Here is a 55,913-nt window from a genome sequence, read left to right on the forward strand (position 1 = left end):
ACAAACTCAAGCAGCTCTTTGAAGGTATAGACCCGGGGGCCGCCGAATTCGTAGGTCTGGCCGCGGCTGGCGGGGTTCGCCAGAATGGCACCAACGCCCGCCACCACATCCTCGACATAGACGGGCTGAAACCTCGTTCGCCCGCCGCCGATCAGCGGCAGGGCCGGGAGCCGTCGCGCCCGTGCGGCAAAGCCGTTGAAGAAGTGATCGTCTGATCCGAAGATCAGGCTGGGCCGGATGATCGTCACCTCGGGAAAGGCGGCGCGTACCGCCGCTTCGCCGGCCGCCTTGGACCGATCTGCCAGCGCGGGTGCCGTGCGGCTGGCCCCGAGTGCCGACATGTGAACCAGTTGCCGGACCCCCAAGCGCCGGGCGCTGGCCGCCACCCGGTGAGCCCCCTCTTCATGAAGGGCCGTGAAGGTTTGCCGGCGTGCCTGCGAGAGAATGCCGACCAGATTGATGACCGTGTCGGCTCCTTGGATCGCCGCCTGCACCGCCGCATCATCGAGAATGTCGGCCGCGACGTGTTGGATCTGAGCCAGCCTCGGAGGCTCTGCCGTGGTGAGCGGATGTCGCGCCGCGACCCGCACGGACACTCCCGCCCTGGCGAGATGCTCGACCAGGTGCCGACCGATAAAACCCGACCCGCCGAAGACCGTGACGTGCTGCATCGCTGCCGCTGTGCCCTGCCAGGATCAATGCGAACCGATCGCCTCAGTTCTGAGTAAGCTGGTCCTTCGCCCGCAGATGGCAGAGCCTCTCCGCGAGTTTGTTCGCATATTCGATTGATGTGAAGGTCGGAACATGAGCGGAGGCCGGTTGAGGCGCGTCAGGCTTTTTGGATCGGACTGGAGCAGATGCGTCTTGAGCAACCGGATCAACGTCTCCGGATGGACGGGCTTGCCGATGAAGAGAACCCCATCGGGTCGGTGGCCGGCTCCGGGATGGCTCTGGCATCGGCCCAAAACGCCGAGTTCGACGTCGCTGTTCTCGATCTCCGATCTGAATGGAAGGCTCAGCTATCCCGTCGCTGCGGTGATCCGCGGCCGCGGGATCCCCATCATCTTTGCAACCGGAGACGGTGGAGTTGGACTGCCGGGTCTGTCCTTCCTGGTTCGTGCGCCCGGACCTGAAGGACCAGCCTTTGCGTTATCATTTCGATCATGAGTGAATGCCCAGAGGCGATCCATCCCGAGCAAGGGAGGTGCTCATGAGACGAACCTCGTATTACGTGTTCCACTCGACTACGGCTCCTGACCTGCGTGGGATCACCGGCGATCCGGACGGGGCGAGGCTCCCCGTCTCGGACGGGCCCTGGACCCGTGAGCGGCAGATCGATCCGAACGAGCCTTGGCCCCTCGACGTCAACCAAGCCGTCGTGGAGTTCGGGGTTCTGGAGAACGGCTTCTATCTCTGGGGCCCGATCCCGCAGCACGCGTCATCCAAACCTGTCATCGAAAGCGACCGGGTCGAGGGCACCGCGGTGTTCGATCTTCAGGGGCGCCGGATCGGCACCATCAAGCGACTGTTGATCGAGAAGGTGAGCGGGCGAGTGGTCTACGTCGATGTGACCTTCGGCGGCTTCCTGGGCCTTGGGGTCCATCATCATACCATCCCGTGGGAGAAGCTCACCTATGACAGGCAGCTTGAGGGCTATCGCACCGACATCACCGAGGAGCAGGTGCGGGGCGCTCCCGCCTTCAATGGCGAGGACGAGGTCTGGCCCGACAAGAAACGTGAGCAGGAGCTGTGGGACTACTGGCGCGATTGGCCCAGGGGCCTGTCTGAACCGCCATAACCAGGCCTGACAGAGGCACTCAAGAGGAGGAATCGATGAAAGTCAGTGAAGTCATGACACGGGACGTGCGGCTGATCGAGCCGACCCAGACCATCCGCGAGGCGGCGAAGCTGATGGCTGAACTGGATGCCGGCATCATGCCCATCCGTGAGGGTGATCGGCTGGTCGGCATGATCACCGACCGCGACATCGCGGTCCGGGCCGTCGCCGAAGGCAAAGGACCCGACACACCGATCCGCGAGGTGATGACGCAGGACGTGAAGTACTGCTACGAGGACGACGACACCGAGGATGTGGCCCGCAACATGGCCGACATCCAGGTTCGCCGCCTGCCGGTGCTCAGCCGCGAAAAGCGCCTGGTCGGCATCATCTCGCTCGGCGACATGGCGGTGTCGGACGAGGCTCGCAAGGCCGGCGAAGCCGTAGCCGGCATCTCGCAGCCGGGCGGTCAGCACAGCCAAACCGGGGGGGCCCGGCACTGAGTCTTGGTACAGCGAGATCGGCATAGCCCGGACACTTGCCATGACAGGCGGGAACCGCAACGCGCCGTTGGACCAGCGCAACGACCGGCCTGAGGTCGAGGTCTCGATTGCGCCGCTTGGCCTTCCGGGGACGCTGGTCCACCCGGCCGGCGGGCACGGGATTGTCCTGTTCGCCCATGGCAGCGGCAGCAGCCGCCTGAGCCCGCGCAACCGGCTGGTGGCCGAGCGCCTGCAACGGAGCGGACTCGGCACGCTGCTGTTCGATCTGCTCCAGCCGGAGGAGGCGAGCAACCGCACTAACGTGTTCGACATCCGCCTGCTCGCCGAGCGGCTGGCGTTGGCCACGGATTGGGTGTGCTCCCAGGAACTGCCGGATGTGCCCATCGGCTACTTCGGCGCCAGCACGGGCGCGGCCGCGGCTCTGGTGGCCGAGACCCTGACACGACACCGGATTGCCGCCATCGTGTCCCGCGGCGGCCGCCCGGATTTGGCAGGCGCAGCGCTGCCGCGGGTCCGGGCGCCAACGCTCCTGATCGTTGGCGGCGACGATCATGGGGTGATCGAGCTGAACGAGGAGGCGCTGACCCATCTCACCGGCGAGAAGCACCTGGCGATTGTGCCCGGGGCCGGGCATCTGTTCGAGGAGCCCGGCACGCTCGATCAGGTGGTGACCTTAGCGCGTGAATGGTTCGTCCCGCGTCTGGGCCAGGGAGGTTGAACATGCAGGCGGATGATCTGAGCTTTCGGGACCGCGCCGAGGCTGGACGCCAGCTCGTTCCGCGTCTGATGGCCTTTGCGGATCAGAACCCGGTAGTCTTGGCCTTGCCGCGTGGCGGCGTACCAGTGGCATTCGAGGTCGCCCGGGCGTTGCAGGCGCCGCTCGACCTCATCTTCGTGCGCAAGATCGGGGCGCCCGGTCATGCCGAATTTGGCCTCGGCGCGGTGGTCGACGGCGCCCATCCCCAGGTCGTGCTCAATGAAGAGGCCCTTGGCCACGTCAAAGTGCCGCCGGGCTACATCGAAGACGAAACCGAACGGCAGCTGAAGGAGATCGAACGGCGACGCGAGCACTATCTGGCGGGCCGGCGCCCGGTCGACGTGGAGGGGCGTGTCGCTATCGTGGTCGACGATGGGATCGCCACGGGCAGCACCGTGCGGGCGGCGTTGAAGGGCCTGTCCCGTGCCCGGCCGGCCCGCCTTGTCCTGGCCGTTCCGGTCGCGCCACAGGACACCCTCGCGCGCCTCGCGAGCGAAGCCGACGAGGTGATCTGCCTGATGACACCAGAGGAATTTTACGCCGTCGGCGAGTATTACGATGATTTCCGCCAGACCTCGGACCGGGAGGTGACCACGCTTCTGGACGAGGCCCGGCGTTGGAACAGAGAGGATGTGCCGTGAACGTCAACAGTCTTCATGACCTGTACATTGCCGAGCTCCAGGAAATCCGCAGCGTCGAGGAGCAACTCGTCGCGGCTCTGCCGCGGATGGCCGATGTGGCAGATCATGCCGAACTCAAGCAGGGGATCCAAACCCATTTGGAGGAAACCCGCACGCAGCAATCCCGCGTGGAGGAGATCCTGCGCCGGCACAACGCCGAGCCGCGCGAGCATGTCGACCAGGCCATGCAGGCGATGCTGCACGAGGCCGAGAAATGGGCCAGCATGGTCCAGGACCGTGATCTGCGCGATGCCGGCGTCATCGCCTCGGCGCAGCGGGTCGAGCACTACGAGATCGCAGTATACGGCTCGCTGGCAACATGGGCCAGGCAGCTCGGGCTGGACGAGGATGGGCAGGCGCTGCTGGCTATCCTGGAGGAGGAGAAGCGCACCGACGAGCGGCTGAGCCGGCTCGCCAAGCGCATGATCAATCCGGATGCCGCAACCTGACGCGGAAGGAGAGGAGCCATGTCGCTTACCATCACCAGTCCGGCCTTCCGGAACGGCGAGGTCATCCCGACCCGGCACACCCGCGACGGCGAGAACCTGTCGCCGCCGCTGGAGTGGCGGGATGTGCCTCCCGAAACCAAGAGCTTCGTGCTGATCGTCGAGGATCCCGATGCGCCGTCAGGCATGTTCCGGCATTGGGCGATGTACAACATCCCGGCTGGCGAAGTCAGCCTGCCGGAGGGAGCGTCCGCCCAGGGCCTCCGCGGGGCCGGGGAGGGGGTGAACGGGTTCCGGAACGCCCGCTATGACGGTCCCCAGCCGCCGAAGGGGCATGGGCCGCATCATTACCATTTCCGGTTGGCCGCCCTTGATGTGCCGCGGCTCGACGTCCCAGCGTCGGCAAAGGTGGAGGACATCTGGGCGAAGGCGCAGCCCCACATCAGTGCCGAGGCGGAGGTGGTCGGCACCTACGAGCGGTAAGGCTGATGAGGAGCCAAGGTGTTGTAGAGTCCTGCGGGAGACTGCGTGAGCTTGCCACAGCCTGGTAGGTTGATGCCGCAGGGATCCAACAACATCTCTTTCTTATGGCGGGCTCCAAGTTCAGGCCACCCAACCCCATTGTTCTTGGCGACGTGGTCCGGGAGCATCTGGGACAACAGTTGCGTGGCGTCTATTCCGACCTCATCGTCTCCGATCTGCCTTCGGATCTGGTCAGGCTGATCGGACGCCTGGAGAATTCCATCCGGATTCCCCACGATCCGCATGATTCGGGCTTCGTCCAGGATCTCCTGAACTCCATCTGTCACCTGCGTGCCTTTGCTATTTCGCTCACCCATGACGTGAACCGGGCGGAAGACCTGGTGCAGAGCACGCTGCTGAAGGCCTGTGACCGGCGCAACCGGTTCGAGCCGGGCACCTGCCTTCAGGCCTGGCTCTTTACGATCCTGAAGAACGACTTTCACACCGAGCACCGGAAACGGCAGCGGGAGGTCGAAGATGTCGAAGGCGCCTATGCCGCGCGCCTGATCGCGCTGCCGGAGCAGCTGGATGAGCTGGAGCTCCAGGATCTCTTGCAGGCGCTGTCGAAGCTACCAGCGTGGCAGCGCGAGGTCCTCCTGCTGGTTGGTGTGGAGGGCCTGAGCTACGAGGAAATTGCCGCCCGTCAGCACGTCACCGTGGGCACCGTCAAGAGCCGGGTCAACCGCGCGCGTCACCATCTTGCGGACATCCTTGGTCTGGGACCAGACGATGCCATCGGCAGTCGGTTCTCGCACCCCGAGCAGGCGGAACGCCGAGGCGCAGAGAGCTTGCATCACCTCGGTTGATCTGGGAACGGAGGCATCACATGAGCGTGCGTGTAATCCGGTTCTTGGCGGTCCTTCTGACCGCACTCGGCCTGATCCCAGCCGAAGGGTTCACCCAACCGGCTCCGGACCGGCAGACCTGTGCGACGGGCGAGGCCCAGGCTGTCATCGGGCAACCCTACTCGCCTGAGCTGGCCGAGAGAGCCCGCCGGATCGCCGGTGCCCGCGAGCTCCAAAAAATCGAGCCAGGGGGCGCCTACACGACCGACCCCAACGCCGACCGGTTGAACATCGAGGTGGACCGCGCTGGCATCATGACAGGCCTCCGCTGCGGATGACGTTCCATCGGCAACGGGTTTGCCGCGGATCGCCTGATGGCGGACGCACCCCTCCTCAACACCCCTCGGTCGCTCGTCCGTGCCCATCAGCCACGGATGCCTCAGAGGCCGACGCGTCAGGGCGGTGAGACGAGGCTGGGCCTTGAGGATCAGGCCTGGCCACGTCCGATGCCCGAATGCGGGTCTTCCGGCCGCGCCATACCGCGATCATCTCCTGTCGCAATGGTGGCCTCGGCTTAGGCAGGGCCCGCCAGATGAACAGCGTGCAGGCCTTGCGGACCGCAAGGCTGATGGCCATCCCATAAAGAAAGATCACCGGAGAGAAAGAGAGCATGAGGTTTCGTGGGGCAGCGATGGAGCGCTTAAGAGCCGCCCTGATTGACGGGCCTGTAAAGGGGTCGAGAAGGTGGACTCCTCAGACGGTTTCATGACCAGGTGCCCCACAGATCCGTATGCTCCCCAACAGCTACTAGACTTGAACAAGGGCGTAAGGGTGAGGCTCATCCGATCCGGGAATGCCTACGGTTGATCAGCCCAGTCCCCGGCAGAACCTAGCGACTGCCACAGCGTTAGCCAGACATGCTCCTCGGAAGATCGTCCATGAAGGAGATCGTCCATGAACACAAAGTTGCTTGCCATCGGCCTGCTCTCTTCCACTCTGCTGGCTTCCATAGCCATCGCTCAGGGGCAGCCTCCGGCTCCTCCCGCAGGCAATGCGCAGCCCCCTGTCGGTTCAACGGATGCTCGCCCCGTGGACAGTCGGTTCATCACCCAGGAAGGAAGCCAGGGCGTTCTGCGCCTCACTGATGTCATTGGCCAGAATGCCGTTGGAACCGACAACAAGACCATCGGTAAGATCGAGGACGTTGTGCTGGACCGTGACGGCAAAGTTGTCGCCTATATCGTCAAGGTGAGCGGCACTCCAGGCATTGGCAGTCGGGCAGTTGCAGTTCCCGTCCAGGCGGTCGAGATCGATCCTATCGGAATGACGGCAACGACCGGAACAATCCAAAGCGAGGGATTGCCTGCGAGCACGGCCGAAGGACAGAAGGCGAGAAGCGAGATGCAGGTCAGCCGGGTTCTCACGCCCGGCAAGATCATTGTGACGATCCCCACAGATCAGCTCAAGTCAGCTCCGGCCTTCGACAGGAATAGACCCTGACAGGGTGATCAAGTCTGCTGGCTTTTGCTCCCGAATGCCGCTCCGGTTCGCCGTCAGAAATGCGGCACAGCAAAGACAAAAGCTGATTCCATGCCAGTGGAATCAGCTCTGGGCATGAGGACGACAGCAAATGTGCGTGGCGTCCCTGGACGGCACACATCCGGTGGCAGAACGGCCAAGCGCGGTTGTGTTGGAACAGGCTCCGAAGGCAGCCTGCCTGGTCACCACCCCTGCCTAGAGAACCCCGGAGGGGTCAGGCCATGGCCGCTCCCTGCGGAGCGAAGCTTTGCGCGGCCATCACGTCGAGAAATCTGGCCGTTGGCGTACCTTGGAGCATGGGCGCCATCTGCTCCCAGAGCGCCCAAACCTGGGGCATGGCGTCATGCGCTGCCTGCTCATCATCGAAAAGGGCAACAACGAAGACTTCGCCCTCCTCACCCATGAGCCCAATCCACTCCCGGAGGCCGGGTTGAGCATAGATCGCGGCCTCGTTCTCCTGCCGCCAGCGGAGCATGTCTCCTATCTTGTCGGGCTTGACGCGAAACGTCGTCAGTCGTGCGTACATGGAGACCTCCTCAGGGAGGTTGATGTGACTGGCATCAGGCCAGCGCTGCACTGAACGCGACGCGACGAGTCTAAGCCCTTCTGGCCAGCGTGGACAATGGAGAGCGTCCCATGCCAAGCGCTGGCAATGGCCTTGTGACCACAGACTAGGGCACTTTCTCGGTGAAGTTGATCGGGACAGCCACAAACCAGCCCAAAAGCTCACAAGTCCGATTTCCAGTCCATCGCTCTAGCGGGTCGGGATTCCGTATTGCAGGTCACCCTTCGTCCATTGAGCGTTCTGACCGCGCTTGATCTTGAGCGGGGAGCCTTCGCCGACATTGCGCTCGAAGCTCTCGCCGGAGTTGTCCACATGCTTGATGATGCGCACGGCCCAGTCATTGGTCACGCCGAGCTCCTCGGCATCGAGCATGGCGTTGAAAGTCCAGCGAACGATGTCGGCCCACTGGTTGTCGCCGTGGCGCACGGCCGGGCCCAGCGGCTCCTTCGAGAGAACCTCCGGCAGGATCACGTGATCGTCCGGGTTCGAGAGGCTCAGCCGCGCGGCATAGAGGCCGGAGACGTCGGTCGTCGTCGCATCGCAGCGGCCGGCCTCATAGGCCTTCTCCGTCGCGTTCGCGAAGCTCACCGGCTGATACGTCAGGCCATTGGCGCGGAAGTAGCTGGCGAGGTTCAGCTCGGTCGTGGTGCCCTGGTCGGTGCAGACCGACTTGCCGATCAGCTCCTTGGCCGAGGTGAGACCAAGGGATTCGCGGACCATGAAGAGTTGTCGATCTGGCCCTAATGGTGGACGCCGGAGCGGCCGTGAATGTCTTAGATGGGGGCGAGTGAGATTGGGGTTGGGGGTCAGGTCTGCGGGCGTTTCCAGCCACCCGGTCTCCTAAGAAGCCTCTCCGAGGGCGTCGTCAGGCGGGTGGATGGGAACGCCCCCGAACGGCGCTTGTTTGTGCTCTGTCAGTCTCTTTCGTATCGAGGCCGACCGTAGAACTCACGCCGCTCCCAGTACGGGCGCTCATCATGGCGCCGCCATCAGGGCCGAGCCCAAGGCGGCGAACCGCCGTGACGCCAATATAGGCGTTCATAGTAGCGCTGAGGTAGCCCCCATAACGCCGCTCATATCGCGGCGGGTCGTAGTACTGAATGGTCTGCATCGAAACGCCCACAGCGTCAGCGATACTTGCAGGACTTGTTAGGGACTTGCGGATGCCGATTGAGATGCAAGATCTGCGGCAGCAAGCGCAAATGCTAAGACCACTTTCTTCAACATGTTCCCTTCCGGGGCGATAGACTGGGAATGTGCCTTAGGGAGTGAACTCCGTCTGAATGTCAGGCTGATCCAGCGTCCATCTGCCCTCATGCGCTCGCGCCAGACTTACATGCGCTCCGGTGATAATCGAGAGTTGCCCTGATGTGTTGGTTGAGGAGAATACCGCCGATCGATTGGGATTGGCGAGGTAGTCGAAGACTACGTGTTGCGCCGCCCAAGTGATTATGATGATGCAGAGGGCCACTGCTAAGCCATCGAGCATGTCCCGTATCAGATTTGGATGTGGGCCATTAGGGCTTCTACGGCCGTTCTTCCTGTCAGGCAGGTTGATGGGCATAATAACACTCCAAACTCAGTGGAGTGCTGTAGATTAGCATATGGTGGGTTGTTTCGCACATCTCCGCTTGGAGTAAGCGTCAGTCTCCCATCTGAACAGTCGCGGAGATGACGTGTTTCTTTATCTCTTCAGCGATGGCCTGAGCCTCTGCGAAGGTCGTGCCTTCAAGGAGCTTCAAAGCGATAAAACCACCTTTCAAAATATCACTTGAGTGTCCAGTCGGCTCAAGAGCCAAGATTGGCTTACCCTGAAGGTCTTCTCTGACCGTAAGATAGAAGTTGCCTTGTCCTGTCAGGCCCATTCTTCACCCTCCCTGTTACGCATTGTATTGTAGCATAGGAGGGAGTATGCGGCACGAAACGCAGCTCTCCGAGCGTACGTTCTCAAGCGCTATGGCGGAGCCTTTGCTTGGCGGCTGGGGTCTGGGCATGTCGAGCGAGTACTCGAGGAGAGATCCGCCGAAAGCTGGAGTTCATGCACTGTGTAAATCAGCATCGAATGCTGACCCTTGATCTGAGTGCCATCAGGTGCATGACTTCGCTGGCGAATTCATAGCGTCGGCGGGGTTACCATCGGCGCCGATCCTGACCCCACCAAATTTCCATTTTGTGTCACTCAGCCAAGGCATTGCGCTTACCTCACGACGGGCCGACCGTCGATGCCGGTTCACAGGCGCTTACGCGAAATCGCCGCCCCTCGTTCAGATCGGCACCGATTTCGCTCAGAGCAAGCGCGAGCCTCTCAGGGCGATCAGAGCCTGGCTCTCTTGGGCTGCCGCTTAGGGCCTCCGACTTGGAGCGACGAACGGATTAGTCTCCGGCCCTTCCCGCGAATTTTTGTCGAAGCACATCTCAAGTCGCTCAAGCGCTAGCGCGCTCTTGTCCAACGGCACGCGAAGTGTCGCGCCCTCTTCCTGCACCTCCAGGGCATTCGCTGTTCGGAGCTTGGCATTAAACGAACTCTCCGCGAGGGCGATTGTGACGCCCTTCGTTTCCGCCAGCGCTTTGGCTTCCACGGATTGACTGGCCGCCGCCAAGCGAACCGGATAGGCACTGTCACGCTCAAGCTTCCACTTGGACGAGTCGAGCAGCAGCAGCAAGCCGCTTTCGGCACGCACAAAGCTTACCGCGAGATCGCCCGCCGTTCTCGACATTGAGCAGCTATCGAACTTTCCAGCCTTGTAGGTTGTCGCGATTTCCCAAGGACCAATCGCAACGGTCTGCTCCATCGGCTGAGCGAATGCTGATGAAGTCACAAGAATAGAGCAATCAAAGGCTACATTCGTATTCACCACCCTGCTCCGCCGCTGCGCGCCCTGCCGACCGGTTGAAACCCGAACGTATCCTATCGCCTGCCGTATCCCTGCCCCTGGGGGTAACACCTATCCAGCATTAGTCGGGTTACACAAGTCCATGGCAGACCACCCGATCTCGGTCGCGCTCGATCATGATGTCAGTCGAGACAACAGCTTGACCGGAGCCACAGATAGGCCCCGATGCTTGGCTGTGCTATCATTGAATGCGAGCTGGTGCCACCCGGAGTGCCATCCCGCACCTTGCTGAGAGGAGGCGGACATGCCCCTCAAAGATCTGCTGCTCGTGATTGGCAAAGACACTGAAGCCGGCGAGCGCTATACCCTCGAGCTTGCTCGGACCAGTGGGGCGACCGTGACGGTCACCTCGTCCGGAACTGCTCCCAGCCTGCCCGCATTCATCCGCTCGGAAATGCCGAGTGATCTCCTGGAGCACATGCGGGAGGATGTGGAGACCACGGCACGAACCGCTCTGGAGGCGTTCTCGGAGAGAGCCAAGCAGATGGACATGGCGGTCGAGACGGTGATGCTTGACCTCTCCACAGGCGATGTGGGCACCGAGGTCAGCCGTCTGGCCCGGTATTTCGACGCCACCGTGCTCCAGCAGCCTGATCCTGCGGGTACAGAGACCACCGACCTCATCGAAGCGGTTCTGTTCGGATCAGGGCGTCCGGTGTTGATCGTTCCCTCCCCCCAACGACCCGCACAGTTCAAAAGAATCCTCATCGCATGGGACGAGGGATGCCCCGCTGCCCGCGCTGTTGCCGATGCCCTGCCTCTGCTCGCTACGGCCGAGCGGATCGAAGTTGTGACGGTCGGCGACCACGGCCGCGACCGAACCCGGCACAGCAGTCACCTGGTGCGTCATCTGGCTCGGCACGACATTGAGGCTCAGATGACAAGCCTGGTAGCTGACCGGGGGAGTGTTGCCAGCACGCTCTTGGCCCATGCCGTCGATGTGGAGGCTGATCTGATCGTGATGGGCGGCTATGGTCATTCGCGGCTGCGGGAGATCGTGCTGGGCGGCACGACCCGCAGGATCCTTCAAACCATGACGGTGCCCGTGCTGATGGCCCATTGAGCTTACTTTTCGGAACCGCCCCTGCCCGGTTCCAGACTTGTTTGGCCGGGACGGCACGCCCGTCATCCTTTGGATTGAGGATGCGGAGGGATCATCCTCGGCGATATCGAGATTTGTGATGGCAACAACCGAGAGGAAACCGATGGCTGAGACACTTGTGACCTTCATCGATGTTTACCGCTCGTGGCCGCACTCGTGCCAGGGCTCGGCCGCCACCCGCTCAAGACGATCAATCCTGACATGATTGCTGAAAGGCGGACGCCGCGTATCGAGCAGAAACTGCAAAGGCTTCAGTTCGAGTTCGACACTCCGCGCGATAGTGATCATGCGATGGCAACGCGCTGCACCTTGAGGGGCAGAGGGCGCTGGCTGCATCAGGGCTAAGGAGAAACATCCCCGCCGCTGGCCCCGATGTGTTGAGCGAGGGTCGGTGGGCCCTAATCTCGGCGCGGTGGACGAGCCGCGCACCGCTACGCCGGGTGTCCCGGTCTCTACATAGCGGCTTTGATGGTGCCGATCCGCGGCTTCGGCTCCCGGCACCCGTCACTGATTGCCACAAAGATTAGGCGTTGGACGGCTCAAGCGACTTTCGCCAGAATTGCCTGACATCGTCGACGCCAATGAGATTGGTCCGAGACCGCCAGCCGACGGGCGCGGCGGCGGCGGCGAAGGCCAGCAACGCTTCGCTCCCCTGAACAGCTGGCCCGACAACGCCAATCTCGACAAGGCGCGCCGGCTGCTCTGGCCGCTCAAGAAGAAGTACGGCCAGAAGATTTCCTGGGCCGACCTGCTGGTCCTGGCCGGCAACGTGGCCATGGAGTCGATGGGGTTCAAGACGTTCGGCTTCGGCTTCGGCCGGCCCGACGTCTGGGAGCCCGAGGACATCTTCTGGGGCCCTGAAGACACCTGGCTCGGCGACGAGCGCTACAGCGGCGACCGCGAGCTCCACGGCCATCTCGGTGCCGTGCAGATGGGCCTCATCTACGTGAATCCCGAGGGGCCCGGCGGCAATCCCGATCCGAAGGCCGCCGCCCGGGACATCCGCGAGACGTTCGCTCGCATGGCGATGAACGACGAGGAGACGGTTGCGCTCATCATCGGCGGCCACACGTTCGGCAAGACGCATGGCGCCGGTTCCGCCGTCGGGAACATCGGTCCGGAGCCGGAGGGCGCCGGCCTCGAGGACCAGGGCCTCGGCTGGAAGAACACGTACGGATCCGGCAAGGGCCCTCACACCATCACCAGCGGCCTCGAGGGCGCCTGGACCGACACCCCGACGAAGTGGGACAACGGCTTCCTCGAGAACCTCTTCAAGTACGAGTGGGAGCTGACTGAGAGCCCCGCTGGCGCGAAGCAGTGGAAGCCGAAGAACCCTGAGGCCGAGGGCACCGTGCCGGATGCGCACGACCCGAGCAAGCGCCACGCACCGATGATGTTGACGACGGACCTCTCGTTGAAGGTGGATCCGATCTACGCACCGATCGCGAGACGCTTCCACGAGAATCCGGACCAGCTCGCCGATGCGTTCGCCCGAGCGTGGTTCAAGCTGCTCCACCGCGACATGGGTCCCCGCGCGCGCTACCTCGGGCCATGGGTGCCGGAGCCGCAGCTGTGGCAGGACCCGGTCCCGGCGGCCGATCACGAGCTGGTGAGGGAGCAGGATGTCGCCGCCCTCAAGCGCCAGATCCTCGACTCGGGCCTGTCCATCCCAGACCTCGTTTCGACCGCCTGGAACGCGGCGGCCAGCTTCCGCGGCACCGACAAGCGCGGCGGCGCCAATGGAGCCCGAATCCGCCTCGCGCCGCAGAAGGACTGGGAGGCCAACGAGCCGGCCCGGCTGTCCGCCGTGCTGAAGGCCCTTGAGAGGATCCAGCAGGACTTTAACAAGTCGCAGGTGGGCGGCAAGAAGGTCTCCCTGGCCGATCTGATCGTTCTGGGCGGATGCGTCGCCGTCGAGGAGGCGGCCCGGACGGCAGGGCACAACGTGACCGTCCCGTTCGCGCCCGGTCGCACGGACGCCTCGCAGGAGCAGACCGACGTGCACACCTTCGAGATGCTCGAGCCGATCGGCGATGGGTTCCGCAACTACCTGCGGGCGCAGGACCTGCTGTCGCTGGAGACCCGGCTGCTCGATCGCGCCAACCTGTTGAAGCTGACCGCGCCGCAGATGACGGTCCTCGTCGGCGGCCTGCGGGCCTTGGGCGCGAACCACGGGTCGTCGAAGCACGGCGTCTTCACCGGCCGGCCCGGAACGCTGACCAACGACTTCTTCGTCAACCTGCTCGACACCGGCACCGCGTGGAGGCCGGCGGCATCGGCCGAGCACGTCTACGAAGGGACCGATCGTGCAACGGGCAAGATCAAGTGGACCGCAACGGCGGCCGACCTCGTCTTCGGCGCCCACTCCCAGCTCCGCGCGCTGGCCGAGGTCTACGCCAGCGACGACGCGAGGGAGAAGTTCGTGCGCGATTTCGTGGCGGCCTGGAACAAGGTCATGAACCTTGATCGGTACGACCTGCTCGCGCAGGCCCGGGCAACCTCGATCTCCTGAGGGCTCTCAGCCTGCCGCCGTCAACTGAACTGAGTAAAGGTTGCTTTCTGCTGTTTTTAGCTAGCCCCGGGCAAGGCCAAGCTACTGGAAATGCGTGGCATGCTCCGGACTTAAGCACCGACAGATATCGTCACGCTGCAGGAGCTGGCCGCCGAGGGTGCGATCATTGCCCTGCCTCTATCGGGCGGCACCGCCTATCCGGCGTGCCAGCTTGAAATCGGCGGCATGGTGGCAGGCCTGTCGGAGGCGCTCTGCTCGATGCCGACCCGCTCGCCCTGGATGCGTCTTGAATGGCTGCTCACCGGGGATCCCGCTCGCGGTGGCGCGTCGCCAATCGCGGCCTTGCGGCGGGGTAACGTCACCGAAGTGATGCAACTCGCCCGCTTGCATGGAGCCGAATGAGCGGCCTCCCCAGCAGCACCAGCCACCGCGGCACGGCACAGGAGGATGGCAATACAGATCGTGTGTCAGACGCTCCTTCGTCGGCCTCAGGAACGATATCACCTTGGACGAAACAGCGGTCTCGCAAGAACCTACTGACTGGCCCGTTCGTCTGAAACATACCAGTACCAGGCTGCGGAACGGGATTAGCTCCTGCTTCCAATCAGCGTAAGATCGTAGTCCTCGTTCGGGACAGCTCACTTGAGGATCTGCCGACATGAAGCCGATGACAGAAGTGCATCTCGCCATCCTGCGCCGGCACATGGTGGAAGTGATCGCTCTTCGGGCTGACCTCATGAGCGAGGAGATCGGCAAGGCTGCCCTTGGTGAGCGGGTTCTTGACGCCATGCGGCGGGTGCGGCGCCACCTCTTTGTGCCGCCCGAGCTGGCGGCGGTTGCCTACCACGACACCCCTCTGCCGATCGGCTTCGACAAGACTGTGTCCCAGCCCTTCATCTGCGCTCTCATGACAGACCTGCTCGATCCACAGCCTCACGAGGCCGTGCTCGAGATCGGCACCGGCTTGGGCTATCAGGCTGCCGTTCTCGCCGAACTCGCCCGCCAGGTCTGGAGCGTCGAGATGGTTGAGGAGTTCGCCAGCCATGCCGAGGCACACCTGTCGCAACTGGGCTACGGGAATGTTGCCGTTCGGGTTGGCGACGGCACCCGTGGCTGGCTTGAGCATGCCCCCTTTGACAAGATCCTGGTCACAGCCGCGGCCGAAGTGCCTCCGCCGGCCTTGCTGGATCAACTCGCCCCAGGAGGGCGTATGGTCCTGCCCCTCGGGCCTGAGGAAATTCAACAACTCACCGTCATTGACAAGGCAGACGACGGACGGATCAGGACACGAAGCGTGATCCCGGTGCGGTTCGGCACCCTGGAAACAGTGGTCTGAGGAGGCATCATCGGCGGGTCGGGCCTCTGATCCGTTCTCGTGCGGCAACGGCAGGTCGGTCCCGCCGAACTCGTGGAAGCCGCTATCGCGAGGCTGGAGCAGGTAGAACCGAAGCTGGCGGGCATGGCGGAATGGGTACTGGACCAGGCGCGTCGGGCGGCCTGTGAGCCCGGGCATTCCTGCGGAACGGCTCCTTGAGCAGCTCAAGCTCCCGCTGCCAGCCTCGCGCGTTTTTCTGAGCGTCGTGGAAGGCGTGCGCGACGGCCTCGATTTCATCCTCGTCCATGAACTCCCTCGAAGCGAGTGCAGAGCATTCAATCGACCACCGATTCGGAGGTAACCCGTCTGTCGGGAAGCCAATCTTGACTTACGTTGACTCTGTTACAGTGCATCGCCCGGGTGAGAAGGCTCTCTTCCGTCGGGGCAAATACCGGCCAAGGTCGCGCACATAGGCATAAGACCGGGCGCGGCCCTTTTTTCATCGATGGCTTTGGCTCTTCCGCGCCACGTGAACCCGCCTTGGCGTCGTGGCGCTAATGCTCAGGCATGGCGCTGATCCGCTCCTCAGGGTAGAACCGCTTGATGTCCAGCGTGTAGCGCTCGCCGACGTGCAGATCGACCTCCTGGGCATCGATGTTGTTCAGGATCAGAGTGATCTCCTGTCCGCCTTCGGCTCCGGTTCCCTCGAACTCGGCCTCGGTGCGGTGCTCGTCCTGAACCATGCGAACGAGCTTGAAAGCCATCAGGGTTTTCATGGGCGGATCTCCTCTCAGAGGATGGCCAGCCCAAGCATCGGCCAAGATCCAGGCCCTGTCATCCTCGCTGGCCCCCAGCTTCAAAATCTTCCGGAAGTTTCGCGGAAAGCCCGTTATGGAAGCTGACTCGTGAACCCAAGGGTGGCATTGCGGACAGGCGGGTCATCGAACACGCGCTGAAAGCGAATTCAGAAGCGTGAGAAGATCGGCGACATCAGTGAGCTGATCGTGGGCAGCCGCGGCAAGATCCAGGTTGTGGTGGGAGTGGGCGGCTTCCTGGGCATCGGCGAGCGCGACGTGGCGTTCCCTCCAGACAAGCTCAGGTTCGTGAATGAGCCCCACGCAGTGGCGACCGCGACCAGCCCCTAAAAAATACCCGCGAACCACCCCTGGAATTGGGAGCACAGAGGATACTCCTCCACGGAGGTGGCTGTTGCCGCATTCTGCTGGACGGTCGCCATCCGGGTGCTGATCACCTCCGGCCCCGGCATGTCCGCCTGTCGGCCAATTGCAAGGGCGCCTTCGAGGATGGCCAGACGGTCCCGGAAGGAGAGACGCCAGCTCAGGCGCGCGGCGATGTAGGCCTCCCGCTCCTGCTCTACCGTTGGCGTATCAGCACAGGCCAGGCGGGTGACAAACGGCAGCAGGAGTTGCCGCTCCTCATCGTCGGCCTCATCATTCAGGTGCATCGCGAACCGACAGATCGGGCGCGAGAAGCAGTCCGGCATGGTCTCGACCGACCCGACCGGTTGGTACGGGAAGCCGGCCGCTACTATGGCCGCCTCGTTGATGCAGGTGCCACCGTCTTGTCCAGGAAAGGTGTGCGAGCCCTGTTGCAGTCTCCAGTGCAGGATGTGGCTCCAGTGCAGGATGTGGTCGAAGCGGTCCATCGCGGCCACCCTTATGGCGCACCCCCACGTGGAAAGGGTGCCCCTTAGGCGTTAGTCCTGTGAATCGATCGGGCGCACGTTCTCCGGCCCCTCGTCGCGTCCCGGAATGATCCTGGGCGCTATGGACCGAGCTGGAATGTGTCGAGCTCTGGCGGATTGCCGTCGGTCACGAACGCTCCCTCATACAGACCCGCTCGGGTATGAGCCACGCACTCGATCGTCGAACCTCCCTTGGTCACGTCGCCAAAGCGGCAGAAGCCGATCGCGGTCTCCTCCGCGGCATCCTTTTCCGGGGCAGTATTCGCTGTGTCGGTCAGGAACACCCGCTCGATGGACTGGATCACATGGCCGGAGGCTTGTTCAAGCCGGCGGGCGCCGTCGCCGGCAAAGGACACAATGCTGTTGCCGGTCATGAACCAATACCCGCTCACGCCTGTGCTGTAGTTCGTATTCACTAGGATGTTTTTGCATCCCTCGACGGGTCGCCCGGCCTGAACCAGCTTCGTGCATTCCCCGGAGACGGTGACTGTCTGGGCGAGCTGACCTACTCTGGGTTTCGTCTTCGACCTTACCGGGGCGTCATCTGCACCGAGCGTGGCTGCCAAGAAGAACGCAAGCGCAAGAGACAGCATCATCACCTGCCTCCATCACAACCCCTCCCTAGATACTATAGATGCCTCTGACCTCTGCTGTCGATCTGACGGAACGAGCGAGCATCTTGGCTCGCGATCCAAGAGGAGGGGGACGATTGAACGAGAGTTTCTCTCCGAGAGCATGAGGAAGTGTGGGGCAGATTGGTAACGGGTTGGCTGCACAAGGTCTCGAGCCCAACGAAACAAGGCTGCGAGACACCCTCATTTGCCGAAGCGCACCCCATCCGAACCCAAGGCTCCTGATCCTTCTCCAACTCCGAAGATCCTGCAGTTCAAGGTCTGGCTGATCGGGCTCAGCCCCATGATCTGGCGGCGGGTTCAGGTCCCGGCCAGCATGACGCTGCGGGAGCTGCATGGTGTCCTTCAGGTGGCGATGGGCTGGGAGAGCATACACCTGTTCCAGTTCACGCTCCGGGCCCAGCGGTTCGGCTCCCTGGAAGTGGCAGCTCGATCCCCGGATGTCCCGCTTTCAGAGCTTCGCCTGCGCGTGGGCACTCGCTTCCGCTATGAGTACGACCTCAATGGTCCATGGGAGCACGAGCTGCGCCTCGAGAGCCAGCATGAGGCTGCCCGAGGGAGAAGCTATCCCATTTGTCTGGACGGGGATGGATCCTGCCCGCCGGAGGATTGCGGCGGGGTACCGGGCTTTCTGGCTCGGCGTGAGGCTTGGACCACTCCGGAGACCCGCCAAGACTTTGCAGTCTTGGCCGATTTCGTGGATCAGCTCGCTCTAAAGCGAAGCACGGGCGCCTTGATCGACGCCGAGGAGGTCGAACAGGTCCGGGAGGCTTTGGAGCGCTTTGAGGTGCGCCAAGGGTGGCAGGGCAAGCCGTTCTCCCGCGAGGACGTCAACGAGCGGCTAAGCAAGACCAAGTATCTCGACCTCATGCATCAGCAGTGGTGATGCTGCGAGAGCCGTTGGTCGGCAACGGGTCCCGGCTTCCCGAGAGTGCACGGAAGGTCCCATGCAGATCAGGATTATGCTTCAGATTGTCGGAAACGACGGTACCGTTGGCGACGCGGAGGAGATCGCATCCCTGACCAAGATCACCGAGCGGGCCGAAGATCTGGGCCTGTCCCTGACCGAGAGCAAGACCCTGCTGGCAGCCGCTCAGCAGCGGATCGTCCTGGCTCAGGTGGACTGTTGGCTTGAGAACCACCGCCACTGCAAGGTCAGCTACCCGGTCACCTTTCGGACCTTGTTCGGCGATGTCCAGCTCAAGAGCCCACGCTACTACCTTCCCAAAGAGCGCCAGACCAAGGGTCCGGCGACGATCTCGCCGCTGACGCAGTTGCTCCCCGACCACATTGCGCCGGAGCGCCGGTACCTCGAGACCCGCTGGGCCTCGCTTGTGCCCTATGCGGCAGCCGCCGACCTCCTGGCTGACGTGCTTCCTGTCGGGAGTGGCGTCAACGCAACGACCGTACGTCAGCATGTGCTCCGCGCCGCAGAGCGGATAGAGGCCGATCTCGCTGAGCAGCGGACCTCGTTTTCGGAGGGCGCAGACCCTCGCGATTGGGAGGATCTGCCGATCCCTGAGGGCCGTATGGTTATCGGCCTGGACGGCGGCTACATCCGGGACTGGCGCGACAGAAAGAAGAACTTTGAGCTGATCGTCGGCCGGTCCATGCCCGAGGATGGGGAGGCGCGGTATATCGGCTTCGTCCATGGCTATGATCGCAAGCCGCAGCGCCGCATCATCGATCACCTGCGCCGACAGGGCTTCCAGGCCAATCAGGATCTGACCTTCATCACAGATGGCGGGGAGGAGGTCCGCGCCCTTGCCGAGCGGGTCAGCCCGTGCAGCGAGCACGTCCTCGACTGGTTCCACATCACCATGCGGATCACGGTCCTGCGCCAGTTTGCCCAGGGACTGGTGCACCATGACAAGGACGCCGGGATGGCGGCTCTGGATGAACTTCGCCGGATCGAGTGGTTCCTGTGGCACGGCAACACCTATCGGGCTCGCGAGACCATCGATGATTTGCTGCTCGATCTCGAAGCTCTCGATAGTCGCTACCCCAACCGGCGCAAGTTCAGGACGGCCATGCGCGAGTTCCAGGTTTATATCACCAGCAATGAGGCCAGCCTGATCAACTACGGAGAACGCTACCGCTCCGGCGAGCGGATCTCCTCAGCTTTTGTCGAGGCGACGGTGAATGCGGTGATCAGCAAGCGCTTTGCCAAGAAGCAGCAGATGCAGTGGAGCCGGCGCGGAGCTCATCTGCTCCTGCAGACGCGATCCAAGACCCTGGATGGCTCGCTGCGTGCCACATTCGAGCATTGGTACCCCGGTATGATGAACGACAATAACAGGGATCAGAGTCGAGCAGCCGCGTAACTGCCCCACAACTCGTCATGCTCTCCAGGCTCCCCGTGATCAGATGGGGTGCCATCTTCTGGAACAGGATCAAGCTCTGGGAGCTCAGGCAAGGGAGCCGGCTCCGGCAATATAGGATCGTCTGGTTTCGGATCCCGCGGATCTGGACTGCCAACCATTTCAAGCTCCATGCACGGCATCCTTAAGGGAAACGCTCACACGGGTACTGGTTCCCCGGCACCAGGAAGAACATTGCGGACTTCGGCAAAGACGCAGGCGCGCCCTATAATCTAGCTATCGACCGATAGGAGGCTCTTCATGCACATCATCGGCGCCTTTGAGCTGGACATCAGTACCAGCACATCAGACGACCCGGCATGTGCCAGGATTGCTCTACAGAAGGCAACATTCGACCCAAGTGGGCGGGTGTTCGTCACTGCTAAATGCTTGTCCCTCGAGGAACTGGAAGGGCAGATAAACGTCCTCCAAAACGAGTTAAACGAGATCCGCAAAAGAGCCCGCCGAGAGTTCCAAGTCCCCTAAAGCCGTGGCTCTCTTCTATCCCTCGGCTATTCATTGTCCACTACTTCCATGGACAAGAAGGAACTGAGAATGAGAAGGGCAATCCCGATCCATGTCAGAAACGGCCTATAAGGCTAGGGAGCCCGCCAGCTCTGCAACGCTGTAGGCAACCTGACAGTGTTGGGTCGTGTAAATCAGGCAGAGCCATTCCTCTCGGGATCAGAACAAGAGCTGTTCCTTTTGACACCCGGCATTATAAACCAAAGACAGCTTTTCCTTGGAAGCCATGGCTTTACGCGAGGTCCTGTCCTCGTGGTCGGTGGTAGCGAGCATCACTACCATGTCGGACATGGTTAGGGCGTTCCAAGATAAGATCATTGCTGACATCTGCTTGCGGCGATGGTCTGACGTAAGGCGGATTTGCCTGACTTTTAGCTATTGCCGCTCCATCGCACCGCCGGTGCGTCTCTTCAGGCGGTTGGGCAGGAAATGCGCCGAACTAACGTCCGAAAAATCAATCCTGTCTCCAGGATTGCTGTGTTTGGTTTATAATGCCGGTGCGGTTTATTGCACAAACCTCGCGCGCTCTCCTAGATGTCCCTGAGGGTATGGAGGAAGAGATCATCCAGGGTCTTCTCTTTGGCGGCCATAACCAGTCCTTTTCATCGTTAGTTGGAAGAAGGGCGAGCTTTGCCCTTCTTCGTTCGTCGTTATCGCGACGCCTTGTAGAGCTTGGTGGCGATCTCGAACATCTCCTCGGGCGCATAATCCGGGGTGAAGGCCGACGGGACACCCGTGAGCTGATGGATCTTGCCACCGTCTGGCATGCCATCCACCACGGTCAACTCGCCCGGAGGATCGTCGGGCAGGGCAACCTCGCCGTTGCCCCAGATGCCCGCCATCTCCTTGTAGTCGTCCGGGCTGAAGGTGTAGAGCCGTCGGTGCGAGCCTTCGTCGAGATACTTCTGACATTCCGGGATGTTGCCGAGCGGGATGTTCGGCGTCGGCAGCATCTTCTCAATCTCGACGCCCGTGATCTTCTTCAGTGCCAAGGCATAGGCATGGGCGTGGACGGAGCCGCGGACGAGGAGATATCCGCAGACTTCGCGGCCTGTGGGGTCTGTCAGAGTTTCATAGACGCGCAGCTTGTGCAGCCTTGCGCCACACTCGAGGTGAAAGTTGTGCAGGAGATCCAGCACCACGTTTCCCGTCGTGGTGATGAAGTCGTTGTTCCAAGACTGGCCGTTGCTGTTCACGGGCATGGCGCCACCGCCGCCTGAGAGAAAGGCTGCGGCCAGGCGGATGTCCTTCATGTCCTCGAAGGGAGCGCCCGAGATGTCGGCGCCGCCGGCTTCATCGTCGTTGGCGTCATCCGGCCCGTTGTTGAGCATCGCGACACCGTTGCTGACCAGCTCCACATGGCCAAGCTCTTCCGCCGTGATGGCGGCGACCAGGCTGTAGAAGGGCCGCAGCTTACTCTTGCTGCGGAAGTTGAAGCTCTGGAACATGTAGTTCCCCAGCGTGGACATCTCGCCGTACTTGCCGCCCAGGAGTTCCTGGAGGGCTGCGGCGGCGTTCGGGTCCTGCCGCTTGGGCGCAGGCAGATCGACTTGCAGCTTATCGACGCGCAAGAACATTCGGGCTCTCCAGTATGACGGGGTACCGGGGCCAACGGGGGAGCGGTGCGTAGGTTCCAGGATTAGGCCGCCAAGCGAGGACGGCTGAGGCTTGGGAATGCTGTCGCCCCTCCTGTTAATCATGCGCTCACCATGTTTTGCGGAAGAGGCTCGACGGAGGCGCAAACCGTTGCGGAGCCAGGAACTGCCCGGCTCACCCCGGACTTTTCAACACATGCCGGCCTGGATAGTGGCCAGCGTCTTTCCCAACCGAGGTTGTCACATGCGGCTTGCTTTCGCAGTTCTTGCGACGTCTCTCGTCGCGTCTTCATCCGCCTTCGCTCAGGTTCCAGCCGAGGTCGAGGCGTGTCGGTTGTCAGGCTTGGCCGCGATCAAAGAGCGCTCACCGTCGCTCGACCAGATCACGCTCGACATGGAATCGCTGGCCGTCTCCAAGGCCAACACCAAGGTCGGCGATACACCAATCAAGATGGTGGTCCTGGGCGACGCGTATCTCCAGCGTGACAAGACCGACAAGCCCAACCGCTTTGTCTGTCTCCTCAGCGACAAGGGCAAGGTTGTGCTGACCTTCTTCACCGAGCAGTAGCCCATCCGTTCTTGTATCGTCTGGAGTGAGCCCATGTCCACGATCTCGCGCCGCTCGTTGCTTTCGCTCGGCCGCTCGGCCTTGCGGCCGGCTCCGTTTCCCTTGCCGGGTGCTCGGGATTCTCCACGGGTGGTCAGCTCTTCGGCGGATTGCTCGATGCTTCCGGCTCACGCCGAAGCCTCAGCGGCCTTACCATCAGCAAGCCCAACTATTCGGTCGTCTACGCAAGCTATCCCGGCGAGCCTGCTCCAGTGAACGAGTTCAACTATGCCCAGGTAAACCCGACTTACTTGAGACAGCAGGTGGAATACCTCGGGACGGAGGAGCCCGGCACCGTGGTCGTCGATCCGGCCTCGCGTCACCTCTATTTTGTCGAAGCCCCAGGACAAGCGACCCGTTACGGCGTTGGCGTCGGTCGTGAGGGCTTCGGCTGGTCGGGGTCCGCAAAAATCAACATGCGGCGCAGCTGGCCGGATTGGGTGCCGCCGAAGGAAATGGTCGCCCGTGATCCGGAGATCCGCTCGCAACTTGTGGCAACGTCACGCGGGCGGGGTGTTCCAGGAGGCCCGACAAGCCCGCTTGGGGCGAGGGCGATGTATCTCTTTGCAGACGGCGGGGACACCAGCTATCGCATCCACGGTACGACTGAGCCTGAGACGATCGGCACCAACGTGTCGTCCGGCTGCATCCGCATGGTCAACCAGGATGTAATCCACCTCTATCAGCGCGCGTCTGAGGGAACCCAGGTCATCGTCTTGTCGTGACGGTGCCGATCGCTGTGACGCATGGCAGAGGAGTGAAAGCCGTTGAGCGAAAAGACAGAACATTGGCGATACCCTCGTCTCTCAGACCGCGATCTCCTGCTCTGCATAGGTCGGGACCTAAAGCAAATCTATGAGGATACCTTGCGACAGTCCCTGCCAGGCGACATCGAGGCCCTGCTGCAGAAGATTGAGAAGGCGGAACTTGAGCGAACAGTGCGGGAGCAGTGAACTGCTTGGCCCGCAGTAGAGAGAGCCTGCCCGTCACACCTGCTTCATCATTGGGCGAGGGCTGCGGCGGCGAGGACGTTTGCCGTCGCGGCAAATTCCGCCGTGTTATCGAAGATGCACCAAGTCCGCGTACCCTCCGTCTCACGCCTTCTGAGTTCCCGAGCGATCCGGGTGATGTCCTCGTCGCAGTGGGATGAATAGTACATCTGCGGCGAGCCATACAGGCGATAGTACGCAAGTCCGTGCCATCCGCCCGGCTGCTTCGCATCCGGGTGCGGCTGAGGGTCGGCTGCGACCCGCGCGACCTGACGCTCTATGAAGAATTCGTCGACGTCAGCCATAAACCACGTTGCGTGCCGGAGCTCGCAGACGAAATCGCCGCCAAAGGAATCGTGGAGAGTCCGGAAGAACGCTTCGGCTGCATCAGGGTCGAATTTAGACTTGGGGGAAGCTGGATGAGGACTGGTCCGAGCTTGTCACCCAATTCGGTGATTTCGCCCAGGAACCGCTGCAAGGGTTCCGGGACATCGCCCGCCCAGCGCTGGTAGGTCGATGAGCGATGAGGCCGATAGAAGGACGAGTTGATTTCGACACCGTCATCGAGGAGTATGCCGTTTGACCACTCTCAAGGAGTTCGAGACCGCATTGCGGGAGCAGGGCATGAACATGGCCCTCGCCATCCTGGAGAAGCTCAAGGAGCGTGATCGGGCCAATCGGACGGTCAGGGTCGGGCGGCGGATTGCCGGCAAGAAGATGACGCCTGAGTTGGCGAGGCGGATCATCGAGCTCAACCAGACCACTGAGATGACCCAGCAGGAAATTGCGTTTCAGCTGGGCGTCAACCAGGGCCGCGTGAACGAAGTTCTCAAGCACGGAAAATGGCTGCAGGACGATCCGAAGTCCGAGGAAGCGGTGTCGCGCGACCGGGCCAAGGCCCGCATGGAAAAGGCACGGGCCGAGAGCGTTCCTGTGAACATGCATAAGAGTGTGGCTCCACCAGAGGAGGCCGCACGTCGCCCAAAGCCAAGACCACGAAATGCGGCGCAGCTCTCCATTGAGGACTTCCTGAGTTCGCCGCCCAGGTCCGAACAGAGATAGGCACAGCGGCGCCGGGATCGCCGGTGGCGTGATTTCAAAGGGGCAGGATCTTTGGGTCCTGCTCTTGTTGTTTCTGTGGGGCCCAGAAACGCAGAAGCCCGCCGGAGGGCGGGCTCGACATCTCTGACGAAGCTGAAGCGGGTTAGGCAGCAGCGGCAGAATTGCGCGCGATGGAGTCAATGTCGTACCGCACGATGCCAAGGTCGTTGAGCTCACGATCGCTGAGATGCGACAGCTCACGAACCGTCTTGCGGTAACGCAGATACGCGCGGATTTGGGAGAGAATGTAGGTTACGAACATGCTATGCCTTCAGGTACTAACTGCCTCGACCATCGAGGTTTTTTCCATTGTCTGTGATGAGAATGATATGGGGTTGAGACGCCCAAATTAGCAGTCGACGCTATGTAGGGAAGTTATGCTCTAAGTGCATATCGAGCCTAGCCGTATTAGGACGTGAGGGGATCCTAAGCTGCCGAATTCGTCTGGCCCGGATCCTTGTTGGGCCTGGAACAAGAGCTGCAGATCTTGCGGTGAGCCGATCCACGCGGATCGCCGTCTCCAAGAGGTCTGACGGTCGTAGTAGGGTCCGAGATGATGAAGAAAGGGCCTCCCCACCCGCCATTGCCAAGTAGGTGAGGAGGCCTCCTAGTCCTGAAGGCCGAAGATGTGAACGGCCCTCATCGGGCTAATGATCTGCCTCGCGCAGGGTTTCAGCTTAACCCTATGAAGCGGTGCCTCGATGAAGTGACCCGGCGGAGGCAGCATCTCCGGGCACCCGGAGACGCTTCTGAGCGACCGCAGCGGAGCGCTTTCTCCTTTCGCGAATTATCTTCAACGCGGAGTTTGTGCGCACGGGGTAGGTGACCGCCATGGAGACAGACGCCGACAGGCGTGAGGCAGCGCGAAAGGCAGGTGAGACGTACGGCACGATGGCCGCGGACCTGAGCCTGATGCACGTCGGCTCGGCCTCCGGTGAGGAGGCCATGGAGCAGCACATCCTCGACCTGGCCCGCAACATCCGAGAGCAGGCGCTACAGCGGGCCAACGATGATCTTGGCGAGGCTCTTGCGCTCGTCTGGAAGGAGGCCGCACTCAAAGCCGCTCAGGAACGGCTTGAGGCGTTCGGTGCACCTGGAGAGACCACGCAGCCGGAGGGCTGACGGACGCGGCCATTGCGTTTTCCGGGCTGCCCAGCTCCTGCAGGCAGGGGTGGTTAACCTCTAGTTAACCCTGTTGGCCGGCCATGATCCCAGCAGGCCGATCACAGCACATTCGCGGGTCTGATTTCCGAACAACCTTTCCGTTTCCAATGGCGTCTTCGCGCGCTCCGTCCAGGGTATTTCCTCATGAGCCGACAGACTCTCGTTCTGCTTGTATCCGGTGATCGGTTGGCCGGAATGACAATCGCCAGCAGCCTGGTCGGCTACGGCTATGAAGTGCTCCTAAGTGGCTCATTAAGCGATGCACGAACCGGCTCTTGGAAGGGCGTGCCCTTCTGGCAATCAGCGTTGATAAGTCTTCATGAATTCTGCCGTGAGCGTTCGCTCCAGCTCCCATGTCAGAGGTGTCGGGTTGGCTCTGTTCCAGGCCCGCTGACCCTGCTGGACGAAGCGTTTCCGTTTGCGCTTGATCTCTGTTGGAAGGTGAGAGGCCAAAGGAGCAAAGCTTCTGCGCAATTGAACCTCTGTCCTCTTTCTGGACGGGAGGGCCGCCTCCGCCGCTTCAGCCGCGGCGATATCATCTGGCGTGGGATCGGGATGGCGTGCGTACGCATCCTCTTCTAACTGGCTGAAAGTTCTATGCTGGGCCGCATCGTACTCCCGTAAGCCGGGAGTGTGCTCGAGGAGGTAGGCCTCAAGAGCTTCATCCCGATCCACCTGCTTATCTCGAACCAAATGGGTCTGTTTTGGCATTGCCGAGGCTCCCTGGTCCTAACCGTGAATCTTCGTGTCCTGGAGTTCCGCTCCTCCAAGCCACTGCCGGGCCTCTTCCAGGCTGCCGAACGTGTGTTCTGCCTTTGTGAAGGGAGCCGGCATTTCCTCTGGGGGTAGATCCACCAGAAGCTCCGCTGTCCATGTGGCATCATTGGTTGGGCCACTTTGGACCAAGCTGGCGATGATCACCCCATTGAGCAGCACGTCATAGCTGCCGGGAGCGAGCCGGAAGAGCCTGTAGGTCATCTCGATATCTGCCTTTCCGTCGCATCGGGAGGAACACCAGGCCTTCCACCATTCAGGAACCGGATCCCGGCCTGTTCAAGAACTGACCTGAGAGACGCGATGGATGGACTATGGGCAGAGAGCACTCGAGGCTTGGCTTCGAGCTGGGCCCTGATCAGGAGCCGGCATGGCGTCCGGCGGCAATGCCGTCGGCTCCCAAGAGCCCCATGAGTCCGGCCAGCCGGTTCCGGGCCCGGTTCACCCGGCTCTTGAGTGTCCCAACCTTCACGCCGAGCGCCTCGGCCGCCTCCTCGTAGGCCATGTCCTCGGCGGTGACGAGCAGGATGGCCTCGCGCTGCTCCCGCGGCAACTTGGCGAGAGCAGCTTCAAGATCCTGGACGGCAATACGGTCCTCCTGGTCCGGGATCGTGACGAGTGTCGCCGCGTGGGCACCGTCCGCATCCTCTACCTCGCGCTGGGTCTTGCGGTGGCCGGAGAAGAACAGGTTGCGCAGGATGGTGAAGAGCCAGGCCTGCAGGTTCGTGCCGGCTTCGAACTTCTCCTGCTTGCTGATGGCCTTCAAAACCGTCTCCTGCACGAGGTCCTCGGCCTGGTGGACGTCGTGGGTGAGGGAGATCGCGAAGGCCTGCAGCGACTTCAGGCTGGCCATGATGCCGTCGACGAATGCCTGATCCACCGGCTCTGTATGGGCACGGATGACCTGGGCGACGCGGTCGGCGAGCTGGGCGAGGCGCCGCGGCATTTTGATCTCCACGGGATCGCCGTAGAGGACCCGCAGCTGGGTGCCGAGATGGGCTTGGACGGCTGCATCGAGCATGGGATTGGTGGGTGGGGACGAGGTAGCGGAAACGGTGCTTGTCATGCCCCGACACATGTCGCGGGCGGGATCGTTTTCAACCGCCGAACCACACGCTGCGGGAGTGCATCCGCCGTGGCGCAGGAGCCCCGCGCTGCCAGGGCTGGAGCCAGTCAGGGTGGAACATACCTCCCGAGGTTGCGATTACCCTAACGGCCAAGCCTGGTCCGTCAGTACGCCTCAGAGTTCGACATCCATCATGCCCGCCGCACTCCCTCCGTCCCAGGATCCCCAGAAGCATACCGCTCCGTCCATGACATCAACCCTGCTGGCCACCGCAGCCGGCATGGTCCTGGTCCGGCTCGTGGCTGGGGGCAGCAGGGCGGCCACGAGGATCCCCGCCCACAATCCCGGTCGTCCCGAGCAGACTGGGCGGGAGGCTGGAGCGAGGGACCCCAGCCAACATGCACCGGCAGCCGCAGCCTCGGAGCCGGGCAGGGGACGAGAGGCCGCCACCCCTACCCAGATCCCAGTCAAGGGGTGGAAGGATATCCTATGGCGCACCTACGAGGAGTTCGGCCAGGACCGTCTCATGTCGGTGGCCGCGGGCGTGACCTACTACGCCCTGCTGGCCTTGTTCCCGGCCTTGGCGGCCCTGGTTTCCGTCTACGGCCTGTTTGCCGATCCGGCCACGATCCAGGATCACCTGACGGCGCTCTCCGGTGTGCTCCCGGGCGGTGCGCTCGACATCATCCGAGAGCAGGTGGTTCGCATCGCTTCGGCAGGCGAGGGGACCCTCGGCCTCAGCTTCATCATCGGCCTTGGGGTGTCGCTGTGGAGTGCCAACGCGGGCATGAAGGCGATCTTCGACGCGCTCAACATCGTCTACGACGAGGAGGAGAAGCGAAGCTTCGTCAAGCTGAACCTCGAGTCGCTCACCTTCACGCTGGCGGCCGTCGGGTTCATTCTCCTCGCCCTGGCCGGGATCGTGATCCTGCCGATTGTCCTCGACTTCGTCGGTCTGGGCAGCGGACTCGAATGGCTGCTATCGCTGGCCCGCTGGCCGGTCCTTCTGGCCGTGGTGATCGGCGGGCTGGCCGTGCTGTACCGCTACGGACCAAGCCGCGACAAGGCCGAGTGGAAGTGGGTCACGCCGGGCGGCATCGTCGCAGCGCTGCTCTGGCTCGTCGTGTCGATGCTGTTCTCCTGGTACGTGGCGAACTTCGGCAGCTACAACGAGACCTACGGCTCGCTCGGCGCCGTCATTGGTTTCATGACATGGATCTGGATCTCGAGCATCGTCGTCCTGCTCGGGGCCGAGATCAATGCCGAGATGGAGCACCAGACGGCAAAGGACACCACCGAGGGTCCAGAGAAGCCGATGGGCGCCCGCGGCGCCACCATGGCCGATACATTGGGTCCTGCGAAGGCCTAGAACCTGGGCCAGTTCCTCAACCGCATTCCAGACCGCGAGTGCAGGACGCTGTGGTTCGCGCACCTTTCCTTGCGGAGGATTCCGGCTGCAGTACCATCACACGATCAGCCGGAGATGCTCATGCCTGGGCCGCTGTTTGATCTCTCCAATCCAGAGTCCTGGCGCCTGCTGAAGCAGGCGAGAAAACGCGGCTATCTCACCAGGGACGAGTTTGACCAGATGTTTGGGTCAGAGCTGCCGCCTGATCGCCTAGCGGCGCTCAAGCGCGAGCTCTGGAAGCTGCACATCAGCATCCTCGTGGTGGGAGATAAGCGCTGAAATCAAATGCGAGGAGGTGAGGGGAGGGGCTCCGTGCCCCCCAACCAGGCAAGGGTTGCGGCCTCGTGGGCGGTCTGCTCGTCCTCGAAATCACGATCAGTGGGCTTTTCGAAGCCGCAGACGTGACACTGAACAGTGGCGGCGAAGCCACCATCATTCGTGGCAAAGCTCAGGATGTGAATCGGCACCGAAGAACTGACCCCTCTCAAAGGAGCGCAACGCCTGGGTTCAGCGACGCAAAATGGAAACTTGGTGGGGTCACGATCGGCGCCGATGATGACCCCGCTGACGCGACGAATTCTCCATCAATGTCATGTGCGTAACGGCAGTCGGCTCAAGGGTACATATTCGATGCTGAATCATAGGCTATCTCCCGGATCTCGTCTTGGCTGCCTCCGCGCTGGCGCCGTGGCCGCGGGCTCGTGATCAGAGGCCCGAGATGTCAGCCCTGCCAACGGTGAGGCGCGAGCGATGACGTCGCAACCCGATCTGGCGTCTCCAGCCCTGTCCGATCCTGACCTGATCGAGGAGATGCAGTTCCTGGAGCATCGGATCCGGTTCGGTCCGACGCAGACCGGCTGGGTCCCCTTCATCGCACGGCAGGGCCAACGCCCGACGATCCTGCTGGCGAGCGATCGCGAAACCCTGATCGCGGAGGCGCACACGCTGATCAGGCGCCGGATCGCCGGGAAGAGGTGAGGGGATGCCGTTAGTTGCCAGAAGTTAGGAGACCGTCGTGGACCCATGGACTGTCTCGGCGTGATGCGTGGGTTGCCTTTTCAGTCTTGTGCCCAAAAACCCACCCTGGCGCTACCGCCCGATGATGAGAGGCCACTCCGATGAGTTCCACCCGTGTCTTTCTGCTGGCCTCTGGTCTGGCCCGGCTGATCGAGCGGGAGAGGGCAGGCGAACTTATCCGGCACGGCTATTTTCCCGAACATCCCGCCCGCAGCATGCATGTGCAGGTGACGGGCGATACTGGCCACCTGGTCCTTGCCTCCCATTCCGTGAAGGATCCGAGCGAGGACGCGACTGAGATTTCCCCGGCGCAGGCCGAGGCCCTGCTCGGCTTGACCGCAGGACAGATCGAGTACCTGAGCATCGCCGTCGATCTCGGCGATCATGGTGCCAGCCTCCAGCGTTTCGTCACCCCGGGACCGCTCGATCTGATCAGCGTAGCGTTCAAGCACGACGAGGCGGCGCGAGAATTCCAGCGGCCAGCCTGGTTCGGTCAAGAGGTCTCGGCTGATCCTAGCTACCGGCTGCGCACCATCGCCCTCGCCGGGCTGCCCTCCGTGCCCGAAGGGGAGGTGTCGAATGCGGCCCTCCATGGCCTGCTCGATGCCCTGGATCACCGCGATCAGGAAACCGAACCGCACCCGACACGGCAGTCTCGGGCGCCAACATCATCCGGGTTCGCCTTCGATGCCGAGGACGAAGACGAACTCGATGGGCTCACCATTGAGGACAGCGTGATCCGAGACCTCGCCCGCTCGCTGCAGCCGCCAAGGCGCTGACGCTTCCCAGGAGACCTTGGACCCCATATGAGAGAGATCGCATCCACGGGGGTGGCGGTGGGGCCTGTAGCTCAATGGTTAGAGCCGGCCGCTCATAACGGTCTGGTTGGGGGTTCAAGTCCCTCCAGGCCCACCACATATCAACGCAGCACCCCAAAGGTCTGCTGCCCATCTCAGATATCGCTCCCGCACAACCAAACCCACCCGTCCCATGATGACCGATCCCTCGCCCTCTCAAGACGCCACTCTCATCGACCATCACGGCTATCGCATCCGCCTCAGCCCGAGCGGCCTGGACTGGATGATCCTTGTGGAATGGCCCGACCGGTAGCCGACCCTGATCATGGCCCCGGAGCGCGAGACGGCCTTGGCCAAGGCCCGCGAGTGGATCGATCGCCAGCTTGCCACGGACGAGAGCCCGCAATGACCTACAGCCTGATCCAGTTGGCGCCCGGCGCCTATGACCTGCTCCTCGGCGACACCATCGTGGCCAGCGTGGTGAGAAGCGGCTTGCGCCAGCCGTACATCTGGACGGCCGAGCTACTTGAGGACCTGCCGCGGAGCAGGCGGCCTGCGCCATTCCGAGAGGTTGAGCATAGCTTTCCGTCACTGGAAGAGCTGTGCGCCTGGCTCGGCCAACCAGCCGTGAGGACGAACAACCGAGGCACCACGTCTCAGGGTGCATGAGAGAGAAGCGCCCCAACCGGGGCGCTGACTGAAACCTCGACCAGGGCGCTGGTGTGCCAAGGGAATGACGCACATCTTGGATGTAGGCGGTTCTGACTGATCGGCAATGCTGCTTTCGAAGGTCTTCGGATCAGGTGCATCGCGTCTAGCCGTGTGACCTGCCGGCTACAGACATTCGCGCCGAAATCGGACACATAGCGTGGCCGAGCGACACGATTTGATCGCCTTCTCCACCATTTCTTCATAACGCGCCGAATTCATTGAGGTCTTCATCATGCCGCCGATCGAGGCCGCAACGCCTGTCTTTGCTCCGATGCACGTCCCGACCTTCACGCAAGCTGCTGTGCGGTTTGTCGTCTCCTTTACCGCCTTGATCGGCCTGAGCCTGCTGTTGGCCGCGCTCTAAGGCCATATTGTTCGGCACCTGTGCTCGTTGCGATACAGCCAAAGCGCCGGTCATCAGGCATTCTGGTTCTGTCCTTGAAGGAACGGCTGGGGGCCGGATCTCCCGGGAAGGGAAGCGCCTCTGCAACGCACGAGGTGCTTCTCTTTGCCCGGTTCGTTGATCTCGACCACTAACCTTCCCGCCAGGGCAATCTCCGGCTTCGTCTCTCACCTCCATCATAGAAGCAAAGCCCTTCCAAACCCTCTGCAATTGCATCGCGGATCTGGGGTGCGAAAACGGCACCATCCACGGCTCGGATCGGCGCATCAGCGACAATTGGGCACCAGCCGCAGGTTAGGGTTGACGGAGGCGCAGCGTGCCCCAATTAGCGGCGCATTGCCTTGAAAGCCGTCCTTGCGCCCTGTCTTGATGAAGCAACTTGTCGATCAACGGCTGCTGAGTATCGATCTCTGGCTGATGGCCGCTGCCGCATCGGCGGCACTTGCCGCTGTTGTTCTCTGTGCTCAGCTGCCTTAGAAGCATGCATCAGTGGTTGAGCCAAGTCTCTGAAGGTGACACAGCTTTCTGCCTGGACGCCGGATAACCACTCCTCCAGCACTTGGCACTTGAAAGGTAACCAGAGCCTCTCCAATGGTCGATGTTGTCACCCCATCTCGGCGAACCAAGAGCGATACCAGGCTGCGCACCCTCGCGCTGATCTCGGCGGCCCATTGGGTCAGTCACTTTCACATGCTTGTGCTGCCGATGCTGTTTCCGTTTCTTAAGACGGCTCTCAACATCGACTATATTGATCTTGGCTTTGCGCTGACAGTGTTCGCAGTCGTCTCGGCGCTCACTCAGGCGCCAGTGGGCTATCTCGTCGATCACTTTGGCGCGCGTAAGATTCTCCTGATCGGGCTTTGCCTTGGCGGGGCTTCGCTGGTCCTCATCGGATTGCATCTGAGCTACCCCATCTTGGTCGCAAGTGCGGTTCTGCTCGGGCTTGCAAACAGCGTCTATCACCCCGCGGACTACGCAATTCTCGACGCCCATATGGATGAGGCACGGATGGGCCGTGCCTTTTCGATCCACACCTTTGCTGGCTATCTCGGCGGTGCGATGGCACCTATGATCGTTGCGGCGCTGATGACATCGCTCGGCGGCATCACCGCACTGGTAGCGTGCGGTGCGGCTGGGCCGCTCGTGGCGGTCTTGCTGCTGGTCTTCGATGTTCCGGAGGCGGGGGCAAATCGCCGGAAGGCTGGAATGGGCCACGCATCACAGCAGTCCATCATCACGCCAATGCTCATCGTCCTGACCATCTTCTTCATGCTGCTCGGCCTCTCCACCTCTGGCATCAGCAGTTTCGGCGTTGTGGCGCTGATGAATGGCTTTAGCGCCTCATTCGCCACGGCGAATGTCGCGCTGACTGCTTATCTTGCGGCAAGCGCAATAGGCGTGCTCGCCGGCGGGTTCTTGGCCGATCGCACGGATCGACACTCCCAAGTCGCTGTATTTTGCTTCGGCGTCAATGCTGCCGTTTTACTGTTGATCGCATTGGTTGCGCTGCCGCCTGCGCTGCTCACGATGACCATGGCTGCCGCGGGCTTTCTTGGCGGGATGATCGCGCCATCGCGCGACATGCTTGTCCGTAAGGCCGCGCCAGAGGGCGGGGCAGGGCGCGCCTTTGGCATCGTCTCGACTGGATTCAATTTCAGCGGCATCTTGAGCCCTCTTCTGTTCGGCTGGATTATGGACCAGGGCCTCCCGCACTGGGTGTTCATCATCTCCGCAATTTTCATGGCTCTCACGGTTGTTCTCGCGCTCTTCACCGAGCGCAAGAGAGAGCCGGATAACGCACGCGTTGGGACCGTGTGATCGATTACTGAACCCTGCTCACTTCAGTTGAGACTGGGAAAATGCCAGTGCCGCCCTTTGACCCCTGCTCATCCCCCGGATGGACGTGGGTCATTGGGCGCCGGCGGCGGCACCGTTGCAGTAACTTGAAAACGGCATAACGGACCCAGTTTAACGCGTCGCTCAGGCAGCAAAACCGAAGAGTTGACTGACGAGGTGAGTTTCGCTTGTCGCTCGACATCCCCGCTTGTTGTAATGACCGCGGCGGATCATGCGCATGACTTCGAAACCCGTCAGGGTGGCCGCGGCAGTTTTCATCGTCTGGAAGCCGCGCGTCGGCCGGATCACGCGCTTGAGCGCACCGTGATCCGCTTCGATGATGTTGTTGAGATATTTCGAGGTGCGATGTTCGACATCCTGCGGCAGCAGCCCTTCGTTCTGCAGGCGCAGGATGGCCTTCGGATAGGACGCCAGTTTGTCGGTCGTGATCGAGGACGGCGGATAGTCGCTCACCACTCTCAGAGCTTTGCGTAAGAAGCGATAAGCGGCACCAGTATCACGCCGGCCGGACAACATGGAGGCAATCAGCCGACCATGTTTATCGACCGCTCGAAACAAGTATCGCCAGCGCCCACCCACTCGCACATAGGTCTCGTCCACTCGCCACGAACGTGAGCGAGGTCCCTGGTTTGGTCGCACCCGCTTCTCGATCTCCGGCGCGTAGCGCTGAACCCAGCGGAAGATCGTGGTTGGACTGACGCTGACACCGCGATCGGACATCATTTCAGCCAGATCGCGATAGCTGATCCCATACTTGCAGTACCAGCGCACGCACAGCAAGATGATCTCAACCGGGAAGCGGCGGCGCTTGGACAGAGGCACGGGAGCGGATCCTTGATGAACCGCTCCTCGCTATACCGCCAAGGTTAACGCAACGGTGCCCAATGATACGGTAACGAAGTACGTAGCAAGAACATAGATGCCTGGGTCGATCGAGAGATCTCCGCAAGGGCTGCATATGCTCTGAATCCAGGTGTTTGAGCCAACATTCCAGGGCAGAACAACGGGAAGAGGAGGGTAGTGCTCTCCAAAGTGATATCTGCAAGCGGGCGGCGCTGCCCGGATAGCTTTGACAATGCAGTTAAGGAAACAGTTTCAAATCGGTACCAGATCGATGCGAGTATCATCTGGCTTCACACTCGGGGTCATTCCACAAGACCCCATCAACCAAGTTTCTGATCCGTTCTAACTAAGAACGTATAATCCGGAACAGATCTTGCGCTGGCCCCTTCTTGTGTAGGGTTTCGGATGCCAGCCATCACAGACGCAGCCAGATGCACCGGGGACGGCGTCCGAAAGCCTCCAGGGAACGAACCCGCGGGATGAAGATTGCAGGTTCCGGGATTTGGCGGTTCCGCCTGGTCCGCTAGGCCGGATGTGAATCAGCGTCGAATGCTGCCACCGAGCCAACTGCCATCAAGTGCATGACGTTGCTGCAAATTCATGGCGTCGGCGGGGTCATCATCAACGCCGATAGTGACCCCGCCCAATTTCCATTTGATTTCGCTAAGCCAAGGCTTTGCGCTTCTCTCGCGAGGGGCAACCATTAGTGCCGCTTCACAGATTATCTAGCTTGCAGTCTCAACCTCCGGAACTTGGCGGACATGCACTGGCCCTTCGTCGTCCTAATTCCATGCCTGCCGACGCCATTAGACATCACGGCCGCGGTCTCTGCCACGAATTCTGGCGGGCGCCGGGACAATCTACGTGATGACTCAAAGAACGGTGTCTGCGCTCGGCTCTGGACATACTCGACCCCGATGTCCTGCTAACGCCCGGCAACCCGTAGTGGTCAGCCCAGCGCCCCTTGACAGGCTCATTTCTATGATAATTATTCGTATAAATAGAACAAATAACCAGCCCAGAGGTAGCTATGCTCAACCGCCGTGATCTGCTGAAACTCTCATCCGTTGCCGCAAGCTCGCTGCTCCTCCCTGCGGGGCTCCGGCCAGCCTTCGCTGCCAGCGAGGACATCACCATAGGCGCGCCGCTTCCAATGTCGGGGCCCTTCGCTGCCAATGGTAAGTTTGGCTCCATGGGTACCGCAATGATTGTTGAGGAGGTCGGCAAGGTCCTAGACCGTAAGCTGAGCTATCTCGAGATCGACACGGAAGGAAAGCCGGCTACAGCCGTCCGCAAGGTTCAGGAGGCGATGGAGCGCGGAGTGACGCTGTTCTCCGGCGGTATCCTGTCGTCCGAGGCCCTCGCCATGGGCAAGGAAGTCGCGAAAGGGAAGGGGGTCTTCATCACCACAGCAGGCGCCGATGAGATCACCGGCTCGGAGTGCAACAAGAGCACGTTTCGGTGGAGCGTGCCGACATTCGGCGCAATCGAGCAGACCGTGCGTCCGCTCATCGAGCAGCTTCCCAACGCGAAGCGCTGGTACACGATCACGCCGCAATACGTCTTCGGCGATGGTCTGCTCAACGCCGCGAAAGCGATCTTCAAGGAGAAGGGGATCGAGCATGTCGGCAACAGCTATCACTCGCTCACCGAGAAGGAGTTCAGCGGCTATCTGACCAACGCCATGGCGGCCAAGCCCGATGCTCTCCTCATCCTTAATTTTGGCTCCCAGTCTTCTGATACTCTTCGTCAGGCCGTCAGTTTCGGCATGAAGAAGCGCATGACTATCCTGCTGGCCTGGGCGTCGGGGCTCGAGCAGTTCGAGGCCCTCGGCCCCGATCTGATGGAGGGCGTTTACTTTGGGGCTCAGTACTGGCACGGCATCGACTCGCCGTTCAACCGCGAGTTGGTCGCCAAGGTGCAGGCCAAGCACAAGATGAATCCGAACTACGCCTTCGCCAGTGCCTATCTGACCACGAAGATCCTGATCGACGCGGCCGCGAAAGCGGGAAGCGCGGACGGCCCGGCGGTCACCCAGGCCATGGAGGGCATGAAGTACGCCGGCCTTACGGGCGACGAGGAGATCCGCGCGGCCGACCACCAGGTGATCAAGAACTATTATCTGCTCAAGGGAAAGGCCAAGAGCGCCATGAAGGACAAGGACGACTACGCCGACATCATCAGCTTCGGCAAGTCGTTCCAGTCTCCGGAACAGGCGCAGTGCAAGATGGCCTGATCATCGGCGGGGACGGCACGCGGCCGTCCCCTTTCTTTTGCGACCATTGATTGGCTCCAACATCGGGTGCCCGCGTGATTTATCTGTTTCAGGTGGTGAACGGCATCGGCCTGGGAATGCTCTACTTCCTGCTCGCGGTGGGGTTGAGCATCATCTTCGGGCTGCTTCATTTCGTGAATTTCGCCCACGGCGCATTTTATCTTCTGGGCGCCTATCTCGTGTACGACATGACCGAGCGCGGCCTGAATTTCTGGGCGGCGCTCCTTGTGGCGCCGATCATCGTCGGGGGGCTCGCGGCTCTGACGGAATCTGTCCTGCTGCGACGCATCTATCACCTGCCGCACACGTTCCACATCCTCGTGACGGTCGGGCTCGCCCTGATGGTGCAGGAACTCGTCATCATCCTGTGGGGGCCGGTGGGCGGCAACGTCTCGACCCCGGACGCGCTCAGCGGCGTCGTCATTCTAGGCGATTTTATCTATCCGCAATATCGCCTTTTCGTCATCGGTCTGACCCTCGTGCTTGCCATCGGCCTCTGGTGGCTCCTGGAGGGCACGCGGCTCGGCGCCGTGGTGCGCGCGGGCTCGGAATCGACCGACATGGTCTCGCTGCTCGGCATCGACATCCTGCGGGTGAACACGGCCGTCTTCGCGCTGGGCGCGGGCCTCGCGGGCCTCGCCGGAGCGCTCGCGGCGCCGATCCGCGGCGTCGAGCCCTTCATGGGCGTCGAGGCGCTGGGCATTGCCTTCGTGGTCGTCGTCATCGGCGGCATGGGCAGCTACACCGGCGCGCTCATCGCGGGTCTCCTGGTGGGAATCGTGCAGAGCGTCATGACGACGCTCTGGCCCGAGGGCGCCCGCCTGATGATCTATCTCGGCATGGGTCTCGTCATCCTGACGATGCCGCGCGGCCTGCTCGGCCGGGCATGAGAGGCGTCATCATGAACCGCGCTTCTCTGCATTTTATTCTCGCCGCCCTCGTCGCCGTCGCGCTCCCGCTCTTCATGCGGTCCGGCACGCTCGCGTCCGAGGTGCTGATCTTCGCCATGGCGGCGGCCGCCTGCAATCTCCTCCTCGGCTATACGGGCCTTCTGTCCTTCGGCCAGGGAATCTTCTTCGGGCTCGGAAGCTACGCGACCGGCCTGACCCTGCTGCACACCTCGCTCCCGCTCGGTGTGGCGCTCGTTCTCGCGGCGATTGCAGGAGCCGTCATCGCCACGGGTGTCGGCTGGCTCTCGATCCGCCGGCAGGGCGTCTACTTCGTCATGCTGACGCTCACCTTCTCCCAGTTCTTCTACTTCCTCGCCTACACGTTCAAGGACGTCACGGGCGGCGACAACGGCCTGCTCAACATTCCCCGGCCCGCCGTCGGACCCTTCTCTTTAGGGGATTCGTGGTCCTACTACGCCTTCGTGGCGGTGCTCTTCCTCGTCGTCTTCGCGGCCCTGCAGCGGGTCGCGAGCTCCACCTTCGGGCGCACCCTACTGGCGGTTCGCGACAACGAGGAACGCGCGCGCGCCATCGGTTTCCCGGTCCGCGACTTCAAGATCGCGGCCTTTGCCATTTCCGGCGCGGTGACGGGGCTTGCTGGCGCGCTTCATGCCCTCCTTATCGGCGTCGCGCCCCTGTCGAACATCGAATACCACATGAGTGAGAGCATCCTAATCATGACGATCATCGGCGGCAGCGGAAACCTGTTCGCCTCCGTGCTCGGAGCCGGGTTATACGTGATCGTGTCGGATCTGCTCTCGTCGATCTGGCCGCGCTGGCTTCTCCTTCTCGGCGGACTTCTCATCGTGGTGGCGCTCTTCATGCAGAAGGGACTATGGGGTCTCCTCGAACGCCTAGTGGAGGCTCTGGCCATGGGCCGCAAGTCTTCCACCAAGTCTTCCATCGAACCTCCCATCCAGCCGGAATCCGAGGGGAGGGGCATATGAGCACCCAGACGCCGATTCTTGCGGCCGAAAAACTCGGCGTCCGCTACGGCAGCTTCCTCGCCCTCTCGGACGTCACCCTGTCGATTAAGTCCAACACAGTTCATTCCGTGATCGGCCCGAACGGCGCGGGAAAGACCACCCTGTTCCATGCCCTCACTGGCCGGGTGCGAGCATCAAGCGGGCGGATCGCTCTCGACGGGCGGGACATCACCCATGTATCCGACGACAAGAGGGTGCCTCTGGGCATCGCGCGCTCCTTCCAGGTGACGAGCCTATTCCAGAACCTGAGCGTTCGCGAGAACCTGCGCCTGGCGGCTCAGGGGCGCACGCCTCTGCAGGCGCTCGCACCCTGGCGCGGAGTCGATCCGCGTGACCAAGCGCTCGCCGTCGCGGACGAAGTCATGGCGCGCCTGGAGCTGACCCATGTGTCAGACAGAGCGGCGGGCGAACTCTCACATGGGCAGCAGCGGCGGCTCGAAGTCGGCATGGCGGTCGCCGCGAAGCCGCGGCTGATCCTGCTCGACGAACCGACATCCGGAATGGGCATCGACGACGTCGAGGCGATGAAGGCCCTGATCCGCGATCTGGGCCGTGACCACACGGTGCTCTTCATCGAGCACAACATGGGCATCGTCATGAACATCAGCGACACCGTAACGGTCATGCGTGCGGGGCGCGTGCTGGTAGAGGGGCCGCCCGCCGTGGTGCGAGACGATCCGGAAGTGCGGCGCGCCTATCTCGGCAATATGATCACGGGTGATCTCGCATGACCACGGCATTGCTCGAAATCGAAAACGTGCATGGCTATTACGGCAAGAGCCATATCCTTCAGGGCGTGACCCTCGAGGTGCGGGCCGGCGAGGTCGTGACGCTGCTCGGCCGGAACGGGGCCGGGAAGACCTCGACCCTGAAGAGCATCAGCGGCCTGCTCGCGCCGAGCGCCGGGCGCGTGCGCTTCGCCGGATCGGATGTCACAGGATGGCGTCCTCACAAAATCGCTCAGCGTGGCCTCGCCCTCGTGCCCGAAAACCGCGGCATCTTCGGACTGCTCAGCGTCGAGGAGAACCTGCGCATCGCGGAGCGCAAGGGCTCGCCCTGGTCGCTGAAGGACGTGTACAGGATCTTCCCGCGCCTCGAAGAGCGCCGCCGCAACGGCGGCGGCCAGCTCTCCGGCGGCGAGCAGCAGATGCTGTCGATTGCCCGCGCCCTTCTCAACGCGCCGAAGCTCCTGATGCTGGACGAGCCCGTCGAAGGACTGGCTCCCGTGATCGTTGACGAGATCGTCGACCAGATCAAGAAGATCCGCGCGACCGGTGTCCCGATCCTGCTCGTCGAGCAGAACCTCGCCGTCTGCACTGAGCTCGCCGATCGCCATTACATCCTGGAACTCGGCCGGGTCGTCTATCAGGGCACGCATGACGAGTTCGCGGCCGATGAGGCCACGAAGGACCGCTATCTGGGCGTGAAGGCCCACTGACCCCGCGTTTTGGTAAAGCAAATGATTCCCAATCTGCAAATCAATCCCCAGCGTCTCTGGGACAGCTTGATGGACACCGCCAAGATCGGCGGAACGGCAAAGGGAGGCGTGTCGCGCCTGACCCTGACCGACGCCGACAGGCGGGTGCGCGACTGGCTGAAAAGTGAATGCGAGAGGCTCGGATGCACCGTGACGGTCGACGAGGTCGGCAACATGTTCGCCGTTCGCCCCGGCCGGCGCTCCGATCTTCCGCCCATCGCGATCGGCAGTCATCTCGACACGCAGCCCACGGGCGGAAAGTTCGACGGGATCCTCGGCGTGCTCGGCGGCCTGGAGGTCCTCAAGACCTTGCAGGATTCCGGCTATGAGACGAACGCGCCTCTCATGCTGGTGAACTGGACCAACGAGGAGGGATCGCGCTTCGCGCCCGCGATGCTCGGATCCGGTGTCTATGCGGGCGTCTTCGATCGGGCCTATGCGGACAGCCGGGAAGATCGTCAGGGCGTCACCTTCGGCGAGGCCATTGAGGCGATCGGCTATCGGGGAGAAGCCAAGGCCGGATCGATCACGTTCGGAGCGATGTTCGAGCTGCATATCGAGCAGGGACCCATCCTCGAACAGGAGGAGAAGGTCATCGGAATCGTCCAAGGCGTCCAGGGCATGCGCTGGTACGAGGTCTCCGTCACCGGGCGAGAGGCGCATACAGGCTCGACCCCGATGCCCATGCGGCGCGACGCCCTCGTGGGCGCGGCGCGGCTCATCGACCGGATCGAGGCCATCGCGCTGGAGCACGCGCCTTCCGCCGTGGGCTCCGTCGGGCTGATCGAGGTGCAGCCCAATTCGCGAAACGTCGTGCCGGGACATGTGTTCTTCACGGTGGATTTCCGTCATCCCGACGACGCCGTCCTCGACGTGATGGAGCAGAAGCTCCTCGCCGCGATCGACGAGATGGCCGGCAAGGGAAACCTCGGCGTGGAATCCAAGAAGGTCTGGGAATCGCCGGCCGTCAGGTTCGATGCCGATTGCCTTGCATCCGTGAAGAAGAGCGCGCAGGCGGCCCGATATCCGGTGCGCGACATGATCTCGGGCGCGGGTCACGATGCCGCCTACGTCGCCCGCGTCGCACCGACCGCCATGATCTTCGTGCCCTGTGCGGGCGGGCTGAGCCACAACGAGGAAGAAAGTACGTCCTTCGAGGAATGCGCGGCGGGAGCGCAGGTGCTCCTCGGCTCCGTTCTCGACTACGACGGGCGCGGGATGGAACGCCTGAACTGACACGCGTCCTTCAAGAATCCCGATACAAAAAACGTACCGGCGCTGGGCAGCGCCTTCACAAGGATAGACCGGCATGCGCTTCGTCGTCGCCCGCATGAATCACGAAACCAATACGTTCTCGCCGGTGCCGACGCCGCTCGCATCGTTCAATCCCCGCTGGGACGAGGATGCCCTGCAGGCCGGCGCAGGCTCCCGCACGGCCATGGGAGCTTTCCTGGCTTTTGCGGAAGCGCGCGGCGCGGAGGTGGTGACGCCGGTCTTCGCTACCGCCAATCCGAGCGGCCCCGTGGCGGACGAGGCTTTCGAGGCCATGGCGGCGGCCATCGTCGCGGCTGTCCGGAACGGATGTGACGCCATTCTTCTCGATCTTCACGGTGCGATGGTGACGGAGAGTTTTGACGACGGGGAGGGCGAACTTCTCGCGCGCGTTCGCGCCGTCGCGCTGGATGTGCCGCTTGGCGTCGCCCTCGATCTTCATGGCAACATCACCGAACGCATGGTCGCCAATGCCGACGTGCTGGTCGGCTTCAAGACCTATCCCCATGTGGACATGCATGAGACCGGCGCCCATGTAGCTCGGCTCGTGGGGCGCATGCTCGACGAGCGGCTCGCGCCGAAGCGCGCGTGGTGCCATCCGCCGCAACTGGCCCATACGTTGAAGATGAATACCGGCGTCCCCAGCGCCATGCAGGATGTGATCGCGGCGGCACGAAAGGCGGAGGAGCGGCCCGGCGTGCTCGCGGCCAGTGTCTTCGGCGGCTTTCCCATCGCCGACATTCCAGAGGCCGGCGTGTCGGTGATCACGGTCGCGGAATCCGCGGATCTCGCGGCGGAGGTCGCCCGCGACATTGGCGGGCTTCTGTGGGAGCGTCGCGCCGAGTTCGTGTATCGTGAGGAGCCGCTTCAGCAATCGATCGCGGAGGGGCGCGCCGCCGGCGAGGGAGCCGGGCAGGGCCCCGTGCTCCTGCTCGACCATGGCGACAACTGCATGTCGGGCGGCACCTGCGACACCATGGACGTGCTCAGCGAGGCGCTGACGCAAGGGCTCGACGGTATTATCGTGGGTCCGATCTGCGATCCGGAAGCCGTGGCGGCCATGATGGCGGCGGGCGTCGGCGCGCGGATCGAGATCGGAATCGGCAACCGCGTGGCCATGCCCCGCATCGGCATCTCCAAAGATCCGCTGCGGCTTGAAGGCGTGGTGCGCGTCCTGGGCGACGGGGAATACACGATCAGTGGGCCGACCTATACGGGCATGCGCTGCTTCATGGGGCGGGCCGCCGTGCTGGATACCGGCCGGGCACAGGTGCTCGTCACCGAGCTGCCTCACGAGCCGTGGGACCTTGCGGTGTTCACGAGCGTCGGTCTCGATCCCTGTGCGTGCCGGTACCTGATCCTGAAATCGCGCATGTATTGCCGCCCCGTTTTCGAGCCCATCGCGAGGGCGGTCGTCGAATGTGCGAGCCGTGGGGTGACCAGCTCGGACTATGAGTTATTCCGTTTCGAAAAGCTTGCCCGTCCGATATATCCTCTCCAGGACGATATCCCGTGGAGACCTGAGGCGGTTCGGCTATGACCAACGACAAGGAAGGTGGTCCGGCCCCCGGGCGCGGACGGATGCAGCGCACGAAGCTCTCTGACCAGATCGCCGAGGACCTGAGGCGCTGGATCGCGCGGGAGGGCCTGAAGCCGGGCGACCGGCTGCCTAACGAGAAGACGCTGATGCAGCATTACGGCTGCGCGAAGGGTACTCTTCGCGAGGCCCTGAAGGCCCTTGAGGTGCAGGGACTCGTGAAGATGCAGACCGGCCCGAACGGCGGCGCCGAGATCCAGCCCGTGTCCATCGACGCGGCGATGCAGCAGCTGCGCAGCTACCTTCATTTTCAGGTACTGGATTTCGAGCAGATCTACGTGCTCCGGCGCAGCCTCGAAGTGTCTCTGGCGGAGAGCGTCGTCGGCCGCCTGACGGAGGATCAGCTTCAGCGGCTGGAGACAAATATCGAGCAATGCGTCGAAGCCCGCGACAGCGGCGACCGGGTCGCGGGCCGTCGGCTCGAGATCGAATTCCACGATATTCTCTGCGAGAGCTGCGATAATCCTCTGCTCGCCTTCATCTGTCGCTTCCTCAACGGGCTCCTGCGCGATCTCGTCGAATTCCGCAGCGACCGTTACGACGAGCACGAGGCTTTCGGCCAGCACAACGTGACAAGCCACCGCGATCTCGTGGCGGCCTTCCGCGCCAAGAATCGCCGCGCCGTCAGCCGGATCATGCGCGAGCACATGTGCTGCGCGGAAACCTTCATGCAGCGCCTCGATGCATCCTTCCGCTCCGATCGTTTAAGTACAGCTTAAGAGCAAGCGCTTTGCACAGGCATTTGAGCTGTGCGATGCCGCCACTGCATTGCAGTCGTTCAACGCTACCGACTTTTGAGCCGCCATGGACGGGATAGACCAGCACATCATCAACATCCTCCGGGCCGACGGGCGCACCACGAACGCCGATCTGGCCGAGAAGGTCGGGCTGTCTCCCTCTGCGTGCCTGCGTCGAGTGCGGCTTCTCGAGGAGAGCGGGACGATCCGCGGATATTCGGCCCTCATCAACGACCGGGCTGCAGCACCCGAGACGGTCGTGATCGTCCAGATCACCTTGGAGCGGCAGACGGACGAGTATCTCAGGCGGTTCGAGAAGGCTGCCTGCCAATGTCCCGACATCCGGGAGTGCTATCTGATGACCGGAACGTCGGACGGCATCGTCAACTTAACCGAAGAGTGACCTGGATCGGGCTATTTGTGCGGCATGGAATCGACCCGTGCCCCTCGTTACGCCCGCCACCGCTTTCCGGCCGAAGTGATCAGCTAAGCCGTCTGGCTGTACTTCCGGTTTCCGCTCAGCCTGCGCATGGTCGAGGAGATGCTCGCCGCCCGAGGTATCGGGGTGAGCTATGAGACGGTGCGGCAGTGGGCGCTCAAGTTCGGCCAAGGCTTTGCCAACCAGATCCGCCGCCGTCTTCCGGCAGCTGGGGATAAATGGCACCTTGATGAGGTGGTGATCACCATCGCGGGCCGGAAGCACTGGCTCTGGCGAGCCGTCGACCAGCATGGGGTCGTGCTCGACATCCTGGTCCAGAGCCGGCGCAACGCCAAGGCAGCCAAGCGATTGCTGCGCAAGCTGCTCAAGAAGCACGGCATCGCACCGCGCGTGGTGATCACGGACAAGCTGGCCAGCTATGCCGCCGCGAAGAGGGTGGTCATGCCAGGAGTGGAGCATCGGCAGCATAAAGGCTTGAACAATCGAGCGGAGAACTCTCATCAGCCGACCCGACGACGCGAGCGCATCATGAAGCGCTTCAAATCAGCCAGGCAGGCGCAGCGCTTCCTCTCAGTCCACGATCAGGTCGCGAACCTCTTCCGCCGTCCTGCCAACACCAACGCTGCCGCTCATCGCACGTCCCGAGCTCAGGCCTTCCGGGTCTGGGCCGAGGTAACCGGCATCGCGAGCACCTGATCTGACGCTCCTGAGGGGGTAGACCCGTCTCATGTCGTTAAGTTGACGATGCCCTCTGGCGTATTCGCCGAGCCGATTGGCCTGGAGGCAGAGCATCCTATGCAGTATTGCTTGCTCGCTCGCCAGCCGCCACATCACCGACGCAGCGAACCCTGACTCGGCGGGCATTACCCGGAAGATAAGCGATCGGGATGTCTTCAGTGTCGATCACGGCAAGAGTCGAGCGGTCGGCGCCCGCAGCCTCGGCGCGATTGGCGGCCAAGCGCTCGGCAGCCGCGATCGCCTCCTCCCGCGTCATGTCCCGGAAGACCTGATCGACCTCACCGGAAACCTGCGCGATGGCCGCGCCGACGGCGTTGGCGCAGTCACCATGAGGCACACGCACAACCTGGGACACGCCCTCGAGCCCGTTGGGGATGAGGAAAGCTCCGCCTCCGACAGCCAGGAGGACGATGTCGCCAGCCTCCGTCTTCATGCGATCGACGCTCTCCTCGACCATGGTGCGGATGTGGTCGAGAATGCGCAGGCAGGTCGGCTGGTCGATGTGGGTTACCTTGTCGCGATCGCCGATCCCGAGAATGCCGGCCGCAATGCCGATATCGCTGGTGGTGAGTTGGTTGCCCCCGAAGGCGAGCGCATCGCTGGTAAGGCGATAGCCGACGGAAAGCGGCCCTACTGAAAGGGGATCGAGTGAAACATGGCTGCCGCCGCCGAGGCCGATCGAAAGAAGGTCCGGCATGCGGAAGAGGGTCCGAACCCCTCCCACCTTCACGACCGCATTGGCCTCCCGGGGAAATCCGTGCTTGATCTGGCCCACGTCCGTCGTGGTCCCGCCAACGTCGGCCACAATCGCGTCCTGGATTCCGGACAGGTAGGCCGCGCCTCTCATCGAGTTCGTAGCGCCAGAAGCGAAGGAATAGACCGGAAGGCGCATGGCCTGTGCGGCCTCGACCACCGTTCCGTCGTTCTGAGTGATGTAGAGCGGTGCCGAGATGCCCGAACTCGCGATGGCCTTTTCAAACGCCGTGATGGTCTCCCGCGCCAGGTCGGCAAGGGCGGCGTTCAGCAGAGCCGCATTCTCCCGCTCAAGGAGGCCAATGCGGCCGAGATCGGACGAGCAGGTGATCGCCACATCTGGAATCTCTTCGGCCATGATGGCGGCGGCTTCACGCTCGTGGCTGGGATCCAGCGGCGAGAAGGTCGACGATATCGCGACCGAGCGGATACCCTGGGCCCGCATCTCGCGGGCTGCACTCCGAACGGCTGCGGTGTCGAGCAGCATGAAGGGACGTCCGTCGTATTCATGGCCGCCTTCCACCATTGTGACGGTTCCCCTGACGACTTCGGCGAGATCCTCCGGCCAATCGCAGAAAGGAGGCAGGGTCGCCGAGGCGGGAAGTCCGATCCTCAGCGCGCCGATCTTCGTGAGCCAGCGCCGCTGCACGACCGCGTTGATGAAGTGCGTCGTGCCGATCATCACGGCATCGAGCATCTTCCCCTCGAGGACGCCCGTCGCTGTCAGGCGGCCCAATGCATCGAGAATGCCACTCGTCACATCCGGGGTGGTGGGAGCCTTCACGGCGCCGCGCACCTGTCCGTCCTCGATCAGAACGGCATCCGTGTTGGTGCCGCCAACGTCAATTCCAATGCGTCTCATCAGGCGAATACCGATTTGTAGGGGAGGTCATAACCAAAGGCGCGCGGCCCCACGTGCTCGAGCCCCTTCGGCGTGGTGAAGACGGCGGGCGGAGGCAGGGCCAGGATGGTGACGCGCTGTCCGTAACGGATCGTCTCGGTGCCGATCGCCTCGCCGGCGACGCTGTCGAGCACGCAGATGAGATCGGGCGACGTGGCCATCGCCTCCCCATCCTGCCAGGCGACGATCCATTCGTTCTGAAAGTCGAGCACGACCTCTGCGCCGCGATCTTCGTCCAAGCCGGAGATCGTCGCGCGTCCGCGGAGGAAGCCCTCCGTCGTGCGGCGCTCGACATCCGTGACTTTGCCGCGGAAAAGGACCTTGCCGGGTTCGACCGACAGAATGGCCTCGATCGGGTCGTGGTGGCGGGCCTGAGCTGCGCGAACTGCATGGCCGATCGCAATGGCCTTGGAGGTCGTAAGCGGAATCCCCCAGTCCTTGACCTCGCGGCCTGTTCGCGGGGCCTTGCAGGTCGCCGCGATGGAACCGTATTCGACGCAGATCTTGCGGCTGACCCGCTCCATCCACTTCCAAGTCGGCACCTTTTCGACGATCGCCTCGACGCCGCGGCAATCGACGATGGTAAGCGGATAGGGCCGTAGATCCCCCACCGCGGCGGATGTCATTTGTGCCTCCGGGTACGCGCGGCCCATCAGGTCGGCGTCCACGACCGGAATGTTGAGGTGCGCCGCCGCCATGAGAGGCTGGACGCCATTGCCGCCGCCGATCTCCAGGGCCATCACGGCCCTGAACGCGACGCCCCGGTGCTCCTCCATGAGAGTCACGGCGCGCGGGATCATGCGGCTGTCGGTCAGTCGCTCCTGTCCGACAAGGGGAGCCCCCATGTTCGAGACGACGGCTACCCAGTCGTCGTCGCCCAAGGCCTCGGGAGGCATGAGCTGGACGCGATGCCCCTCGGCGTAGAGGCGGCGCATGTTCAGTAGCCCTAGGTAGGGACTGCCGCCGCCGCCGGTGCCTAGGATCCACGCGCCGACGGCAAGGGCCTCGATGTCGTCGAGGGACAGAACGGGAAAATCTTTCATGCAGGAGATCCACTGAGGTCCGGCAAAGCGCCGGAAAGGGAGAACACCGATAGGTCAGAACGGAGCTGCACCATCAGAGTGATGCGGTCATGGCCGCAGGCTTCCTGAAAGGGGACAAATCCGGATCGGGCTCGGGCATGGCGGAAAGGAGCAAGCGGGCATAGTCGCTCTCCGGAGCCTCGAAGATGCGCTCCGTCTCGCCCTGCTCGACGATTTCCCCACGGTAGATCAGGGCGACGCGGTCGCAGACGTACCGGATCACCCCGAGATCGTGGCTGATGAAGAAATAGGTCAGTCCCAGCTTGGACTGTAGCTCGTGCAGGAGATTAAGAACCTGCGCCTGGACAGAGACATCGAGGGCAGACGTCGGCTCGTCGAGGATCAGGAATTCAGGACCCACGGCCAGGGCGCGGGCGATGCCGATGCGCTGGCGCTGGCCACCCGAGAATTCGTGCGGAAAGCGGAAGAGATGCTGCCCGCCGAGACCGACGAGTTCGAGCAACTCCACGACACGCTCTGTCCGCAGGCGCGCATTGAGCCTTAGGGTGTCTTGATGGATTTCCATCGGCTCGCCGATGATATCATGTACCGTCATCCTCGGGTTGAGGGACGCATAGGGATCCTGAAAGACGATCTGGATGCGCGACCTCAGACGGCGAAGATCGCGCGCCGACAGGCTAGCGAGGTCGACCCCGTCGAATAGAATGCGGCCGGAGGTCATCTGGTCGAGCTGCAGAATCAGGCGGGTGAGGGTGGTCTTGCCCGACCCTGACTCGCCAACAAGCCCGAAGCTCTCGCCCTTAGCAACCGATAGGCTGACATCCTTGAGGGCTGTAAAGTGATCGACGCGCGCAAGGAGGCCATGCGAGATCTTGAATTTCTTCGTCACGTTTTCGATGCGCAGGATCATGCGGCGGCGCTCGCGTGTGTTTCGGCCAGAACACAGGCCACTTCGTGGTGCTCCGCGACGGCGATCGAGGGAGGGAAGGCTACCGTGCAGCGCTGCTGCGCGAACTGGCAGCGCGGTGCAAACCTGCATCCCGGCGGCGGCGAAAGAAGGTTCGGCACCGAGCCCGGCAGTCCCTGCAATTCGCCGCGTTTCATCTTCGCGGTCGGGACAGAGGCGAGGAGACCGGCCGTATAGGGGTGGGTAGGCTTCTTGAAGACCTCTTCAACCGAGCCGGATTCGATGATGTTGCCGGCATACATCACGGCGACGTGGCTGCAGATCTGCGCCACCACGCCAAGGTTGTGCGTAATGAGCAGGACCCCGAGCCGATGCTCCTGCACGAGATCGTAGAGAAGGCGGAGGATCTGCGCCTGGACCGAGACATCCAGGGCCGTTGTGGGCTCGTCCGCAATCAGGAGATCGGGGCGGCCGATCAGGGCCATGGCGATCAGCACGCGCTGGCGCATGCCGCCGGAGAACTGATGCGGATAATCATCGATTCGCTCGCGCGCCTTCGGTATGCCCACCTTGTCGAGCATTTCGATGGCAAGCCTCCGGGCTGCCTTCTTGCGCTCGCTGCGTGATGCCTTGGCGTCGACGCCAAGGATCGACGGCTCGAGCGCCCCGGCGTGCAGGGCGACGTCAACGATCTGGTCGCCGATGCGAAAGGCCGGATTGAGGTTCGTCGTCGGGTCCTGGAAGATCATCCCGATCCGCCGGCCCCGAAGCGACTGCATCTCGGCTTCGGATGCCGTGAGAAGCTCATGCCCCTCGAAGCGGATGGAGCCTGCCATGTAGCGGGCGGGCGGGGTCGCGACGAGGCGGGAAATCGACAGGCCCGTCAGCGACTTGCCGCAGCCCGTCTCGCCCACGACGCCCCAGATCTCGCCACGCTCGACCGTGAGATTAATGCCGTTCAGGACATGCGCCTCGCCTTCGAAGCTGCGCATCCCGAGATGAAGATTGCGAATTTCCAGAAGTGACATGGGATCCCTCAGCGACGTGCCTTCGGATCGAACACGTCCCGCAGGCCGTCTCCGAGAAGATTGAAGCCGAATACGGCCAGGAAGATTGCCAGCCCCGGGAAGATCGCCGTCCACCAGTAATCCGGCATGTAGGTTCTCGCGATCGAAAGGAGCGAACCCCATTCCGGAGTCGGCGGCTTCACGCCAATCCCGATGAAGCCGAGGGAAGCGACCGTCAGGATGGCAAAGCCCATGTCGAGCGACATCTTGATGATGACCGGGGTCATGATGTTGGGCAGGATATGCCGGCGCAGAATCCGGCCCGTTCCGGCGCCGAGCGCCCGCGCCGCTTGGACGAACATCTCCTCCTTCTTGGCTATGACCTCGCCGCGCACGAGACGCGCATAGCCCGGCCACCAGGAGATGGAGATCGCGATGATCATGTTGACTAAGCCAGGCCCCAGCGCAGCGGCGACCGCCATTGCGAGGATCAGGGACGGGACCGTCAGCTTGAGGTCCGCGAGGCGCATCAGAACCTCGTCCGTCCAGCCGCCGAAGTAGCCCGCGATGGCGCCTACGATCGTTCCCACGAGGGCTCCCACAATCACAACGGCAAGACCCGCCAGCAGAGAGATCTGCGAACCAGCAATGACGAGCGAGAATACGTCCTGGCCAAGTTCGTTCGTGCCGAACCAATGCGTGGAGGACGGCGGCTCGAACCGGGCGGAGGTCGCGACGCCTCCGGCTACGTGCTCGGGATAGGGCACGATGGAAGGACCGATCACCGCGATGACGAACAGCGTCAGCACGATCAGGAGGCCGGTGATGGACAGCCAGCTGTTGCGGAACCGGTAGAAACCCCGCCTGGCGTTTTCCCACCGTGACCAGGTGGCGCTTGCCGGTGCTTTTTCGACTAACGTCGTCATTCGTAGCGGACCTTCGGGTTGAGGACGCCATAGAGGAGGTCGACGATCAGGTTCGACACGATGAAGATCACGCCGATCACCATCGTGACTCCGATCACCGGCATGAAGTCCTGCGTTACGATCGCCTTCGTGGCGTAGAGGCCAAGGCCAGGCCAATCGAAGACCGTCTCGACCAGAACGGTGCCCCCGAGCAGCCAGCCCACATAGAGCCCGATCACGGTTAGCGTCGCCGACATGGCGTTTCGTAGGACGTACTTGAACAGGATGAGGCGGCTTGAGAGCCCCAGGGCGCGCTCGGTCATGACGTAATCCTGCTGCAGGACCTCGATGGTCGAGGCGCGCATCATGCGCGTGATGGTCGCGAGCGGCGACAGGCACATGGCGAAGGCGGGCAGGGCGAGGTATTGGAGCGCGATGCCGAAGGCTCTCAGGTCGCCCGCAATGAGTGAATCAATGGTCAGGAAGCCGGTGACGAGGGCAGGAGGGTCCTCGGTCAGGGGGAAGCGGCCTCCGAGCGGCAGCCAGCCAAGCCACATTGCAAAACCGATCTGCAGCAGCAATCCCAGGAAGAAGCGCGGCATGGAAATCGCGCCGAGAGATACGACGCGGGATAGGTAGTCGGGCCAGCGGTTGCGGTAGACCGCCGCCACGAGTCCCGCCGGGATGCCAATTGCCACCGCAAGGAGCATGGCGGCGAAAACAAGTTCCAGCGTCGCGGGCAGGTAGGCCTTCAGGTCCTCCAGGACGGGACGGCGCGTGAAGATCGACTCACCCCAGTCACCGGTCAGAAGGCCGGTGGCATAGTTCCAGTACTGGACCGGAAGCGGCTTATCGAGGCCGAATTCCCGGGCTAGGTCCGCGATCTCGGCGGCCGAGGCGTTCGGCCCGGCGGCGAGTTGGATCGGATCGCCCGGCAGGAGGCGCGCGATGGCGAAGACGAGCAGGGACAGGCCGACGAGGACCGGGATGATCAGGACGATGCGCCTCAGGATGTAAGTCAGCATTCCCGCCGTATCTTTCTTCAAGAGGAACGTGCGGCGCCGTCCGACGCCGCACGCATGTCATCAGCGAAGCGAGAGAGGGAACAGTTCGATCGCGTTCGACGCCACCGGCGTGAAGCGGAAGTTCTGCACCTCCGAGCGAAGCGCGAGCTTGCGGTTCTCCAGAACGCCGAAGATGTCCGGCGCATCGTCGATAACCACCTGTTGGAACTCTTTATAGAGAGCCTTGCGCTTCTCCTCGTCGGTCTCGGCGCGGGCGCGCATGATCAGGTCGTCCACCTTCGGGTTGGAGTATACCGGGTTCTGCCAGTTTCCATTCCGGGACGAGTGGTAGGCCGCGAAGGCGATGTTATCCGGATCGCCGTAATTCGCCGTCTGATAGACGCAGAAGAAGTCCGGCGTTGTCTCGGGCGAGCGGGTGAGGCCGACCATGTCGGGCCAGATCATCGGCTTGACGTCGAGCTCAATATTCAGCTGCTTCAGGTTGTCGAGCAGGACCAGCGACCAGCGGCGCTGCTGCTCCAGACCCGACACATGGGCGATGGTGAGCTTGATGCCGCCGTTCGGGTACTTGGATTTGGACAGGTACTCCTTGGCCTTCTCCATGTTCGTGCGATAGACCTCCAGCGAAGGATCATGGCCGAAGATCCCATCCGGCAGGGGGCCCGTCATGAGCTTGGCATAGCCACCCGAGTCCAGCATGGCCTGGTAGTTGAAGGCGTACGAGATCGCCTTGCGCAGGTTCACGTCCGCCAAGGGGCCGTGCTCGGTGTTCATCTTGATGCTGAAGGTCCGGTATTCCGGCTCGATCACGGACACCACGTTCGGCCGGCCCTTGATCGCGTCCATGTCCTCGCTCGTGAGGTCGACGGCGATATGGGCCTCGCCACGCTGCAGCATGAGGCGCTGCGAGGAGGTCTCGCGGGTGATCTTCCAGATCGCGCCGGTGAGATTTCCGCCACCCTGCTTCCAGCCGTTGGCGACACGCTCGAGTTCGTAGAGGTTGCCGGGCTCGGCGCGGCGGACGCGGAACGCACCTGAGCCAGCGATGTTGGAGCGCAGGTACGTCTGGCCGTCGTCGGAGCCCTTGTTGGCCTCCACTTCCTTCGGGTTGACGACCCACACCCAGGGGAGAACCTGCAGGAAGGCCACGAACGGCTTGACGAGCTTGACCCGGACGGTCTGCGCATCGACCGGCTGTACGCTTTTCTCGTCGACGATGCCGGCGATCATCCAGGCATTGCCCTTGTTGAGGCGAAGGAGGCGATTGAACGAGTATTGCACTGCCTCCGCCGTGACGGGCGAGCCGTCGCTGAATTTCGCGGCTGGGTCCAGCTTGAACACGTATTCCGTGCCGTCAGGCGACACGGTCCAGGACGCCGCAAGGTGGGGAACCGGCTTCGGTGGGTTGCCCTCGACCCGCACGAGCGAGTCGTAGGTGTTGCGCAGGAGCATGCTGGCCGAATAGCCGGTCGCGATGTGCGGATCGAAGTTTGGAATGTCCTGGTTGCTCGCGATGATGAGGATCTTGCGCGATTGCGCGTCGGCCGGTCCGCCCAGCGCCATGGATGCGAACGACGCGGCTCCCACGGCGATGACATTTCGTCTCGTAAGATTGATCATAGGGTGTCCTCTGGTTTGTCTGTCTTCCCCTGCCTTGATGCAAGCCTGATCCTAGACGGTCAGGCCCGCCTCTTCCGGCGTTTCCTGCGCGACCGATGGCCGCGAAGCCTCACTCTCGAACCCATAGTCCCGTGCCGCTCCCTCGGGCGTCACCAGGCCAAGTCGCAAGTCCTGTTCGATGGCTGCCCGGGAGCGCTTGCGCGGGTCGCCGTATCCTGCACCGCCGGCGAGGGTGATTTCCACGATTTCGTCGGTGCGGGTTACCTGCACGAGGTCGCCGGTCCCGCAATCGTGAAGGACACGGCCCGACGGATCGACGATGCGGCCCCGCGCCTCGCCGCCGGCTTGGCCGCCGAAGAGGCCCAGGGCGGGGTTCTCGACCCCTTCAGGATAGATCGAGAAGAGCGTCGGAAGTCCATCGTCCTCGAGCTTGCGCACGCGCACGCGCTGGCCGAGACCGCCGCGATGACGTCCCGGACCGCCTGAATCGGGCAGGTAGGCTTTCTCGGTCACCAGAACCGGCACACGCGCCTCGAACAATTCGATCGAGGTATTCGCCGCCGAGGTCGGCCACAGCAGACCGGACTTGCCATCGCCGTGCGCTGAAGCGCCTTGTCCGCCGCCCGTGAACAGAAGATCTGAATAAGTTTTGCCGTTCCGGTCCTGCCCGTAAACGTTCGCGGCGATCGGCAGGCCGGTGAAGGACTGGACCTTATCCGGGGCCGCTTGGGCAAGGGCGCGGAAGATGTTCGGTGCGAGATACCAGCCGGTGCGCGTCCGCAGGTTCACGGCTGCGGGGCGGCGGCAGTTCAGGATCGATCCTTCCGGAGCCTTGACCGTGAATGCGCGGTAGCATCCCGCATTGCCGCGGACGTTGGGCGTCAGCATGCATTTCAGCGGATAGGTCGCGTGAGCGGCCGTGTAGTTCAGGGTCGAGTTCAGTCCGCCCTGCGCCAGTTGTGGAGGAGCGCCCTCGAAGTCGAGCTCGATCTCGCTGCCCGAAACCGTCAGCTTAAGCGGATAGCGCATCGGCTCACCGAGCGGATTGTTCCACACTTCGGCTGAGTAGATGCCGTCCGGGATAGCCGCGATCGCATCGCGCATGGCCTTCTCCGAGCGGCTCTGCACGACCGTGGCAAGCGCCCGCACGTCGTTCATGCCGTAATCCGCCATGAAGGCCACAAGCCGCTCCGCCCCGATGGCGTTCGCCGCGACGAAGGAATGCAGGTCGCCCAGCACCTGCTCGGGGTTGCGCACGTTCTCGGCGAAGAGCCGGAACAGCGTTTCGTTCGGCCGCCCCTCCTCGAACAGCTTCATCGGCGGGATCTGGAACCCTTCCTCATAGATCTCGCGGGCGCGCAACGAGTCGCGAGTGCCGCCGATATCGGACACGTGGCCGACGGTCCCCATAAGCCCGACGACTTGGCCCTCCCGGAAGACCGGCGTGACCACCGCGATGTCGAAGAGGTGTCCGGCGCAGAGCCATGGGTCGTTCGTGATCAGCACGTCGCCGGGCTTGAGCGTCTCGGCCGGGTAGCGGGCGAGCAGCGCCTTGACCGCACGGGGCAGGGTGAGGTTGAAGACCGGCATCGCGCGCGGCGAGTGCGCGAGGGTCTCGCCATTGGGATCGAGAAGCTCGCAGGCGAAGTCCTGCGATTCCGAGATCACGAGCGAGAAGGCAGTCCGGCAGACCGTCAGCCACATCTCCTCGACGACGTTGACGAGCCGGCTCCACATGATCTCCAGCGCGATGGGATCCGCCTCGATCCGGGCGACCGCCTCCCGGAGCGGCAGGTCGGCCGGGATCATGGCCATGCCGGCGCTGACCTGACCGACCGTGATACGCAGGTTCAGGCTGCCGTCCACGGTCAGGCTGTCGGGGGGTGCGATCACCGTGGTCGCCTCTCGCTCCTCGATGATGGCCGGACCCTGGATCGAGTCGCCGGGGGACAGGGCGTAGCGGTCATAGACGGGGGTCTCGACATAGCCGCCTTCGAACCAGGCGCGACGATATCCCTTGATCGGCCTCTCGCGGTCGCCACCGCCGGTGGCGCCCTTCAGGGAGAGTTTCGGCGCGGGAGCGACGCAGCGGACCCGGAAGTTGATGGCCTCTGTGCGGGCCCCCTCATAGACCGAGGTGTAGCGGGCCTCATAGGCCTTGGAAAAGGCACTCTGGATGATATCGAGGCGGCTGCCGTCGATCCGTCCTGCCGGCAACTCGACCGCAATGTCGTGCATCTGCCCCACAAGCCGCATATCGGCGAAGCGCTCAACCGTGATGGAGGCCGGCGCCACGCCGGCTTCGATCAGGCGTTTGCGGCCCTCGGCCT

The 55,913-nt window shown here is 62.7% G+C and carries 57 protein-coding genes, 1 tRNA gene and 3 pseudogenes (1 of these 61 running past the window's edge); 37 read left to right on the plus strand and 24 right to left on the minus strand.

Translation table 11 applies throughout. The features are described 5' to 3' along the window. Nucleotides 1-671 (minus strand): complex I NDUFA9 subunit family protein (locus DDF70_RS18285; RefSeq protein WP_162820484.1); only part of this gene is annotated, 671 nt, incomplete at its 3' end. Nucleotides 672-1,210: 539 nt separating this feature from the next. Here DDF70_RS18285 and DDF70_RS18290 point away from each other — a divergent pair. The 9 genes from DDF70_RS18290 (at nt 1,211) to DDF70_RS18335 (ending at nt 6,970) form a co-directional block, all read left to right on the plus strand. Continuing rightward, nucleotides 1,211-1,798 (plus strand): PRC-barrel domain-containing protein, encoded by a 588-nt coding sequence (locus tag DDF70_RS18290; RefSeq protein WP_245435544.1) that lies wholly within the window; start codon nt 1,211-1,213, stop codon nt 1,796-1,798. Between the two features lie 35 nt (nt 1,799-1,833). Next, a complete protein-coding gene (locus DDF70_RS18295) occupies nt 1,834-2,280 on the plus strand; it encodes a CBS domain-containing protein (protein WP_114946295.1) in 447 nt (148 codons plus the stop codon). A 40-nt stretch (nt 2,281-2,320) separates the two neighbouring features. After that, nucleotides 2,321-2,998, plus strand: coding sequence for a dienelactone hydrolase family protein (locus DDF70_RS18300; protein ID WP_205772445.1), 678 nt, complete (start codon nt 2,321-2,323; stop codon nt 2,996-2,998). A 2-nt stretch (nt 2,999-3,000) separates the two neighbouring features. Then, nucleotides 3,001-3,678 (plus strand): phosphoribosyltransferase, encoded by a 678-nt coding sequence (locus DDF70_RS18305; protein ID WP_114946296.1) that lies wholly within the window; start codon nt 3,001-3,003, stop codon nt 3,676-3,678. After that, nucleotides 3,675-4,166, plus strand: a complete 492-nt coding sequence (locus tag DDF70_RS18310) for a YciE/YciF ferroxidase family protein (protein ID WP_114946297.1) — start codon at nt 3,675-3,677, stop codon at nt 4,164-4,166. Before DDF70_RS18305 ends, DDF70_RS18310 begins: the two co-directional genes overlap by 4 nt. A gap of 18 nt (nt 4,167-4,184) precedes the next feature. Then, nucleotides 4,185-4,646 (plus strand): YbhB/YbcL family Raf kinase inhibitor-like protein, encoded by a 462-nt coding sequence (locus tag DDF70_RS18315; RefSeq protein WP_114946298.1) that lies wholly within the window; start codon nt 4,185-4,187, stop codon nt 4,644-4,646. A gap of 104 nt (nt 4,647-4,750) precedes the next feature. Then, nucleotides 4,751-5,491: a sigma-70 family RNA polymerase sigma factor gene (locus tag DDF70_RS18320; RefSeq protein WP_114946299.1), complete on the plus strand. Its 741-nt coding sequence runs from the start codon at nt 4,751-4,753 to the stop codon at nt 5,489-5,491. Nucleotides 5,492-5,511: 20 nt separating this feature from the next. Continuing rightward, nucleotides 5,512-5,808, plus strand: coding sequence for an I78 family peptidase inhibitor (locus DDF70_RS18325; protein WP_114946300.1), 297 nt, complete (start codon nt 5,512-5,514; stop codon nt 5,806-5,808). A gap of 616 nt (nt 5,809-6,424) precedes the next feature. Next, a complete protein-coding gene (locus DDF70_RS18335) occupies nt 6,425-6,970 on the plus strand; it encodes a PRC-barrel domain-containing protein (RefSeq protein WP_114946302.1) in 546 nt (181 codons plus the stop codon). Nucleotides 6,971-7,223: 253 nt separating this feature from the next. Here the strand turns inward: DDF70_RS18335 and DDF70_RS18340 are convergent, their stop codons facing one another. The 5 genes and pseudogenes from DDF70_RS18340 to DDF70_RS18360 form a co-directional block, all read right to left on the minus strand. Continuing rightward, nucleotides 7,224-7,535 (minus strand): putative quinol monooxygenase, encoded by a 312-nt coding sequence (locus DDF70_RS18340; protein WP_114946303.1) that lies wholly within the window; start codon nt 7,533-7,535, stop codon nt 7,224-7,226. 228 nt (nt 7,536-7,763) lie between these two features. After that, a pseudogene (locus DDF70_RS18345) lies at nt 7,764-8,327 on the minus strand (type 2 periplasmic-binding domain-containing protein); the annotation flags it as partial. Between the two features lie 112 nt (nt 8,328-8,439). Beyond that, nucleotides 8,440-8,685 carry a hypothetical protein gene (locus DDF70_RS36670; protein WP_162820485.1) on the minus strand — a complete coding sequence of 82 codons (246 nt, stop codon included), beginning with the start codon at nt 8,683-8,685 and terminating at the stop codon, nt 8,440-8,442. Between the two features lie 532 nt (nt 8,686-9,217). Then, nucleotides 9,218-9,439: a hypothetical protein gene (locus DDF70_RS18355; RefSeq protein ID WP_114946306.1), complete on the minus strand. Its 222-nt coding sequence runs from the start codon at nt 9,437-9,439 to the stop codon at nt 9,218-9,220. A gap of 477 nt (nt 9,440-9,916) precedes the next feature. Continuing rightward, nucleotides 9,917-10,429 (minus strand): hypothetical protein, encoded by a 513-nt coding sequence (locus DDF70_RS18360; protein WP_162820486.1) that lies wholly within the window; start codon nt 10,427-10,429, stop codon nt 9,917-9,919. A 283-nt stretch (nt 10,430-10,712) separates the two neighbouring features. Between DDF70_RS18360 and DDF70_RS18365 the strand changes: the two genes are divergently transcribed. The 3 genes from DDF70_RS18365 to DDF70_RS18380 all read left to right on the plus strand — a co-directional run bounded on the left by DDF70_RS18365 (nt 10,713) and on the right by DDF70_RS18380 (nt 15,418). Then, nucleotides 10,713-11,531 carry a universal stress protein gene (locus DDF70_RS18365; protein WP_114946308.1) on the plus strand — a complete coding sequence of 273 codons (819 nt, stop codon included), beginning with the start codon at nt 10,713-10,715 and terminating at the stop codon, nt 11,529-11,531. Between the two features lie 598 nt (nt 11,532-12,129). Then, nucleotides 12,130-14,082: a catalase/peroxidase HPI gene (katG, locus tag DDF70_RS18375; RefSeq protein WP_281024373.1), complete on the plus strand. Its 1,953-nt coding sequence runs from the start codon at nt 12,130-12,132 to the stop codon at nt 14,080-14,082. Nucleotides 14,083-14,740: 658 nt separating this feature from the next. After that, nucleotides 14,741-15,418: a protein-L-isoaspartate(D-aspartate) O-methyltransferase gene (locus DDF70_RS18380; protein WP_114946311.1), complete on the plus strand. Its 678-nt coding sequence runs from the start codon at nt 14,741-14,743 to the stop codon at nt 15,416-15,418. 533 nt (nt 15,419-15,951) lie between these two features. Here DDF70_RS18380 and DDF70_RS18385 read toward each other — a convergent pair. The 3 genes from DDF70_RS18385 to DDF70_RS18400 form a co-directional block, all read right to left on the minus strand. After that, complete coding sequence (locus tag DDF70_RS18385; protein WP_114946312.1) at nt 15,952-16,173, minus strand: hypothetical protein; 222 nt, start codon at nt 16,171-16,173, stop codon at nt 15,952-15,954. Between the two features lie 365 nt (nt 16,174-16,538). Further along, entirely contained in the window at nt 16,539-17,063 is a 525-nt protein-coding gene (locus DDF70_RS18395; RefSeq protein WP_114946314.1) for a hypothetical protein, read from the minus strand. 119 nt (nt 17,064-17,182) lie between these two features. Beyond that, nucleotides 17,183-17,698, minus strand: coding sequence for a hypothetical protein (locus tag DDF70_RS18400; protein WP_114946315.1), 516 nt, complete (start codon nt 17,696-17,698; stop codon nt 17,183-17,185). Nucleotides 17,699-17,921: 223 nt separating this feature from the next. Between DDF70_RS18400 and DDF70_RS18405 the strand changes: the two genes are divergently transcribed. The 3 genes from DDF70_RS18405 (at nt 17,922) to DDF70_RS18420 (ending at nt 20,580) form a co-directional block, all read left to right on the plus strand. Then, nucleotides 17,922-18,620 carry a plasmid pRiA4b ORF-3 family protein gene (locus DDF70_RS18405; RefSeq protein ID WP_245435546.1) on the plus strand — a complete coding sequence of 233 codons (699 nt, stop codon included), beginning with the start codon at nt 17,922-17,924 and terminating at the stop codon, nt 18,618-18,620. Between the two features lie 61 nt (nt 18,621-18,681). Continuing rightward, a complete protein-coding gene (locus DDF70_RS18410) occupies nt 18,682-20,058 on the plus strand; it encodes an ISKra4 family transposase (protein WP_114946316.1) in 1,377 nt (458 codons plus the stop codon). Nucleotides 20,059-20,355: 297 nt separating this feature from the next. Then, the gene (locus DDF70_RS18420) at nt 20,356-20,580 is read left to right on the plus strand and encodes a hypothetical protein (RefSeq protein WP_114946318.1); all 225 of its coding nucleotides are present in this window, start codon (nt 20,356-20,358) and stop codon (nt 20,578-20,580) included. Nucleotides 20,581-21,269: 689 nt separating this feature from the next. On the opposite strand, the gene DDF70_RS18425 is transcribed toward DDF70_RS18420, so the two are convergent. After that, nucleotides 21,270-22,196, minus strand: coding sequence for a manganese catalase family protein (locus DDF70_RS18425; protein ID WP_114946319.1), 927 nt, complete (start codon nt 22,194-22,196; stop codon nt 21,270-21,272). Nucleotides 22,197-22,458: 262 nt separating this feature from the next. Between DDF70_RS18425 and DDF70_RS18430 the strand changes: the two genes are divergently transcribed. Next, nucleotides 22,459-22,782, plus strand: a complete 324-nt coding sequence (locus tag DDF70_RS18430; RefSeq protein WP_114946320.1) for a hypothetical protein — start codon at nt 22,459-22,461, stop codon at nt 22,780-22,782. A 251-nt stretch (nt 22,783-23,033) separates the two neighbouring features. Further along, a complete protein-coding gene (locus DDF70_RS18435) occupies nt 23,034-23,546 on the plus strand; it encodes a L,D-transpeptidase (protein WP_245435547.1) in 513 nt (170 codons plus the stop codon). 275 nt (nt 23,547-23,821) lie between these two features. Here DDF70_RS18435 and DDF70_RS18445 read toward each other — a convergent pair. Next, nucleotides 23,822-24,288 (minus strand): annotated as a pseudogene (locus tag DDF70_RS18445) (DUF72 domain-containing protein). Between the two features lie 101 nt (nt 24,289-24,389). On the opposite strand from DDF70_RS18445, the gene DDF70_RS18450 reads away from it, so the two are divergent. Continuing rightward, nucleotides 24,390-24,872, plus strand: a complete 483-nt coding sequence (locus DDF70_RS18450) for an RNA polymerase subunit sigma-70 (protein ID WP_114946323.1) — start codon at nt 24,390-24,392, stop codon at nt 24,870-24,872. A 142-nt stretch (nt 24,873-25,014) separates the two neighbouring features. On the opposite strand, the gene DDF70_RS18455 is transcribed toward DDF70_RS18450, so the two are convergent. Continuing rightward, nucleotides 25,015-25,173 carry a DUF1127 domain-containing protein gene (locus DDF70_RS18455; RefSeq protein WP_114946324.1) on the minus strand — a complete coding sequence of 53 codons (159 nt, stop codon included), beginning with the start codon at nt 25,171-25,173 and terminating at the stop codon, nt 25,015-25,017. A 569-nt stretch (nt 25,174-25,742) separates the two neighbouring features. Between DDF70_RS18455 and DDF70_RS18460 the strand changes: the two genes are divergently transcribed. Continuing rightward, nucleotides 25,743-26,033 carry a hypothetical protein gene (locus tag DDF70_RS18460; RefSeq protein ID WP_162820487.1) on the plus strand — a complete coding sequence of 97 codons (291 nt, stop codon included), beginning with the start codon at nt 25,743-25,745 and terminating at the stop codon, nt 26,031-26,033. A 342-nt stretch (nt 26,034-26,375) separates the two neighbouring features. Here the strand turns inward: DDF70_RS18460 and DDF70_RS18465 are convergent, their stop codons facing one another. From DDF70_RS18465 to DDF70_RS18475, 3 genes are all read right to left on the minus strand, one after another. Further along, nucleotides 26,376-26,786 carry a hypothetical protein gene (locus tag DDF70_RS18465; protein ID WP_114946326.1) on the minus strand — a complete coding sequence of 137 codons (411 nt, stop codon included), beginning with the start codon at nt 26,784-26,786 and terminating at the stop codon, nt 26,376-26,378. Between the two features lie 18 nt (nt 26,787-26,804). Next, nucleotides 26,805-27,053, minus strand: coding sequence for a hypothetical protein (locus DDF70_RS18470; protein WP_114946327.1), 249 nt, complete (start codon nt 27,051-27,053; stop codon nt 26,805-26,807). Nucleotides 27,054-27,207: 154 nt separating this feature from the next. Next, a complete protein-coding gene (locus tag DDF70_RS18475; RefSeq protein WP_245435548.1) occupies nt 27,208-27,915 on the minus strand; it encodes a sigma-70 family RNA polymerase sigma factor in 708 nt (235 codons plus the stop codon). A 247-nt stretch (nt 27,916-28,162) separates the two neighbouring features. On the opposite strand from DDF70_RS18475, the gene DDF70_RS18480 reads away from it, so the two are divergent. The 8 genes from DDF70_RS18480 (at nt 28,163) to DDF70_RS18520 (ending at nt 34,069) form a co-directional block, all read left to right on the plus strand. Beyond that, nucleotides 28,163-29,284 (plus strand): YihY/virulence factor BrkB family protein, encoded by a 1,122-nt coding sequence (locus DDF70_RS18480; protein ID WP_245435549.1) that lies wholly within the window; start codon nt 28,163-28,165, stop codon nt 29,282-29,284. Nucleotides 29,285-29,404: 120 nt separating this feature from the next. Next, a complete protein-coding gene (locus DDF70_RS18485) occupies nt 29,405-29,602 on the plus strand; it encodes a hypothetical protein (protein WP_162820488.1) in 198 nt (65 codons plus the stop codon). Between the two features lie 471 nt (nt 29,603-30,073). Continuing rightward, complete coding sequence (locus DDF70_RS18495; protein WP_114946332.1) at nt 30,074-30,301, plus strand: hypothetical protein; 228 nt, start codon at nt 30,074-30,076, stop codon at nt 30,299-30,301. Nucleotides 30,302-30,441: 140 nt separating this feature from the next. After that, entirely contained in the window at nt 30,442-31,119 is a 678-nt protein-coding gene (locus tag DDF70_RS18500; protein ID WP_114946333.1) for a CYTH domain-containing protein, read from the plus strand. 60 nt (nt 31,120-31,179) lie between these two features. Beyond that, nucleotides 31,180-31,255, plus strand: a tRNA-Ile gene (locus DDF70_RS18505). A 287-nt stretch (nt 31,256-31,542) separates the two neighbouring features. Continuing rightward, complete coding sequence (locus DDF70_RS18515; RefSeq protein WP_114946334.1) at nt 31,543-31,806, plus strand: hypothetical protein; 264 nt, start codon at nt 31,543-31,545, stop codon at nt 31,804-31,806. A 274-nt stretch (nt 31,807-32,080) separates the two neighbouring features. After that, a complete protein-coding gene (locus tag DDF70_RS38775) occupies nt 32,081-32,212 on the plus strand; it encodes a hypothetical protein (RefSeq protein WP_281024374.1) in 132 nt (43 codons plus the stop codon). 630 nt (nt 32,213-32,842) lie between these two features. Next, the gene (locus tag DDF70_RS18520) at nt 32,843-34,069 is read left to right on the plus strand and encodes an MFS transporter (protein ID WP_114946335.1); all 1,227 of its coding nucleotides are present in this window, start codon (nt 32,843-32,845) and stop codon (nt 34,067-34,069) included. Between the two features lie 162 nt (nt 34,070-34,231). Here DDF70_RS18520 and DDF70_RS18525 read toward each other — a convergent pair whose 3' ends face one another. Beyond that, on the minus strand, nt 34,232-34,930 hold the full coding sequence (locus DDF70_RS18525; RefSeq protein WP_205772446.1) for an IS6 family transposase: 699 nt from the start codon (nt 34,928-34,930) through the stop codon (nt 34,232-34,234). A 1,051-nt stretch (nt 34,931-35,981) separates the two neighbouring features. Here DDF70_RS18525 and DDF70_RS18530 point away from each other — a divergent pair. From DDF70_RS18530 to DDF70_RS18575, 10 genes and pseudogenes are all read left to right on the plus strand, one after another. Beyond that, nucleotides 35,982-37,187: an ABC transporter substrate-binding protein gene (locus tag DDF70_RS18530; protein WP_114946336.1), complete on the plus strand. Its 1,206-nt coding sequence runs from the start codon at nt 35,982-35,984 to the stop codon at nt 37,185-37,187. A gap of 74 nt (nt 37,188-37,261) precedes the next feature. After that, a complete protein-coding gene (locus DDF70_RS18535; RefSeq protein ID WP_114946337.1) occupies nt 37,262-38,116 on the plus strand; it encodes a branched-chain amino acid ABC transporter permease in 855 nt (284 codons plus the stop codon). A gap of 11 nt (nt 38,117-38,127) precedes the next feature. After that, nucleotides 38,128-39,123 carry a branched-chain amino acid ABC transporter permease gene (locus DDF70_RS18540; protein WP_205772447.1) on the plus strand — a complete coding sequence of 332 codons (996 nt, stop codon included), beginning with the start codon at nt 38,128-38,130 and terminating at the stop codon, nt 39,121-39,123. Next, nucleotides 39,120-39,893 (plus strand): ABC transporter ATP-binding protein, encoded by a 774-nt coding sequence (locus DDF70_RS18545; RefSeq protein WP_114946339.1) that lies wholly within the window; start codon nt 39,120-39,122, stop codon nt 39,891-39,893. The genes DDF70_RS18540 and DDF70_RS18545 overlap by 4 nt, the downstream gene beginning before the upstream one ends. Continuing rightward, on the plus strand, nt 39,890-40,600 hold the full coding sequence (locus tag DDF70_RS18550; protein ID WP_114946340.1) for an ABC transporter ATP-binding protein: 711 nt from the start codon (nt 39,890-39,892) through the stop codon (nt 40,598-40,600). Before DDF70_RS18545 ends, DDF70_RS18550 begins: the two co-directional genes overlap by 4 nt. 21 nt (nt 40,601-40,621) lie before the next feature. Next, entirely contained in the window at nt 40,622-41,875 is a 1,254-nt protein-coding gene (locus tag DDF70_RS18555) for a M20 family metallo-hydrolase (RefSeq protein ID WP_114946341.1), read from the plus strand. 73 nt (nt 41,876-41,948) lie between these two features. Then, nucleotides 41,949-43,451, plus strand: coding sequence for a M81 family metallopeptidase (locus DDF70_RS18560; RefSeq protein ID WP_114946342.1), 1,503 nt, complete (start codon nt 41,949-41,951; stop codon nt 43,449-43,451). Beyond that, nucleotides 43,448-44,227, plus strand: a complete 780-nt coding sequence (locus DDF70_RS18565) for a FadR/GntR family transcriptional regulator (protein ID WP_114946343.1) — start codon at nt 43,448-43,450, stop codon at nt 44,225-44,227. The genes DDF70_RS18560 and DDF70_RS18565 overlap by 4 nt, the downstream gene beginning before the upstream one ends. Before the next feature lie 85 nt (nt 44,228-44,312). After that, complete coding sequence (locus DDF70_RS18570) at nt 44,313-44,648, plus strand: Lrp/AsnC family transcriptional regulator (RefSeq protein ID WP_114946344.1); 336 nt, start codon at nt 44,313-44,315, stop codon at nt 44,646-44,648. Nucleotides 44,649-44,672: 24 nt separating this feature from the next. Beyond that, nucleotides 44,673-45,380: pseudogene (locus DDF70_RS18575) on the plus strand (IS6 family transposase). A 97-nt stretch (nt 45,381-45,477) separates the two neighbouring features. Here DDF70_RS18575 and DDF70_RS18580 read toward each other — a convergent pair. From DDF70_RS18580 to DDF70_RS18615, 8 genes are all read right to left on the minus strand, one after another. Continuing rightward, entirely contained in the window at nt 45,478-47,037 is a 1,560-nt protein-coding gene (locus tag DDF70_RS18580) for a hydantoinase/oxoprolinase N-terminal domain-containing protein (protein WP_114946345.1), read from the minus strand. Then, complete coding sequence (locus DDF70_RS18585) at nt 47,037-48,119, minus strand: S-methyl thiohydantoin desulfurase family protein (RefSeq protein ID WP_114946346.1); 1,083 nt, start codon at nt 48,117-48,119, stop codon at nt 47,037-47,039. The genes DDF70_RS18580 and DDF70_RS18585 overlap by 1 nt, the downstream gene beginning before the upstream one ends. A gap of 73 nt (nt 48,120-48,192) precedes the next feature. Next, nucleotides 48,193-49,029, minus strand: coding sequence for an ATP-binding cassette domain-containing protein (locus DDF70_RS18590; protein WP_114946347.1), 837 nt, complete (start codon nt 49,027-49,029; stop codon nt 48,193-48,195). Continuing rightward, the gene (locus DDF70_RS18595; RefSeq protein ID WP_114946348.1) at nt 49,026-50,054 is read right to left on the minus strand and encodes an ABC transporter ATP-binding protein; all 1,029 of its coding nucleotides are present in this window, start codon (nt 50,052-50,054) and stop codon (nt 49,026-49,028) included. Before DDF70_RS18595 ends, DDF70_RS18590 begins: the two co-directional genes overlap by 4 nt. 8 nt (nt 50,055-50,062) lie before the next feature. Continuing rightward, nucleotides 50,063-50,959: an ABC transporter permease gene (locus DDF70_RS18600; RefSeq protein WP_114946349.1), complete on the minus strand. Its 897-nt coding sequence runs from the start codon at nt 50,957-50,959 to the stop codon at nt 50,063-50,065. Continuing rightward, nucleotides 50,956-51,963, minus strand: a complete 1,008-nt coding sequence (locus DDF70_RS18605; protein WP_114946350.1) for an ABC transporter permease — start codon at nt 51,961-51,963, stop codon at nt 50,956-50,958. Before DDF70_RS18605 ends, DDF70_RS18600 begins: the two co-directional genes overlap by 4 nt. 60 nt (nt 51,964-52,023) lie before the next feature. Beyond that, nucleotides 52,024-53,583 (minus strand): ABC transporter substrate-binding protein, encoded by a 1,560-nt coding sequence (locus tag DDF70_RS18610; protein ID WP_114946351.1) that lies wholly within the window; start codon nt 53,581-53,583, stop codon nt 52,024-52,026. A 51-nt stretch (nt 53,584-53,634) separates the two neighbouring features. Beyond that, nucleotides 53,635-55,913, minus strand: the 3' portion of a protein-coding gene (locus DDF70_RS18615) for a hydantoinase B/oxoprolinase family protein (RefSeq protein ID WP_114946352.1). 1,585 nt of this gene lie beyond the right edge of the window; 2,279 of the gene's 3,864 nt are visible here — the last part of the coding sequence; its start codon lies off the right edge, out of view; it ends in the stop codon at nt 53,635-53,637.

This window comes from Microvirga calopogonii, assembly GCF_003347665.1.
Lineage (GTDB): Bacteria > Pseudomonadota > Alphaproteobacteria > Rhizobiales > Beijerinckiaceae > Microvirga > Microvirga calopogonii.

Bases quoted from the DNA above. Each gene is read 5' to 3' on its own strand.
- DDF70_RS18290 (WP_245435544.1), top strand. From the start codon at position 1,211: ATGAGACGAACCTCGTATTACGTGTTCCACTCGACTACGGCTCCTGAC.
- DDF70_RS18295 (WP_114946295.1), top strand. From the start codon at position 1,834: ATGAAAGTCAGTGAAGTCATGACACGGGACGTGCGGCTGATCGAGCCG.
- DDF70_RS18300 (WP_205772445.1), top strand. From the start codon at position 2,321: ATGACAGGCGGGAACCGCAACGCGCCGTTGGACCAGCGCAACGACCGG.
- DDF70_RS18305 (WP_114946296.1), top strand. From the start codon at position 3,001: ATGCAGGCGGATGATCTGAGCTTTCGGGACCGCGCCGAGGCTGGACGC.
- DDF70_RS18315 (WP_114946298.1), top strand. From the start codon at position 4,185: ATGTCGCTTACCATCACCAGTCCGGCCTTCCGGAACGGCGAGGTCATC.
- DDF70_RS18320 (WP_114946299.1), top strand. From the start codon at position 4,751: ATGGCGGGCTCCAAGTTCAGGCCACCCAACCCCATTGTTCTTGGCGAC.
- DDF70_RS18325 (WP_114946300.1), top strand. From the start codon at position 5,512: ATGAGCGTGCGTGTAATCCGGTTCTTGGCGGTCCTTCTGACCGCACTC.
- DDF70_RS18335 (WP_114946302.1), top strand. From the start codon at position 6,425: ATGAACACAAAGTTGCTTGCCATCGGCCTGCTCTCTTCCACTCTGCTG.
- DDF70_RS18340 (WP_114946303.1), bottom strand. From the start codon at position 7,535: ATGTACGCACGACTGACGACGTTTCGCGTCAAGCCCGACAAGATAGGA.
- DDF70_RS36670 (WP_162820485.1), bottom strand. From the start codon at position 8,685: ATGCAGACCATTCAGTACTACGACCCGCCGCGATATGAGCGGCGTTAT.
- DDF70_RS18355 (WP_114946306.1), bottom strand. From the start codon at position 9,439: ATGGGCCTGACAGGACAAGGCAACTTCTATCTTACGGTCAGAGAAGAC.
- DDF70_RS18365 (WP_114946308.1), top strand. From the start codon at position 10,713: ATGCCCCTCAAAGATCTGCTGCTCGTGATTGGCAAAGACACTGAAGCC.
- DDF70_RS18380 (WP_114946311.1), top strand. From the start codon at position 14,741: ATGAAGCCGATGACAGAAGTGCATCTCGCCATCCTGCGCCGGCACATG.
- DDF70_RS18385 (WP_114946312.1), bottom strand. From the start codon at position 16,173: ATGAAAACCCTGATGGCTTTCAAGCTCGTTCGCATGGTTCAGGACGAG.
- DDF70_RS18395 (WP_114946314.1), bottom strand. From the start codon at position 17,063: ATGGACCGCTTCGACCACATCCTGCACTGGAGCCACATCCTGCACTGG.
- DDF70_RS18400 (WP_114946315.1), bottom strand. From the start codon at position 17,698: ATGATGCTGTCTCTTGCGCTTGCGTTCTTCTTGGCAGCCACGCTCGGT.
- DDF70_RS18410 (WP_114946316.1), top strand. From the start codon at position 18,682: ATGCAGATCAGGATTATGCTTCAGATTGTCGGAAACGACGGTACCGTT.
- DDF70_RS18420 (WP_114946318.1), top strand. From the start codon at position 20,356: ATGCACATCATCGGCGCCTTTGAGCTGGACATCAGTACCAGCACATCA.
- DDF70_RS18425 (WP_114946319.1), bottom strand. From the start codon at position 22,196: ATGTTCTTGCGCGTCGATAAGCTGCAAGTCGATCTGCCTGCGCCCAAG.
- DDF70_RS18430 (WP_114946320.1), top strand. From the start codon at position 22,459: ATGCGGCTTGCTTTCGCAGTTCTTGCGACGTCTCTCGTCGCGTCTTCA.
- DDF70_RS18455 (WP_114946324.1), bottom strand. From the start codon at position 25,173: ATGTTCGTAACCTACATTCTCTCCCAAATCCGCGCGTATCTGCGTTAC.
- DDF70_RS18460 (WP_162820487.1), top strand. From the start codon at position 25,743: ATGGAGACAGACGCCGACAGGCGTGAGGCAGCGCGAAAGGCAGGTGAG.
- DDF70_RS18465 (WP_114946326.1), bottom strand. From the start codon at position 26,786: ATGCCAAAACAGACCCATTTGGTTCGAGATAAGCAGGTGGATCGGGAT.
- DDF70_RS18470 (WP_114946327.1), bottom strand. From the start codon at position 27,053: ATGACCTACAGGCTCTTCCGGCTCGCTCCCGGCAGCTATGACGTGCTG.
- DDF70_RS18475 (WP_245435548.1), bottom strand. From the start codon at position 27,915: ATGACAAGCACCGTTTCCGCTACCTCGTCCCCACCCACCAATCCCATG.
- DDF70_RS18480 (WP_245435549.1), top strand. From the start codon at position 28,163: ATGACATCAACCCTGCTGGCCACCGCAGCCGGCATGGTCCTGGTCCGG.
- DDF70_RS18485 (WP_162820488.1), top strand. From the start codon at position 29,405: ATGCCTGGGCCGCTGTTTGATCTCTCCAATCCAGAGTCCTGGCGCCTG.
- DDF70_RS18495 (WP_114946332.1), top strand. From the start codon at position 30,074: ATGACGTCGCAACCCGATCTGGCGTCTCCAGCCCTGTCCGATCCTGAC.
- DDF70_RS18500 (WP_114946333.1), top strand. From the start codon at position 30,442: ATGAGTTCCACCCGTGTCTTTCTGCTGGCCTCTGGTCTGGCCCGGCTG.
- DDF70_RS18515 (WP_114946334.1), top strand. From the start codon at position 31,543: ATGACCTACAGCCTGATCCAGTTGGCGCCCGGCGCCTATGACCTGCTC.
- DDF70_RS38775 (WP_281024374.1), top strand. From the start codon at position 32,081: ATGCCGCCGATCGAGGCCGCAACGCCTGTCTTTGCTCCGATGCACGTC.
- DDF70_RS18520 (WP_114946335.1), top strand. From the start codon at position 32,843: ATGGTCGATGTTGTCACCCCATCTCGGCGAACCAAGAGCGATACCAGG.
- DDF70_RS18530 (WP_114946336.1), top strand. From the start codon at position 35,982: ATGCTCAACCGCCGTGATCTGCTGAAACTCTCATCCGTTGCCGCAAGC.
- DDF70_RS18540 (WP_205772447.1), top strand. From the start codon at position 38,128: ATGAACCGCGCTTCTCTGCATTTTATTCTCGCCGCCCTCGTCGCCGTC.
- DDF70_RS18545 (WP_114946339.1), top strand. From the start codon at position 39,120: ATGAGCACCCAGACGCCGATTCTTGCGGCCGAAAAACTCGGCGTCCGC.
- DDF70_RS18550 (WP_114946340.1), top strand. From the start codon at position 39,890: ATGACCACGGCATTGCTCGAAATCGAAAACGTGCATGGCTATTACGGC.
- DDF70_RS18555 (WP_114946341.1), top strand. From the start codon at position 40,622: ATGATTCCCAATCTGCAAATCAATCCCCAGCGTCTCTGGGACAGCTTG.
- DDF70_RS18560 (WP_114946342.1), top strand. From the start codon at position 41,949: ATGCGCTTCGTCGTCGCCCGCATGAATCACGAAACCAATACGTTCTCG.
- DDF70_RS18565 (WP_114946343.1), top strand. From the start codon at position 43,448: ATGACCAACGACAAGGAAGGTGGTCCGGCCCCCGGGCGCGGACGGATG.
- DDF70_RS18570 (WP_114946344.1), top strand. From the start codon at position 44,313: ATGGACGGGATAGACCAGCACATCATCAACATCCTCCGGGCCGACGGG.
- DDF70_RS18580 (WP_114946345.1), bottom strand. From the start codon at position 47,037: ATGAGACGCATTGGAATTGACGTTGGCGGCACCAACACGGATGCCGTT.
- DDF70_RS18585 (WP_114946346.1), bottom strand. From the start codon at position 48,119: ATGAAAGATTTTCCCGTTCTGTCCCTCGACGACATCGAGGCCCTTGCC.
- DDF70_RS18590 (WP_114946347.1), bottom strand. From the start codon at position 49,029: ATGATCCTGCGCATCGAAAACGTGACGAAGAAATTCAAGATCTCGCAT.
- DDF70_RS18595 (WP_114946348.1), bottom strand. From the start codon at position 50,054: ATGTCACTTCTGGAAATTCGCAATCTTCATCTCGGGATGCGCAGCTTC.
- DDF70_RS18600 (WP_114946349.1), bottom strand. From the start codon at position 50,959: ATGACGACGTTAGTCGAAAAAGCACCGGCAAGCGCCACCTGGTCACGG.
- DDF70_RS18605 (WP_114946350.1), bottom strand. From the start codon at position 51,963: ATGCTGACTTACATCCTGAGGCGCATCGTCCTGATCATCCCGGTCCTC.
- DDF70_RS18610 (WP_114946351.1), bottom strand. From the start codon at position 53,583: ATGATCAATCTTACGAGACGAAATGTCATCGCCGTGGGAGCCGCGTCG.